This window comes from Hylemonella sp. W303a, assembly GCF_046452315.1.
Taxonomy (GTDB): Bacteria; Pseudomonadota; Gammaproteobacteria; order Burkholderiales; family Burkholderiaceae_C; genus Hylemonella.
This window is the reverse complement of record NZ_JBKFDG010000008.1, coordinates 55,553-106,156: the sequence shown is the minus strand read 5'-3', so window position 1 is coordinate 106,156 and position 50,604 is coordinate 55,553. Positions and strand designations below refer to the sequence as shown.

At 61.3% G+C, this 50,604-nt stretch carries 57 protein-coding genes and 1 pseudogene (1 of these 58 running past the window's edge); 45 read left to right on the top strand and 13 right to left on the bottom strand.

The genetic code is table 11. From position 1 onward, the window contains the following. The 18 genes and pseudogenes from ACLBKS_RS15350 to ACLBKS_RS15265 form a co-directional block, all read left to right on the top strand. Positions 1–70 (top strand): annotated as a pseudogene (locus tag ACLBKS_RS15350) (elongation factor Tu); the annotation flags it as partial. Between the two features lie 68 nt (positions 71–138). Further along, positions 139–453 carry a 30S ribosomal protein S10 gene (gene rpsJ, locus ACLBKS_RS15345; RefSeq protein ID WP_006296707.1) on the top strand — a complete coding sequence of 105 codons (315 nt, stop codon included), beginning with the start codon at positions 139–141 and terminating at the stop codon, positions 451–453. A gap of 209 nt (positions 454–662) precedes the next feature. Then, positions 663–1,337: a 50S ribosomal protein L3 gene (gene rplC / locus ACLBKS_RS15340; protein ID WP_035603694.1), complete on the top strand. Its 675-nt coding sequence runs from the start codon at positions 663–665 to the stop codon at positions 1,335–1,337. Next, entirely contained in the window at positions 1,337–1,957 is a 621-nt protein-coding gene (rplD, locus tag ACLBKS_RS15335; RefSeq protein ID WP_410193676.1) for a 50S ribosomal protein L4, read from the top strand. Before rplC ends, rplD begins: the two co-directional genes overlap by 1 nt. Beyond that, positions 1,954–2,271, top strand: coding sequence for a 50S ribosomal protein L23 (rplW, locus tag ACLBKS_RS15330; protein ID WP_006296710.1), 318 nt, complete (start codon positions 1,954–1,956; stop codon positions 2,269–2,271). Before rplD ends, rplW begins: the two co-directional genes overlap by 4 nt. 2 nt (positions 2,272–2,273) lie before the next feature. Then, the gene (gene rplB / locus ACLBKS_RS15325) at positions 2,274–3,098 is read left to right on the top strand and encodes a 50S ribosomal protein L2 (protein WP_410193675.1); all 825 of its coding nucleotides are present in this window, start codon (positions 2,274–2,276) and stop codon (positions 3,096–3,098) included. 10 nt (positions 3,099–3,108) lie between these two features. Then, positions 3,109–3,387 carry a 30S ribosomal protein S19 gene (rpsS, locus tag ACLBKS_RS15320; protein WP_006296712.1) on the top strand — a complete coding sequence of 93 codons (279 nt, stop codon included), beginning with the start codon at positions 3,109–3,111 and terminating at the stop codon, positions 3,385–3,387. A 12-nt stretch (positions 3,388–3,399) separates the two neighbouring features. Next, positions 3,400–3,729 carry a 50S ribosomal protein L22 gene (rplV, locus tag ACLBKS_RS15315; RefSeq protein WP_006296713.1) on the top strand — a complete coding sequence of 110 codons (330 nt, stop codon included), beginning with the start codon at positions 3,400–3,402 and terminating at the stop codon, positions 3,727–3,729. A gap of 16 nt (positions 3,730–3,745) precedes the next feature. Then, complete coding sequence (rpsC, locus tag ACLBKS_RS15310; protein ID WP_410193674.1) at positions 3,746–4,636, top strand: 30S ribosomal protein S3; 891 nt, start codon at positions 3,746–3,748, stop codon at positions 4,634–4,636. Between the two features lie 2 nt (positions 4,637–4,638). Beyond that, on the top strand, positions 4,639–5,055 hold the full coding sequence (gene rplP, locus ACLBKS_RS15305) for a 50S ribosomal protein L16 (RefSeq protein WP_006296716.1): 417 nt from the start codon (positions 4,639–4,641) through the stop codon (positions 5,053–5,055). Between the two features lie 14 nt (positions 5,056–5,069). Further along, the gene (gene rpmC, locus ACLBKS_RS15300) at positions 5,070–5,267 is read left to right on the top strand and encodes a 50S ribosomal protein L29 (RefSeq protein ID WP_410193673.1); all 198 of its coding nucleotides are present in this window, start codon (positions 5,070–5,072) and stop codon (positions 5,265–5,267) included. Between the two features lie 9 nt (positions 5,268–5,276). Further along, on the top strand, positions 5,277–5,546 hold the full coding sequence (gene rpsQ / locus ACLBKS_RS15295; RefSeq protein ID WP_410193672.1) for a 30S ribosomal protein S17: 270 nt from the start codon (positions 5,277–5,279) through the stop codon (positions 5,544–5,546). Between the two features lie 145 nt (positions 5,547–5,691). Next, a complete protein-coding gene (locus ACLBKS_RS15290; RefSeq protein ID WP_410193671.1) occupies positions 5,692–6,198 on the top strand; it encodes a peroxiredoxin in 507 nt (168 codons plus the stop codon). A gap of 180 nt (positions 6,199–6,378) precedes the next feature. Then, positions 6,379–7,560: an ABC transporter substrate-binding protein gene (locus ACLBKS_RS15285; RefSeq protein WP_410193670.1), complete on the top strand. Its 1,182-nt coding sequence runs from the start codon at positions 6,379–6,381 to the stop codon at positions 7,558–7,560. 78 nt (positions 7,561–7,638) lie between these two features. Continuing rightward, positions 7,639–8,496 carry a branched-chain amino acid ABC transporter permease gene (locus tag ACLBKS_RS15280; RefSeq protein WP_410193669.1) on the top strand — a complete coding sequence of 286 codons (858 nt, stop codon included), beginning with the start codon at positions 7,639–7,641 and terminating at the stop codon, positions 8,494–8,496. Then, positions 8,493–9,458 (top strand): branched-chain amino acid ABC transporter permease, encoded by a 966-nt coding sequence (locus ACLBKS_RS15275; RefSeq protein WP_410193668.1) that lies wholly within the window; start codon positions 8,493–8,495, stop codon positions 9,456–9,458. The genes ACLBKS_RS15280 and ACLBKS_RS15275 overlap by 4 nt, the downstream gene beginning before the upstream one ends. Beyond that, on the top strand, positions 9,455–10,258 hold the full coding sequence (locus ACLBKS_RS15270) for an ABC transporter ATP-binding protein (RefSeq protein WP_410193667.1): 804 nt from the start codon (positions 9,455–9,457) through the stop codon (positions 10,256–10,258). Before ACLBKS_RS15275 ends, ACLBKS_RS15270 begins: the two co-directional genes overlap by 4 nt. Continuing rightward, the gene (locus ACLBKS_RS15265) at positions 10,251–10,964 is read left to right on the top strand and encodes an ABC transporter ATP-binding protein (RefSeq protein ID WP_410193666.1); all 714 of its coding nucleotides are present in this window, start codon (positions 10,251–10,253) and stop codon (positions 10,962–10,964) included. Before ACLBKS_RS15270 ends, ACLBKS_RS15265 begins: the two co-directional genes overlap by 8 nt. Positions 10,965–11,008: 44 nt before the next feature. Here ACLBKS_RS15265 and ACLBKS_RS15260 read toward each other — a convergent pair whose 3' ends face one another. After that, a complete protein-coding gene (locus ACLBKS_RS15260) occupies positions 11,009–11,527 on the bottom strand; it encodes a GNAT family N-acetyltransferase (RefSeq protein WP_410193665.1) in 519 nt (172 codons plus the stop codon). A gap of 44 nt (positions 11,528–11,571) precedes the next feature. Then, complete coding sequence (locus tag ACLBKS_RS15255) at positions 11,572–12,282, bottom strand: cytochrome b/b6 domain-containing protein (RefSeq protein WP_410193664.1); 711 nt, start codon at positions 12,280–12,282, stop codon at positions 11,572–11,574. 43 nt (positions 12,283–12,325) lie between these two features. Between ACLBKS_RS15255 and ACLBKS_RS15250 the strand changes: the two genes are divergently transcribed. Further along, complete coding sequence (locus ACLBKS_RS15250; protein WP_410193663.1) at positions 12,326–12,793, top strand: c-type cytochrome; 468 nt, start codon at positions 12,326–12,328, stop codon at positions 12,791–12,793. A gap of 31 nt (positions 12,794–12,824) precedes the next feature. Here ACLBKS_RS15250 and ACLBKS_RS15245 read toward each other — a convergent pair whose 3' ends face one another. Continuing rightward, a complete protein-coding gene (locus tag ACLBKS_RS15245) occupies positions 12,825–13,385 on the bottom strand; it encodes a TlpA family protein disulfide reductase (RefSeq protein WP_410193662.1) in 561 nt (186 codons plus the stop codon). A gap of 172 nt (positions 13,386–13,557) precedes the next feature. On the opposite strand from ACLBKS_RS15245, the gene ACLBKS_RS15240 reads away from it, so the two are divergent. From ACLBKS_RS15240 to ptsP, 5 genes are all read left to right on the top strand, one after another. Beyond that, the gene (locus ACLBKS_RS15240; RefSeq protein WP_410193661.1) at positions 13,558–14,055 is read left to right on the top strand and encodes a hypothetical protein; all 498 of its coding nucleotides are present in this window, start codon (positions 13,558–13,560) and stop codon (positions 14,053–14,055) included. A 25-nt stretch (positions 14,056–14,080) separates the two neighbouring features. Then, positions 14,081–15,322 (top strand): MFS transporter, encoded by a 1,242-nt coding sequence (locus ACLBKS_RS15235; protein WP_410193680.1) that lies wholly within the window; start codon positions 14,081–14,083, stop codon positions 15,320–15,322. A gap of 80 nt (positions 15,323–15,402) precedes the next feature. After that, positions 15,403–15,801, top strand: coding sequence for a PTS sugar transporter subunit IIA (locus ACLBKS_RS15230; protein WP_410193660.1), 399 nt, complete (start codon positions 15,403–15,405; stop codon positions 15,799–15,801). A gap of 58 nt (positions 15,802–15,859) precedes the next feature. Then, the gene (locus tag ACLBKS_RS15225) at positions 15,860–16,129 is read left to right on the top strand and encodes an HPr family phosphocarrier protein (RefSeq protein WP_006296738.1); all 270 of its coding nucleotides are present in this window, start codon (positions 15,860–15,862) and stop codon (positions 16,127–16,129) included. Positions 16,130–16,213: 84 nt separating this feature from the next. Continuing rightward, entirely contained in the window at positions 16,214–17,986 is a 1,773-nt protein-coding gene (gene ptsP, locus ACLBKS_RS15220) for a phosphoenolpyruvate--protein phosphotransferase (RefSeq protein ID WP_410193659.1), read from the top strand. A 36-nt stretch (positions 17,987–18,022) separates the two neighbouring features. On the opposite strand, the gene ACLBKS_RS15215 is transcribed toward ptsP, so the two are convergent. From ACLBKS_RS15215 to ACLBKS_RS15205, 3 genes are all read right to left on the bottom strand, one after another. Continuing rightward, a complete protein-coding gene (locus tag ACLBKS_RS15215; protein WP_410193658.1) occupies positions 18,023–18,877 on the bottom strand; it encodes a DMT family transporter in 855 nt (284 codons plus the stop codon). Between the two features lie 131 nt (positions 18,878–19,008). After that, complete coding sequence (locus ACLBKS_RS15210) at positions 19,009–19,689, bottom strand: helix-turn-helix domain-containing protein (RefSeq protein WP_410193657.1); 681 nt, start codon at positions 19,687–19,689, stop codon at positions 19,009–19,011. 10 nt (positions 19,690–19,699) lie between these two features. After that, entirely contained in the window at positions 19,700–20,002 is a 303-nt protein-coding gene (locus ACLBKS_RS15205) for a zf-TFIIB domain-containing protein (protein WP_410193656.1), read from the bottom strand. Positions 20,003–20,239: 237 nt separating this feature from the next. Here ACLBKS_RS15205 and ACLBKS_RS15200 point away from each other — a divergent pair, with 237 nt between their 5' ends. The 8 genes from ACLBKS_RS15200 to ACLBKS_RS15165 all read left to right on the top strand — a co-directional run bounded on the left by ACLBKS_RS15200 (position 20,240) and on the right by ACLBKS_RS15165 (position 30,020). Further along, positions 20,240–20,905 (top strand): TnsA endonuclease N-terminal domain-containing protein, encoded by a 666-nt coding sequence (locus ACLBKS_RS15200; protein WP_410193655.1) that lies wholly within the window; start codon positions 20,240–20,242, stop codon positions 20,903–20,905. Next, positions 20,893–22,809, top strand: coding sequence for a Mu transposase C-terminal domain-containing protein (locus ACLBKS_RS15195; RefSeq protein ID WP_410193654.1), 1,917 nt, complete (start codon positions 20,893–20,895; stop codon positions 22,807–22,809). The genes ACLBKS_RS15200 and ACLBKS_RS15195 overlap by 13 nt, the downstream gene beginning before the upstream one ends. Next, positions 22,809–23,708 carry a TniB family NTP-binding protein gene (locus ACLBKS_RS15190; protein WP_410193653.1) on the top strand — a complete coding sequence of 300 codons (900 nt, stop codon included), beginning with the start codon at positions 22,809–22,811 and terminating at the stop codon, positions 23,706–23,708. The genes ACLBKS_RS15195 and ACLBKS_RS15190 overlap by 1 nt, the downstream gene beginning before the upstream one ends. Positions 23,709–23,716: 8 nt before the next feature. Then, the gene (locus tag ACLBKS_RS15185) at positions 23,717–24,742 is read left to right on the top strand and encodes a TniQ family protein (RefSeq protein WP_410193652.1); all 1,026 of its coding nucleotides are present in this window, start codon (positions 23,717–23,719) and stop codon (positions 24,740–24,742) included. 198 nt (positions 24,743–24,940) lie between these two features. Then, entirely contained in the window at positions 24,941–26,290 is a 1,350-nt protein-coding gene (locus ACLBKS_RS15180; RefSeq protein ID WP_410193651.1) for a hypothetical protein, read from the top strand. A gap of 4 nt (positions 26,291–26,294) precedes the next feature. After that, positions 26,295–28,193 carry an SNF2-related protein gene (locus ACLBKS_RS15175; protein WP_410193650.1) on the top strand — a complete coding sequence of 633 codons (1,899 nt, stop codon included), beginning with the start codon at positions 26,295–26,297 and terminating at the stop codon, positions 28,191–28,193. Positions 28,194–28,287: 94 nt separating this feature from the next. Next, a complete protein-coding gene (locus tag ACLBKS_RS15170; RefSeq protein ID WP_410193649.1) occupies positions 28,288–29,010 on the top strand; it encodes a protein NO VEIN domain-containing protein in 723 nt (240 codons plus the stop codon). Positions 29,011–29,192: 182 nt separating this feature from the next. Beyond that, complete coding sequence (locus tag ACLBKS_RS15165; protein WP_410193648.1) at positions 29,193–30,020, top strand: DNA-methyltransferase; 828 nt, start codon at positions 29,193–29,195, stop codon at positions 30,018–30,020. A gap of 56 nt (positions 30,021–30,076) precedes the next feature. Here the strand turns inward: ACLBKS_RS15165 and ACLBKS_RS15160 are convergent, their stop codons facing one another. From ACLBKS_RS15160 to ACLBKS_RS15150, 3 genes are all read right to left on the bottom strand, one after another. Further along, entirely contained in the window at positions 30,077–31,816 is a 1,740-nt protein-coding gene (locus ACLBKS_RS15160; RefSeq protein WP_410193647.1) for a hypothetical protein, read from the bottom strand. A 96-nt stretch (positions 31,817–31,912) separates the two neighbouring features. Continuing rightward, a complete protein-coding gene (locus ACLBKS_RS15155; protein ID WP_410193646.1) occupies positions 31,913–32,725 on the bottom strand; it encodes a metallophosphoesterase in 813 nt (270 codons plus the stop codon). 2 nt (positions 32,726–32,727) lie between these two features. Then, positions 32,728–33,264: a hypothetical protein gene (locus tag ACLBKS_RS15150; protein WP_410193645.1), complete on the bottom strand. Its 537-nt coding sequence runs from the start codon at positions 33,262–33,264 to the stop codon at positions 32,728–32,730. Between the two features lie 1,230 nt (positions 33,265–34,494). Here ACLBKS_RS15150 and ACLBKS_RS15145 point away from each other — a divergent pair. Beyond that, positions 34,495–37,428, top strand: a complete 2,934-nt coding sequence (locus ACLBKS_RS15145; RefSeq protein WP_410193644.1) for a TIR domain-containing protein — start codon at positions 34,495–34,497, stop codon at positions 37,426–37,428. Between the two features lie 86 nt (positions 37,429–37,514). Here the strand turns inward: ACLBKS_RS15145 and ACLBKS_RS15140 are convergent, their stop codons facing one another. From ACLBKS_RS15140 to ACLBKS_RS15125, 4 genes are read right to left on the bottom strand one after another with little or no spacing between them, the layout of a single operon-like run. Next, entirely contained in the window at positions 37,515–39,125 is a 1,611-nt protein-coding gene (locus ACLBKS_RS15140; RefSeq protein WP_410193643.1) for a hypothetical protein, read from the bottom strand. A gap of 53 nt (positions 39,126–39,178) precedes the next feature. Then, positions 39,179–40,177, bottom strand: coding sequence for a lipoyl synthase (gene lipA / locus ACLBKS_RS15135; protein ID WP_410193642.1), 999 nt, complete (start codon positions 40,175–40,177; stop codon positions 39,179–39,181). Positions 40,178–40,182: 5 nt separating this feature from the next. Next, a complete protein-coding gene (lipB, locus tag ACLBKS_RS15130; protein WP_410193679.1) occupies positions 40,183–40,869 on the bottom strand; it encodes a lipoyl(octanoyl) transferase LipB in 687 nt (228 codons plus the stop codon). A gap of 13 nt (positions 40,870–40,882) precedes the next feature. After that, complete coding sequence (locus ACLBKS_RS15125) at positions 40,883–41,170, bottom strand: DUF493 family protein (RefSeq protein ID WP_410193641.1); 288 nt, start codon at positions 41,168–41,170, stop codon at positions 40,883–40,885. A gap of 179 nt (positions 41,171–41,349) precedes the next feature. Between ACLBKS_RS15125 and ACLBKS_RS15120 the strand changes: the two genes are divergently transcribed. The 12 genes from ACLBKS_RS15120 to ACLBKS_RS15065 all read left to right on the top strand — a co-directional run. Further along, positions 41,350–41,916, top strand: a complete 567-nt coding sequence (locus ACLBKS_RS15120; protein WP_410193640.1) for an ATP synthase subunit I — start codon at positions 41,350–41,352, stop codon at positions 41,914–41,916. Between the two features lie 23 nt (positions 41,917–41,939). Continuing rightward, positions 41,940–42,821 carry a F0F1 ATP synthase subunit A gene (atpB, locus tag ACLBKS_RS15115; RefSeq protein ID WP_410193639.1) on the top strand — a complete coding sequence of 294 codons (882 nt, stop codon included), beginning with the start codon at positions 41,940–41,942 and terminating at the stop codon, positions 42,819–42,821. Positions 42,822–42,919: 98 nt separating this feature from the next. Beyond that, positions 42,920–43,171: a F0F1 ATP synthase subunit C gene (gene atpE, locus ACLBKS_RS15110; RefSeq protein ID WP_131277745.1), complete on the top strand. Its 252-nt coding sequence runs from the start codon at positions 42,920–42,922 to the stop codon at positions 43,169–43,171. A 34-nt stretch (positions 43,172–43,205) separates the two neighbouring features. Next, complete coding sequence (locus ACLBKS_RS15105) at positions 43,206–43,676, top strand: F0F1 ATP synthase subunit B (RefSeq protein WP_410193638.1); 471 nt, start codon at positions 43,206–43,208, stop codon at positions 43,674–43,676. Between the two features lie 10 nt (positions 43,677–43,686). Continuing rightward, positions 43,687–44,217: a F0F1 ATP synthase subunit delta gene (locus tag ACLBKS_RS15100; RefSeq protein WP_410193637.1), complete on the top strand. Its 531-nt coding sequence runs from the start codon at positions 43,687–43,689 to the stop codon at positions 44,215–44,217. 52 nt (positions 44,218–44,269) lie between these two features. After that, complete coding sequence (gene atpA / locus ACLBKS_RS15095; RefSeq protein ID WP_410193636.1) at positions 44,270–45,823, top strand: F0F1 ATP synthase subunit alpha; 1,554 nt, start codon at positions 44,270–44,272, stop codon at positions 45,821–45,823. A 29-nt stretch (positions 45,824–45,852) separates the two neighbouring features. After that, the gene (gene atpG, locus ACLBKS_RS15090; protein WP_410193635.1) at positions 45,853–46,734 is read left to right on the top strand and encodes a F0F1 ATP synthase subunit gamma; all 882 of its coding nucleotides are present in this window, start codon (positions 45,853–45,855) and stop codon (positions 46,732–46,734) included. Positions 46,735–46,773: 39 nt separating this feature from the next. Further along, positions 46,774–48,189, top strand: coding sequence for a F0F1 ATP synthase subunit beta (gene atpD, locus ACLBKS_RS15085; RefSeq protein WP_410193634.1), 1,416 nt, complete (start codon positions 46,774–46,776; stop codon positions 48,187–48,189). A 25-nt stretch (positions 48,190–48,214) separates the two neighbouring features. Next, positions 48,215–48,631, top strand: a complete 417-nt coding sequence (locus ACLBKS_RS15080; protein WP_410193633.1) for a F0F1 ATP synthase subunit epsilon — start codon at positions 48,215–48,217, stop codon at positions 48,629–48,631. 134 nt (positions 48,632–48,765) lie between these two features. Further along, positions 48,766–49,785: a YheT family hydrolase gene (locus tag ACLBKS_RS15075; protein ID WP_410193632.1), complete on the top strand. Its 1,020-nt coding sequence runs from the start codon at positions 48,766–48,768 to the stop codon at positions 49,783–49,785. Continuing rightward, positions 49,778–50,383, top strand: coding sequence for a DUF2946 family protein (locus ACLBKS_RS15070; RefSeq protein WP_410193631.1), 606 nt, complete (start codon positions 49,778–49,780; stop codon positions 50,381–50,383). The genes ACLBKS_RS15075 and ACLBKS_RS15070 overlap by 8 nt, the downstream gene beginning before the upstream one ends. A gap of 154 nt (positions 50,384–50,537) precedes the next feature. Further along, on the top strand, positions 50,538–50,604 hold the 5' end (the start) of the coding sequence (locus ACLBKS_RS15065; RefSeq protein ID WP_410193630.1) for a Glu/Leu/Phe/Val family dehydrogenase. The gene runs 1,232 nt beyond the window's last position; only the first 67 of its 1,299 coding nucleotides appear in the window; it begins with the start codon at positions 50,538–50,540; the stop codon falls past the right edge of the window.

The following is a 50,604-nucleotide window of genomic DNA, read 5'->3' as shown; positions in this document are numbered from 1 at the left end:
TCTGCGCTTCGCCATCCGCGAAGGCGGCAAGACCGTCGGCGCCGGCGTCGTGGCGAAGATCATCGAGTAATTGGGAGTCTGGCTGGACGAGCGCTCGCGCGAGGGTTCGTCCGGACTTGATCCTGACCAGGAGCACACATGGCTACCAAGCAAAAAATTCGCATCCGCCTCAAGGCCTTCGACTACAAGCTGATCGACCAGTCGGCTGCCGAGATCGTGGACACCGCCAAGCGCACCGGCGCCATCGTCAAGGGTCCGGTCCCGCTGCCCACGCGCATGAAGCGTTTCGACATCCTGCGTTCGCCGCACGTCAACAAGACCAGCCGCGACCAGTTCGAGATCCGCACGCACCAGCGCCTGATGGACATCGTGGACCCGACCGACAAGACGGTGGACGCGCTGATGAAGCTGGACCTCGCTGCCGGCGTCGATGTCGAAATCAAGCTGCAGTAAGCGGCTGACGCCGGGCGCGCCCGGCTGAAGAATGGCGATTTGGCACGGGTTTGCGGTTTCTCGCGAATCCGGCTAGAATGCCGGGCTCGACCCATTTTGGGTCGAGTTTTATCAACCCTCTTTCACGCTGGCTCGCAGACCTTGTTTGCGAATCCCAAGCAAACGTCGAAGCCAATTGAAGCGGCGACGGTGAGAGTAAAGGAGTCAAAATGAGTTCGAGCAATCGATTGGGGTTGCTGGGGCGCAAGGTGGGCATGATGCGTCTGTTCACCGATGACGGCGATGCAGTGCCCGTCACGGTGGTCGATGTGTCCGACAACCGCGTGACCCAGGTCAAGACCCAGGATAATGATGGCTACGTCGCCCTGCAGGTGACGTTCGGTTCGCGTCGTGCTTCGCGCGTGACCAAGCCTCAAGCCGGCCACCTCGCCAAGGCGGGTGTCGAAGCCGGTGAAATCATCCAGGAATTCCGCGTCGCCGCCGACACCGCCGCCAAGTACCAGGCCGGTGCCAAGCTGCCCGTGACCGAGATCTTCGCCGTGGGCCAGAAGGTGGATGTGCAAGGCACCTCCATCGGTAAGGGCTACGCCGGCACGATCAAGCGCCACAACTTCAGCTCGCAGCGCGCCTCGCACGGTAACAGCCGTTCGCACAATGTCCCGGGTTCCATCTCGATGGCCCAGGATCCGGGTCGCGTCTTCCCGGGCAAGCGCATGACGGGTCACATGGGCGACGAAACCGTCACCACCCAGAACCTCGACGTGATCCGCATCGATGAAGCCCGTCAGCTGCTGCTGATCAAGGGCGCTGTTCCCGGCTCCGCGGGCGGTTTCGTGACCGTGCGCCCTGCCGTGAAAGTCCAAGCCAAGAAGGGAGCGAACTGATGCAGCTCGAACTCCTGAACGAACAAGGTCAGGCATCCTCCAAGCTGGATGCGCCGGACACCGTGTTCGGTCGTGAATACAACGAGGCCCTGGTCCACCAGATCGTCGTCGCTTTCCAGGCCAATGCCCGTCAAGGCACGCGCGCCCAGAAGGACCGCGCTACGGTCAAGCACTCGACCAAGAAGCCGTTCAAGCAAAAGGGCACGGGTAACGCCCGCGCCGGTATGACGTCCTCGCCTTTGTGGCGTGGGGGCGGCCGCATCTTCCCGAACTCGCCTGAAGAAAACTTCAGCCAGAAGGTCAACAAGAAGATGTACCGCGCTGGCATGGCATCCATCTTCTCGCAGCTCGCGCGCGAAGGCCGTCTGGCCGTCGTCGAGTCGCTGAAAGTGGATTCGCCCAAGACCAAGGCGCTGGCCGCCAAGTTCAAGGCCATGAAGCTGGACTCCGTGCTCGTCATCGCCGATGAGGTTGACGAAAACCTGTACCTGGCCTCGCGCAACCTGGCCAACGTGCTGGTGGTCGAGCCGCGCTATGCCGATCCGCTGTCGCTGGTTCACTACCGCAAGGTGCTGGTGACCAAGGCCGCCGTGGACCAACTCAAGGAGATGTACGCATGAGCGCCGCCATCCAATTCGATGAAGGTCGCCTGATGCAAGTGCTGATCGCGCCGATCGTGTCCGAAAAGGCCACGATGGTCGCTGAGAAGAGCAATGCGGTGACGTTCAAGGTCCTGCAAAACGCCACCAAGCCCGAGATCAAGGCCGCCGTCGAGCTGCTGTTCAAGGTTGAGGTCAAGGGCGTTTCCGTGGTCAACACCAAAGGCAAGACCAAGCGCTACGGCAAGTCCGTGGGCCGCCGCGACAACGTGCGCAAGGCTTACGTGATGCTGAAGCCTGGTCAAGAGCTGAACCTGTCCGGGGAGGCTGCGTAATCATGGCTGTCATCAAGATGAAACCGACCTCCCCCGGCCAGCGCGCCGTGGTGAAGGTCTCGCGTGATCACCTGTACAAGGGTGAGGGCTACGCCCCGCTGCTGGAACCTCAGTTCCAGAAGTCCGGCCGCAACAACAACGGCCACATCACCACCCGTCACAAGGGCGGTGGTCATAAGCACCATTACCGCGTGGTGGACTTCAAGCGCGACAAGGACGGCATTCCCGCCAAGGTCGAGCGCATTGAGTACGACCCGAACCGTTCGGCTCACCTGGCACTGGTGTGCTATGCCGATGGCGAGCGTCGCTACATCATCGCGCCCCGTGGCCTGGAAGTGGGTTCGACCATCGTGAACGGTGCCGAAGCGCCGATCCGCGTGGGCAACACCCTGCCGATCCGCAACATTCCTGTGGGCTCCATCATCCACTGCATCGAACTGCAGGCGGGCAAGGGTGCTCAGGTCGTGCGTTCCGCAGGTGCCTCGGCCACGCTGCTGGCGCGTGAAGGCACTTACGCTCAGGTGCGCATGCGCTCGGGCGAAGTCCGCAAGATCCACATCGAGTGCCGCGCCACGATTGGCCAGGTCGCGAACGAAGAGCACAGCCTGCGCCAGTTCGGCAAGGCCGGTGTCAAGCGCTGGATGGGCATTCGCCCGACCGTGCGCGGCGTCGTGATGAACCCGGTCGACCACCCGCACGGTGGTGGCGAGGGCAAGACAGGCGAAGGCCGTCATCCGGTGGACCCGTGGGGTAACCTCACGAAGGGCTACCGTACCCGCAACAACAAGCGCACGCAGACCTTCATCGTGTCGCGTCGCAAGAAGTAAGAGGTAGCAAATGACTCGCTCTCTCAAAAAGGGTCCGTTTGTTGACCATCACCTGCTGGCCAAGGTTGAAAAAGCCGTCGCCGTCAAGGACAAGAAGCCGATCAAGACCTGGTCGCGTCGCTCCATGGTTCTGCCCGATTTCATCGGGCTGACCATCGCCGTGCACAACGGCAAGCAGCACGTGCCGGTCTACATCACCGACCAAATGGTGGGCCACAAGCTGGGTGAGTTCGCGCTGACTCGCACCTTCAAGGGCCACCCCGCGGACAAAAAAGTCCAGAAGAAGTAAGGAGTAGCCAACATGGAAACCCGTGCAAGCCTCCGTGGCGTCCGCCTCTCCGTGGACAAGGGCCGTCTGGTCGCGGATCTGATCCGCGGCAAGAAGGTCGACCAAGCCCTCAACATTCTGCAGTTCACGCAGAAGAAGGCGGCCCTGATCATCCGCAAGGTGCTGGAATCCGCCATCGCCAACGCCGAGCACAACGACGGCGCCGACATCGACGAACTGAAGGTCAAGACCATCTACGTCGAGCAAGGCACCACGCTCAAGCGTTTCACCGCCCGAGCCAAGGGCCGTGGCAACCGCATCAGCAAACCGACGTGCCATGTGTACGTGACGGTCGGCAACTAAGCGAGGTCTAAAGGATATGGGACAGAAAATCAACCCGACCGGCTTCCGCCTTGCGGTGAGCCGTAACTGGGCCTCGCGCTGGTACGCCAGCAACCGTGATTTCGCCGGCATGCTCGCCGAAGACATCAAGGTGCGTGAGTACCTCAAGACCAAGCTGAAGAACGCCTCCGTTTCGCGCGTGCTCATCGAGCGCCCCGCCAAGAACGCCCGCATCACGATCTTCTCGGCCCGTCCGGGCGTCGTGATCGGCAAGAAGGGCGAGGACATCGAGAACCTGAAGCGCGACCTGGGCAAGCAGCTGGGCGTGCCGGTCGCCGTGAACATCGAGGAAGTGCGCAAGCCCGAAATCGATGCCAAGTTGATCGCCGACAGCATCACCCAGCAGCTCGAAAAGCGCATCATGTTCCGACGCGCCATGAAGCGCGCCATGCAGAACGCGATGCGCCTGGGTGCCCAAGGCATCAAGATCATGTCTGCTGGTCGCCTCAACGGCATCGAAATCGCTCGCACCGAGTGGTACCGTGAAGGTCGCGTGCCGCTGCACACCCTGCGCGCTGACATCGACTACGGCACGTCCGAAGCCAAGACTACCTACGGCGTCATTGGCGTCAAGGTGTGGGTGTACAAGGGCGACAACCTGGGCCGCAACGAGCAGCCCGCCGCCGCCGAGCCGCGCGCCGAGGAAGAGCGTCGCCCGCGTGGTCCGCGCCGTGATGGCGCTGGCCGTCCGGGTGCCGACCGTCCGGCCCGTGGTGGCGCTCGTCGCCCTGCTGGTACCAATGCCGCGCCTGCCGATGGCAGCGACAAGCCCGCTGAGGCTGCTGACGCCGCCGCCCCGAAAACCGCCGTTAAGCGCGTCCGCAAAGCCGCGCCAGCCGCATCTGCTGACGGTGCTCAAGGAGAATAAAGATGCTGCAACCTGCTCGCAGAAAATACCGCAAGGAGCAAAAGGGCCGCAACACCGGTCTTGCCACCCGTGGCAGCTCCGTGGCCTTTGGCGACTTCGGCCTCAAATGCGTCGAGCGCGGCCGTTTGACCGCGCGTCAGATCGAGGCGGCGCGTCGCGCCATCTCGCGCCACGTCAAGCGTGGTGGTCGCATCTGGATCCGCGTGTTCCCCGACAAACCCATTTCCCAGAAGCCCGCTGAAGTGCGTATGGGTAACGGTAAGGGGAACCCGGAGTACTACGTGGCTGAAATTCAGCCGGGCAAGATCGTGTTCGAGATCGTCGGCGTGCCCGAGGAACTCGCGCGTGAGGCCTTCCAACTGGCCGCCGCCAAGCTGCCGCTGCGCACCACCTTCGTGGCGCGCATGATTGGTCAGTAATCAGGAGCATCGACATGACGAAAACTGCTGATCTGCGCCAAAAGGACGTGGCCGCCCTGCAAGCCGAAGTGAAGGACCTGCAAAAGGCCCACTTCAACATGCGCATGCAAAAAGCCACGCAACAGCTCAATAACACGGCGCAATTGCGTCTGACGCGCCGTGCCGTTGCGCGCGCCAAGACGATTCTTGCCGAAAAGCAAGCGGCCAACTAAGGAGTGACCATGACGGAAGCCAAAAAATCCCTCAAGCGCACCCTCGTTGGCAAGGTCGTCAGCGACAAGCGTGCCAAGACCGTGACCGTGCTGATCGAACGTCGGGTGAAGCACCCGATCTACGACAAGATCGTGATCCGTTCCAGCAAGTACCACGCCCATGACGAAAAGGGTGAGTACAAGCTGGGTGACGTGATCGAGATCACCGAGAGCCGTCCGCTGTCCAAGACCAAGAACTGGGTTGCGACCCGTCTGGTCGAAAAGGCTGTGGTGGTTTAAGCCTCGACCGTGACCCGGTCTCGTGAAACGGCTCACAATAGTGGGCCGTTTTCGCTTTTACGAGACGCGCGCTTTGCGCATGTTCAACAGACTTGCAATCTGCTGATCACATTCAGTGCCATTCATACTCATCAAGGAGTGCCCCATGATCAAAGTTGGAGATTCCCTGCCGGACGTGACCCTGTCGGAGTACTCCGAAGTCGAAGGCAATGGCTGCAGCATCGGACCCAATCCGGTGCCGGTCTCGAAGGCCTTGGCGGGCAAGACCATCGCCCTCTTCGCCGTGCCCGGCGCTTTCACGCCCACCTGCTCGGCGAAGCATGTGCCCGGTTATGTCGAGCACCACGCGGCGTTCAAGGCGGCTGGCGTGGACGAAATCTGGTGCTTGGCGGTGAATGATCCCTTCGTCATGGGCGCCTGGGCGCGTGACCAGAAGACCGATGGCAAAGTACGCATGCTGGCCGATGGCAGCGCCGAGTTCGCCAAGGCCACGGGCTTGACCTTGGACCTCACGGCACGCGGTCTGGGCCTGCGCAGCAATCGCTATTCCATGCTGATCAAGGACGGCAAGGTGCAGACCCTCAATATCGAGGCCCCTGGCAAGTTCGAAGTCAGCGACGCGGCGACCTTGCTGGCTCAGGTCAAGGGCTGAAACCCGAGGCCGCGCGGCAAGCGCAGTGGTTCAAAGAGCCATCGCCCAGCGATGGCTTTTTTGTGCGCTGACGCTTCCCCCATCTCGCTTGGCAGATGAAACGCAAGTCGGTGGGTTGCCAGTGCGAGTCGTTATCCTCCGCGCAGTCCTGCGGGCCGATTGCTTTCACGGAGCACCACGATGAACCTATCCAAACGCATTCTGCTGACTCTCTTTGTGTCGGCGTGCCTGCTGCCGATCGCCACACAAGCAAATGAAGCGCTCAAGATTGGCCTGATTGGCACCTACTCGGGCCCCTACGCCGATTACGGACGCCAGTTCGACGCAGGCGTCGCGCTCTACCTCAAGGAGAGCGGCGGTAAGTTCGCCGGCCGCGCGGTGGAGATCATCAGGAAGGACACCGGTGGTGCCAACCCGGACGCTTCCAAACGCTACGCCCAGGAACTGGTGGTGCGCGACAAGGTGGAAATCCTCACGGGTTTGGACTTCAGTCCCAACGCTTACGCCGTCGCCTCCGTCGCCAATCAGGCCAAAGTGCCCGTTGTCGTGATGAACGCATCGTCCTCGGGCATCACCACCGCCTCACCGTACGTCGCGCGTCTTTCCTTCACGGTGCAGCAGGTCTCCGACCCGATGGCGCGCTGGATGCTCAAGCAAGGCATCAGAGAGTCGTATGTCGTCGTGGCCGACTACGCCCCAGGGGTCGATTCACTGACGGCGTTCAAGAAAGCCTTCGAGCAGGGCGGTGGCAAGGTGGTGGGTGAGTTGCGCACGCCCATGAGCAATCCCGACTTCTCGGCCTATGTGCAACGCATCAAGGATGCCAAGCCGCAGTCGGTGTTCTTTTTCTTCCCGTCGGGCGTGATGCCGCCGGCCTTCCTCAAGGTCTGGAAGGAGCGCGGCATGGACGCCCTCGGCATCAAGCTTTTCGCCACCGGGGAAGCCACGGATGACAGCTACCTTGAGGCGACCGGCGACGTGGCCCTGGGGCTGATCACCAGCCACCACTATTCCTATCACCACGCTTCCGCCAAAAACAAAAAGTTCATCAAGGATTTTGAGACCCAGTTCGGAAGCCGCATGCGTCCTAGCTATTTCGCCGTGGCCGCGTACGACGCGATGGCCGCCATCGACCTGGCGCTCAAGAAGACCGGTGGCGATACCGCGGGAGACAAAGTCATGGAAGCGCTCAAAGGGATGCGCCTCGAGAGCCCGCGGGGTCCGATCGAGATTGATCCGCTGACCCGCGACATCGTGCAGACGGTCTACATCCGAAGAACTGAAAGCGTGGGTGGCAAGTTGGTGAACGTGGAATTCGATCAATTCGATCGGGTCAAGGACCCGGCCAAGGAAGCGCCTTGAGCCTGGTCGTGTCACGCCGCGACACGGGGACAAAACCACGCACCCGCTTGAAGGCCAGCGGACGACCCTGAGAGTTCCATGGCGATCGTGATCTTTGACGGAGTGGCCTACGGCATGCTCCTTTTCCTGATGGCCGTGGGCTTGTCCGTCACCCTGGGCCTGATGAACTTCGTTAACTTGGCCCATGGCAGTTTCGCCGTGTTGGGAGGTTACACCGCCGCCTTGGTGATGGATCTCTTGGGCTTGGGCTATTTCGCGGCCTTGGCCTGCGCCTTCCTGGCCGCCGCTGTGTCGGGGGCGCTGCTGGAATTGCTGCTCTACCGTCGCTTGTACGGCGCGCATCCCCTGGACCAGGTGCTGCTGTCCATCGGCTTGGTCTTCGTCACCATCGCGGTGCTGACCTACTTCTTCGGCCCCACCATGCTGCCGTTTCATCTGCCCGAGGTGCTACAAGGCCAGGTCAGGGTCGCTGGTCTGGCGGTAGGTCGATACCGTCTCTTCCTGATCGGCGCGGGCCTGCTGGTCCTGCTGTTGCTGCTCGGCATGCTGCGCACGCGGTATGGCGCCATGGTTCGGGCGGCGGTGGACAACCGACGTGTGGCCGCAGGGACCGGTATCCATGTACAGCGGATCTTTCTGCTCACCTTCGCCCTGGGCAGCGGCCTGGCGGGACTGGGCGGCGCCCTCAGCCTCGGAATGCTGGGCCTGGAGCCGACCTTCCCGCTCAAATACATGGTGTACTTCCTGATCGTGGTCTGCGTGGGCGGCGCAGGCACGATCGGCGGCCCCTTCGTGGCGGCCCTGTTGCTCGGTATCGTCGACGTGGCGGGCAAATACTACTGGCCAGAAGCCGGCGCTTTCCTGACCTATGGGGTCATGATCGGTGTGTTGCTGCTGCGGCCCAATGGCCTCATTCCGCGCGGAGGCCTGGCATGAGACAACGCATGCTCACGCCGACTTGGCTACGAGCCATCGAAGTGGCTTTTTGGCTATTGCTGGGAAGCAGTTTTTTCCTCGCGCCTGACCATCTGGCTTTGCTCAGCCAAATCCTGATCTTCGGCCTGTTCGCAGTGTCGTTGGACTTGGTGCTGGGCTACGCCGGTATTCTGACGGTCGGACACGCGGCTTTCTTTGGCGCGGGGGCATATGCAGCCGGCCTGCTCGCGCGCCATGGCTGGGGTGAGCCCTTCACCGGCCTGCTGCTTGCGCTTCTGGTCGCGGGCGCGCTGGGGTATGCACTGAGCTACCTGGTCGTGCGCGGGGCGGACCTCACGCGCCTGATGATCACCCTTGGCGTGTGCGTGCTGATGTACGAACTGGTCAACCGGCTGTCCGGCATCACGGGAGGCACCGATGGCCTGCAGGGCATGAATGTGTGGCCGGTGGCTGGCCTGTTCGAGTTCGACTTGTTCGGAAGAACGGCCTTTGTTTATACCTATGCCGTGGTGCTGCTGATGTTCTTGGTCGCGCGTCAAGTGCTGCGCTCGCCGTTCGGGCTGAGCTTGCGCGGCATCCACGACAACTCCAAACGGATGGCCGCCCTCGGCACACCGGTGGCGTCGCGCCTGCGCATGGCATACGGCCTTTCCGCAGCCATTGCTGGCGTGGCAGGTGCCTTGTTGGCACAGACCACCCAATTCGTTGGCATTGAGTCGATTGGCTTCAACCGTTCGGCCGAAATCCTGATCATCCTGGTGTTGGGGGGCACGGGTCGTCTGTACGGTGGGATGGTCGGTGCCATCGTCTACATGCTGGTTCACGACCGATTCTCCGACCTCAACCCGGAGTACTGGATGTTCTGGGTCGGCCTCTTCCTGATCGCCGTCGTGTTGCTCGGACGAGGTGGCATCATGGGGCTTTTGTCCCGCTGGGTTCGCGTCAGGGAGCAGAAACCGTGAGTGCCCTCGCGCTGGAAACCCAGGAACTGAGCCTGCGCTTCGGTGCTATCGATGCCTTGGCCGGGATCAACTTGCAGTTGGAGTCGGGCGCACGTCATGCCCTGATCGGCCCCAACGGAGCCGGTAAAACCACGCTGATCAACGTGCTCACCGGCGTCTACGCTCCCACCGCTGGCTGCATTCGCATGAGTGGGCACGACATCACGGCGCACAGGGTCGATCAACGCGCGCGTCAAGGTTTGATCCGAACCTTCCAGATCAACCAACTCTTTCCCAGCTTGACCCCCTTGCTCTCGGTGGTGATGACGATTCAAGAGCGCGAAGGCCAGGGAACGATCTGGTGGCGCCCCTATCAGCGCAGCACGGCCGTGTTCGACGAAGCCCATGCGCTGCTCAAACGCTTGAGATTGGATTCGGTGGCCGAGGCGCGTGTGTCCGAATTGCCCTATGGCCAGCAGCGTCTGTTGGAGATAGCCCTGGCGCTCGCCGGGCGGCCCCGCATCTTGCTGCTCGACGAACCGGCGGCCGGCGTGCCCAAGGACGAATGCAGGGAGTTGTTGGAGACGCTCGCGGAGCTGCCCCAGGATATCAGTGTGCTGCTGATCGAGCACGATATGAACCTGGTCTTCCGTTTCGCACGGCGAATCTCCGTGCTGGTGGCGGGTCGCGTCCTGACCGAGGGCTCCCCTGCGGACATTGCCCGTGACCCTCGTGTGCGAGAGGTCTATCTGGGTCGCGCCAACATGCGGGGGCCCATGCAAGGCCACACGCAAGGTCCAGCGGAGTACCTCCGTGGCTGAGCTGTTGGCCTTCGATCGAGTCACGGCGGGCTACGGCAGCGCGGTGGTGTTGAATGGGTTGAGCCTCAACTTGGAAGAAGGCGAGGGGCTGGCCATCTTGGGCCGCAACGGTGTGGGTAAGACCACACTGCTCGAAACGCTGATGGGCAACACGCGGGTCACCAGCGGCGTCATCCGCTGGCGCGGGCAGGACATCACGCGTCTACCTTCCCATGAACGCGTGCGTGCGGGCCTCGGCTGGGTGCCTCAGGAGCGTGAAGTCTTCCCTTCGCTGACGGTGGAGGAGCATCTGAAGGTTGTGGCTCGACCGGGCGCGTGGACAGCGGACCGTGTTCACGCCCTGTTCCCGTGCTTGCGCGAGCGGCGCGCCCACTATGGTCATCAGCTCTCCGGTGGAGAACAGCAGATGCTCGCGATAGGACGCGCGCTGATGACCAACCCGAGGCTGCTCTTGTTGGACGAACCCATGGAGGGGCTCGCGCCTTTGCTTGTCGATGAACTGGCAGCCTGTATCCGCCGCCTCCGCCAAAACGAGGGGATGGCCTGCATCATGGTCGAGCAGCAACCGTTGCTGGCGCTGGACTTGACGCAACAAGTCCTGGTGCTGGAGCGAGGCACCGTGGTGCATGCGGGACCCAGTGACGTCTTGGCCGCGGATCGCCCCTTGCTCGAGCGCTTGCTGGGTGTGGGTATGACCAGTGACTGAAGCCCGTTGAGCCTGAGTCCGTCGCGCCGGCGCAAGGCGCGGGCCTACTTCCGCGGCCCTGACAGCGTGGCCAGCAGATAGTGCGCGCCCGCGATGGGGTTGTGGTAGTAGGGTGGGATGTCCACGAAGCCCAGGTCTTCATACAGCGCGCGTGCGGCTTCCATGTCGTCCAGCGTGTCCAGCAGCACGTGGTCGTAACCCTGTACCCGTGCCGCGTCGAGCGTCGCCTCGCTCAAGCGGCGGCCCAGGCCCAACTTGCGAAAAGGGGGGCGCACGTACAGGCGTTTCATTTCGCAGGCATTGGCGTAGTCGGCGGTGTCCAAGGGACGCAATGCACAACAACCCGCCGCCTGCCCATCGACCCAGGCCAACAACAAGAGTCCGCGCGGAGCGGCATAGTCACCCGGCAGATCGCGCAGTTCCTGCTCGAAGTTCTGAAACCCCAGGTCAATGCCCAGGCTGCGCGCGTACTCAAGAAACAGTCCCCGCAGGATCTCCACATCGCGTGGGTCACGCGGCGTGGACACGGAGATGGACGGCAAGGGCGAAGGGCGCGCGATCATGGGGACGGTGAGGCCGCTGCGAGTCGTTGAGCAAGAGCCATGGATCAAGCAGCGAAACCGGTCAGCCACCAGGTCACCGCCGCGGAGGCCAACAGCAAGACCAAGGCCAGCATGCGGCTCAGAAGGTCGTCGCGTGAAGGCGTGCAGGGTGACGAGGTCAGCGTGGGCAATTTGTCGCCATGCATCATGGGGCTGATGAGATTTTCTTTGCGCACGAGCAGGTAGAACAGCACCGCGACCCCATGCAGCACCACCAGCCCAAGCAGCAGCCACTGCCCAATGTGAGCATGGTAGTCCGTCATCCACGCGGTCAGGGCCTCGGGGACACGCTGCGCCCAAGGGCCGGCGTAAGCGATGTCATCGTCACTCATCAGCCCGCTGACCACCTGGGCCAACAGCACCAGCAGCATCGCCCAGATCGATAGGGCCCCTGGCAGGGAGTGGCCCAGGCCGACTTCCGTGTCGTGGGCCGGACGACGCAGCGCCCGCCAAATGCGACGGGGTGTGGGGGCGAATTGGGCGAAGCGTGACCAGTGCCCTCCCACCAGGCCCCAGACCAGACGAAAGATCAGCAGCACAAGCACGACGCAACCCAGACGCATGTGCCAGTCCAGAGCGCCGAGGTAGGCGGAGGCGAACATCCCAATGATGGAGGCCACCAGCAGCCAATGGAACAGGCGGGTCGGTAAATCCCAGACCCGCACCCTGTGCTTCAACTCCGACGTCTTTTGATGCAAGAATGCCCCCGCGCTCATCTTGTTTTCAATCCTTATTCATAGACCTTGAGGAGTCGTGACCATGACCGCGAAGATTCATCCAGGCGGCGCAGCCCTTTTGGTGGCCTGCGCCGCAATGTGCACTTTGTTTGCCGGGCCCGCCATGGCGCAGTTTGCCAAAGCCGAGGACGCCATTCAATACCGTCAAGAGAAACTCAAGGCCATGGGCGAAGAGTCGGATCGTCTGGGCGCCATGGTGCGCGGCCGAGTGCCTTTCGACGCCAAGGCGGCTCAGCAAAGCGCGGAAGCCTTGCTGGCCCTGAGCAAACTGCCCTGGCCTGCGTTCGCGCCGGGTTACGAAGGCGGTAAAGCCAAGCCCGAGGTCTGGAAGGAAATGGACAAATTCAAGGCGGCCGCGCAGCGCCTACAGGGCGACACCGCCAAACTGGCCGAGGCAGCCAAGACCGGGGATCTGGAGCGCATCAAGGCCGCGTTTGGCGACACGGCGGATTCCTGCCGCGCCTGCCACCGCGAGTACCGCAACCGCTGAGCGCGGCGCTCGGTCGAGGGACGCAAGCGACTCAAGCCTGCGCCAGCAATTCCTCGATCAGCCGGTGAAGCTCGGCGAAATCCGGTTCACCGACGTAGCGCTTGACGATCTCGCCTTGCTTGTTCAGCAGGTAGGTCGTGGGCGTCAAGCGCACGTCGCCCCACGCCAGTGCGGCCTCGCCCGTGTTGTCGAAAGCCACCTTGAAAGGCAGCTTGCGCGTTTGCGCGAAGTTCACGACGTAGCTCGGCGGGTCATAACTCATGGCCACAGCCACCGTTTCGTAGCCCTGTGCGTGGTACTTGTCGTAGGTCGAGATGATCTTGGGCATCTCAGCCACGCAGGTGGTGCAACTGGTGGCCCAGAAATTCACCAGAACGACTTTGCCGCGCCAAGCCGCGCTGCTTTCGGTCGATCCGTCCAGCAACACGAACGTGGTCTGTGGCGCGGCACCGAAACCTGAGCCGCGCAGCAACCACCAGCCCGCACCGGCCAGGAGCGCCGCCAGGGCCAGCACCAGCACGCGGGTGCGCCAGGCGCGTGCAGTTGGGGCTTGGGCTGGGAAGGACGAGGAAGTCACAGTGTCGGTATCCATGGCAAGCGCCAAGTGTATCGTCCTCGGGGTGACCTCGGTGGTCAGGGGGATGGCAGGCTGGGATAATTCCCCCATGCTTCAACGCCTTTTGCTTCCGCTATGTGCCGGTCTAGTCCTCATGGGGTGCAGCCCCAGCCTGAACTGGCGCCAGGTCCGCCTGAAGCCGGAGGCCGTGAGGGCGCCGGAAAACCAGGGCGACGAAGCGGCCCTTCAGGCCTTGCTCCCGTGCAAACCCGACAAGGCCACGCGCCCCCAGCGCATGGCGGGGTACGAAGTGATGGTGACCATGATGGGCTGCGAGGCGGACGGTGGCCTGTTCGCGATCGCTGTCGCCGTGCCCAGCTCGCACCAGGCCTTGATGGCCGTGCTGGCCCAGTGGCAGACGCATGTGCTGGCCAGCGTCCATGCGCAGGGCGGTAGCCGCAAGGCGTTCGCGCTCAAGGGTGCTGATGCCCAGCCTGAGGGCACGCAACTTCTGGCCCGGGGTCGTGCGGGCGCGGGCACCCCCGGTGCCTCGGCTTCGGAGGCTCAAGAACCTTCGGGCCGAGCCTTGAATGTGCAGGCAGTCTGGTTCTCGCGTGGAGGGCGGCTCTACCACGCTGCGGTCTACGCCGAGCGGCTCAGCCAAGCCATGACGGAGCCGTTCTTCGGAAGTCTGACTTTTGAGTGAACTCCGTACCAAGAATCCGTCGCCCATGCTGGTCACGAGTTGCCGCCAGGCCATCTGGCTCTTCCTGGCCTTTGCCTTCGCCTATTTTTTCTCGGCCCTGATTCGCGCCGTGACGGCCACCTTGTCTCCGACGTTGACGCAGGAATTCCAGCTCGGCGCGCGCGACCTCGGACTGCTCGCGGGTGGGTACTTCCTGGGTTTCGCGGCCATGCAATTGCCCTTGGGGCGCTGGTTGGATCGGCACGGTCCCCGCACCGTCATCCTGGGCTTCACGGCCGTCGCGGTCGGCGGATGCGTCCTGTTCGCGCTCAGTACAGGCTTCACGGCGCTGCTGCTGGCCCGGGTGCTGTGCGGCGTGGGGTTGGCAGCCGGTCTGATGGCACCCATGACCGGGTTTCGACGCTGGTTCACGCCAGCGACCCAGATGCGCGCCAACTCCTGGATGCTCATGACAGGTTCCATGGGCATGGTGGCATCCACCTTGCCCGTCCAATGGTTGTTGCCGGTGTACGGCTGGAGACCTTTGTTCTGGGGGCTGGCGCTCTTGCTGCTGCTGGCCATGGTCATGATCGCTTGGAAGACACCCGCCTGGCCGGCCTCCGCCGCGCCGACCGGGTCGGGCAATAGCCAGTCCGGACGTTACGCCGATGTGTTGCGCCACCCCTATTTCCTGCGTCTCATGCCCCTGGGTTTCTTCAACTACGGGAGCTTGCTCGCAGTGCAGACCCTCTGGGCCGTGCCCTGGATGATGCAAGTGGGGGGCTACAGCGCGGGGCAGGCGGCCACGGGTCTCTTCGCCATCAATCTGTGCATGCTCACCGCTTTCTGGCTCTGGGGACTGATGCTGCCGCGCTTGACCCGGCGCGGCGTGAAAGTCGAACGCCTGATCGCCTGGGGCGTGCCCGCAAGCCTGGTCGTGCTCGCCGTGTTGGTGACTGCGGGGCCCGCCCTCGGAGTCCATGCCGCTTGGTTGCTGGCCTGGTTCTGCCTGTGCTCCAGCGTGTTGTCACTGGCCCAACCGGCAGTGGGTCTGGCCTTCGCTTCAGAGTTGGCGGGGCGAGCCCTTTCGGCCTACAACCTGGTGATTTTCGGCGGGGTGTTCGTCGTCCAATGGGGCATTGGTCTGATGATCGACGCCTTGCGCGGCCTGGATTGGGCAGTCGTCCAGGCCTATCAGGGCGCGCTGGGCGTGGTCTTGTTTTGCAACGTCTGGTCTTACGTCTGGTTCCTGAGACGCGGGGTCGCAAAGCCCGCCAAGTTTTCTTGAACTGTCACAAGATTTGACGCCTGCGGACGGCGCATCACCCACGCGATCGCGAGTCAGACGCCATAATCAGCCGTGAATCTATGAATGGCATCGTCATCATTGCCCATGCACCCCTGGCCAGTGCCTTGCAAGCGTGTGCGGCCCATGTGTTTCCCGAGCGCGCTCAGGGCCTGTTGGCGCTGGATGTGCAGGCCAATGTTTCCGCGGAACGCACCCTGCATCTGGCTCGTGAGGCGGTGACGCGCTTGGGTGACGTGCCCTTGCTGCTGCTGAGCGACGTGGTGGGCGCCACGCCCTGCAACGTGGCCACCCATTTGCTCCACGCGTGGCGCGCGCAAGGGCAGGGGCAAGCCCGATTGCTGGCCGGCGTCAACCTGCCCATGCTGTGGAGGGCTGTGAGTTACCAGCATGAGCCCTTGGATGTCCTGGCCGCCAAGGCCCTGCAAGGCGGTAGCCAGGGCGTGCAAGAACTAGATTGAGCGATGCACGTCGTGCCGCGCCGATATCGGAAAAGGAATAAGCGTATGGAGGAAATGCATGGTTAAGGCACCCGCAACCATCAGTAACAAGCTGGGCTTGCACGCCCGTGCCTCGGCCAAGCTCACCAAGCTGGCGGGTGGTTTTCCCTGCGATGTCTGGCTGGCTCGAGGGGACCGCCGTGTGAACGCCAAGAGCATCATGGGCGTCATGATGCTGGCGGCCGGCCTGGGCTCGACCATCGAAATCGAGGCAGAAGGTGATCGCGCGCAGGAAGCCGTGGACGCCTTGCTGGCACTGATCGACGACAAGTTCGGCGAAGGCGAATAAAGAAATGCTCGCTTCCACGTTCGTCCCTGCTCGGCGCGGACTTCACCGCGCAAGCTTCTTGGCGGCGAAACGGAGTGTCATGCCATGACCTTTTCCATCCACGGACTGGCGGTCACGCGCGGCATTGCGATCGGGCGTGCCGTGCTGGTCGCTTCCAGCCGCGTGGACGTGGCGCACTACTTCATCGAGCCGGACCAGGTCGAGGGCGAAATCAACCGCGTGCGTCGGGGACGCAACGCCGTCATCAAGGAAATCCAGCGCCTGCAGCAGAGCGTGGAGGCACTCGGTCCGAAGGAGGCGCCGCCTGAATTGAAGGCGCTGCTGGACGTGCACCTGATGCTGCTGCAGGATGAGGAGATCATCGGCGGCGTCAAGCATTGGGTGCGTGAGCGCCTCTACAACGCGGAGTGGGCCCTGACCTCGCAACTTGAGGTCATGGCGCGCCAGTTCGACGAGATGGAGGACGAGTACCTGCGTGAGCGCAAGGCCGACCTGGAACAGATCACCGAGAAAGTCCTGCGCGCCATGCAGGAAGAAATGCAGGGTGGCAGCGCCTCGCTCTACATGCCCGCTGGCGTGCACGCCGCGGGGTCAGTGGATACCGACGCCGCCGACAAAACCGCCCTGGTGCTGGTGGCGCATGAGCTCTCACCCTCGGACATGCTGCAGTTCAAGCAGGGCATTTTCACGGGGTTCATCACCGACGTGGGGGGCAAGACCTCGCACACCGCCATCGTCGCGCGCAGCATGGACATTCCTGCCGTGGTGGGCGCGCGTTCGGCCAGCCAGCTGGTGCGGCAGGACGACTGGATCATCATCGACGGCAACGCGGGCGTGGTCATCGTGGACCCTTCGCCCATCATCCTGGCCGAGTACCAATACAAACAGCGCGAGCATGAACTGGCCCGCAGCCGCCTGGTGCGCCTGCGCGACACGCCGGCCATCACACTGGATGGCGAACCAGTGGACTTGCTGGCCAACATCGAAATGCCGGAGGACGCCGCCGCCGCCGTGCGCGCGGGCGCGGCCGGTGTGGGCCTGTTCCGCAGTGAATTCCTGTTCATGGGCCGCCAGGGCCGTCTGCCCGACGAGGAAGAACAGTACCAGGCCTACCGCCGCGCCGTCGAAGGCATGAACGGTTTGCCCGTGACCATCCGCACGGTGGACATCGGCGCCGACAAGCCGATGGACAGCAGCGCGCAGGAGGGCAAGCACCTGAATCCCGCCCTTGGCCTGCGCGCCATTCGCTGGAGCCTGGCCGACCCGGCCATGTTCCTCACCCAACTGCGCGCGATCCTGCGCGCTGCGGCGCACGGTCCAGTCAAGATGCTGGTGCCCATGCTGGCGCACCTCAGCGAGATTCGGCAGACCCTGTCTTTGCTGGAGCAAGCGCGCGCCGAGCTGCACCGCGAAGGGCGGCCCCAGGGCGCTGTGCTGGTCGGCGCGATGATCGAGATCCCTGCCGCGGCGTTGATGCTCAAGACTTTCTTGCGCTATTTCGATTACCTGTCCATCGGCACCAATGACCTGATCCAGTACACCTTGGCCATCGACCGGGCCGACGAATCCGTGGCCCACCTCTATGACCCGCTGCACCCGGCGGTGCTGCGCCTGGTCGCGGACACCATCGCCGAGGGCCGTGCGCAGGGCAAGGAGGTCAGTGTCTGTGGCGAGATGGCCGGCGACGTGGGCATGACGCGTCTGCTGCTGGGGCTGGGCCTGCGCAGCTTTTCCATGCATCCCGCCCAGATCCTCGCGGTGAAGCAAGAGGTGCTGCGCGCCGACGCGGCCAAGATCGCGCCTTGGGCGCGGCAGGTGTTGGATTCCGAGTCGCCGTCAGCGCTGATGGGTGGCTGAAACCAGCGGATGCAGCTGAATGCTGCGGGCGCTTGCTCAGCGCGTGCGCGTGCTGAGCAGCGCCGCGCCGATGATCAGCACGGCCGCCGCTGCGATGCTCCAGCGCCAAGGCTGGCCGCTGACCAACACCAGCAGCGTGGTCGAACCCAGGGGCGTGAGGTAACTCAGCACCCCGATCTGGCGCGCATCACCCCGCTTGAGGGCGTGGTCCCAGAGGAAGAAGGCAGCGCCCAACGGGCCCAAGCCCAGCACCGCCAGCAGCAGCCAATCGCGTGGCGTCAAGGCCGAGAACGAGGGTGCGCTGGACTCCAGCAACCAATGGCACAGCAGGGACAGCAGGCCCGACGTCAGACCGAACAGACCGACGGCCGAGGTTGGGAAAGCCGCCACCCGGCGCGTCAGCAGGGAGTAGCTGGCCCAAACGAAGGCCGATGCCATGGCCAGCAGATAACCCCAGTGCCAGGTCCCGCCGTCCATCGACGAATCCGAACCTCCCAAGATGGCGATGGCCGCACCAGCGAACCCCATCACCGCCGCGACCCAGTGCAGAGGCTTGAGCGTGAGTTCACGCAGGAACAGCGGCGCCATCACCACGATCAGCAAGGGCCACAGGTAATTGATGAGATTGGCCTGCACCGGTGGAGCGAGGCGCAGCGAGAGAAACAGCAGGAAATGGAAGCCAAACAGGCCGTAGATGCCAAGAGCCAGCGTGGACGGCGGTAACTTGCCTTGCCGTATGAGATCGGGCAGGGCTGGCCAGGCTGGCACGCTGCCGATCAGCAAGGCCAAGCCGGTCAGCAGAAATGGGGGCACGTGCTGGAGCGTGACGCCCAGCGCGGCCAAGGAAGCCCAAAGGACGATGGCGCCCAAGGCATGAAGGTGAGGGTGCATGGACGCGAGTGTAAAAAATGGGAACGTCGCGGATCGCGGGTCCGTCATCGCGAATCGCCGGTCTCGCAGACCGGGCGCGGTGCGATGGGCTCCAAGGAGGTGTGTTCAGCGCCTGATTCAGCGCGCGACCGCTACAGGCCCGCGCGGCGCAAAGCGGCGGTGAGGGCGGAGGGCGAGCGGTAGCCCGTGCGCAGGGCGGTTTCCCGCACCGACCAGCCCGCGTCGTGCAAGGACCGGGCCTGGGCAAGCCGTTGTCCGCGCAGCCACGCCAGCGGCCCCATGCCGTGGGCTTCCTGACAGCGCGTCGCGAACTGCGACGGGCTCAGATGCACCTGCTGCGCGAGGTCTGCGACGTTCAGCGGCTGGCTCAGCCGTGCTTGCACCCAGGCACTCAGCGACAGCCAATCGATGGCGCGGCGCGGTCGTTGTGTCGCCCTCGGGGTGCGCCATGCTTCCAGCAACAGTGCCGGGGCAAAGCTCAGAGCCAGGGGCTGCGGCCATGCCTGCGCAAGGTAATTCGCCAGCGCGGCGACCTGACGCGGCTGATGAGGTTGGGGTCCGCAGAGCCCCCAGGCGGCATGGTCGCTGTCCAGCACCAGACAGCGGCTGCCCCGGGGGGATTCGAAATCGTGCCGATCACCGGGGGCGATCAACACAGCATCGCCCGCGCCGAGCCGTTGGCCCCGGCCCTCGACCTCAAGCTCCAGCAGACCGTCCAAGCCCACCAGCAACTGATGATGGGCGTGCGCGTGGCTGCCGTGCGAGGGACCGTAGTCACGCAGGGACAAGGGCAAGACGGCGGGCGAGGACATGCGCTGCGCTTCAATCGAAGTCGAAGATGTCGGACAAGAAACCCTCGCGCTTTTTCTTGTGGTAGTACCCGCCTTGCTGCGGCGGATAGGGCTGAGGCTGCGGCGGCTGAGCTGCGTAGGGCTGCTGTACGTGCGCCTGCGCGCGAGGCTGGGCCGCCGAGGGTGCAGGCGTGGCGCCCTGCGATCGGTCGATGATCTTGTCGAGCTCGCCCCGGTCCAGCCACACGCCGCGGCATTGCGGGCAGTAATCGATTTCGATGCCCTGGCGTTCGGACATCACCAAGCGCGCGTTCGAGCAGACGGGACATTGCATGCGGATTCCTTTCCAAGTGAGGACACAGGTCTGAGTGAAAGCTGGCCTGTTGTGGTTTGGAATCCAGCGGGGCGAAAGGGAACGGGCAGGTTGGCGCCCGGTCCGGGTTCAGGCCACCACTGACGGGAGGCCCGGTCAGTGGCGAATTTCGTTTCATTCTAGGACTTTTCTTTCAGAATTGAATGCGACAGAATCCAGAAGCTAGTGCGATCGTGGGGTGATCGTGAAAGGGTCTGGATGCCGGTCCGCAAGATTCCCAAAAATCATCTGGTGGTGACGGGCAGCTATTCCAGCCGCAAGAACGCCGAGATCGATGCTTTCGAGTCCTTGCTCGAGAAGGACTACTTCCTGCTGCTCGACTTCGATCCGGCAGTTCACTCCTTCGAGCCTCAACCCGTCAGGGTGCCCGTCCCAGGGGTGCCCCGCGGCTACGTGCCGGACGTGCTAGTGCGCTACCACCCGGATGCCGTGTCCGGGCAGGAGCCCAAAAGAACCCTGGTGGACGTCAAACACACGGACGACCTGGCGAGGAACGCCGACAAATACGCCTTCAAATTCGATTGCGCGAAGCGGTTCGCCGAGGAGCAGGGCTGGGAGTTCAAGATCGTCGACCAGCGCCAGATCCGAACACCCCGACTGGCGAATCTCAAATTCCTGCGCGCTTACAGAAACACCAGCCCAGCGGTGGCAGATATCGAACGTGTGCTCGACTGCGTTGACGAGAATCCCCGATCCCATCACCAGGTGCTGGATCAACTGGCCCAGACAGAGGATGACAGGCTGCACTGGTTGCCTGTCATCTGGTCGATGCTCCTGTCGGGGCATTTGGTGACTGACTTGGATGTGCCATTTGGGAGTGAGGTACTCGTTGCCCGAGGTGGAGACGACACATGGCCAAGGTGATCCCCAACCAAATGCCGCTGAGCAAAGGGGCGATCGTCAGCAGCAATGACCGTGACTACGCCATTCTCGAGGTCGCCGATCTGAACAAGATCTTGGCGAAGGACCTGGAGACAGGTGCGAAAGTCTTGCTGACCATCGGTGATCTGCGGCCGCCCCAGCCCATCTCCACTGCCGGAGCTGTTGAGTCCGTAGAGATCGACCTGTCGAAGATCCCCGAGTCGGACTGGGCGATCGCGGAGCAACGCAGAAAGTGGCTTGAGCCGCTGCTGGTCAACCAGTCGCTGTACGGAACCAGGACGGCTGAGCAGATCGCTATCGACGCAGGCGTCAATCGGGCGACTGTCTACCGTTGGCTGGATGCTTTCAGACGCACCGGGCTTCTTTCCTCACTGCTACCCATGCGTGGCCGTGCAGGAGGCGGCAAGGCTGGGCGGCGCATCTCGCCCGAGGTCGAAGCCATCATCCGCGACACGATCGAGAGCTTCCACGACACAGAACAGAAGCCTTCGATTACCGAAACCGTTCTGGAGATCCGTCGCCGCTGTTCGAATGCGGGCCTGCGTTTACCAGCAACCAACACAATCAGACTCCGCCTGAAGCAGACGTCTGGCCGTGAGCGCACGCGTAGGCGTCTCGGTGAAGCGGCGGCCTTTGCCTTGCACGATCCCAGCAAGGGCAGTATTCCGGATGCGGAATGGCCTCTCGCGATTGTTCAGATCGACCATACCTTGTTGCCGGTGATCATCGTCGATGATGAGCACCGCAAGCCGATCAACAGGGCGTGGATCACCCTGGCGATCGACGTTGATAGCCGGGTGTGCCTGGGCATGTACCTGACCTTGGACCCGCCGTCGGCCATGTCGGCCGGCATGTGCATCGCTCACGCCATTCTTCCGAAAGAGGCTTGGCTCCGGAATCTGGCAATCGCAGATCACATCACGTGGCCATGCTGGGGCGTGATGGGCGCTATCCACATGGACAACGCCAAGGAGTTCCGTGGCGACATGCTGAAGATGGCTTGCCGGGAGTATGACATCGACATCCACCTGCGGCCGGTCAAAAAGCCGCGGTACGGCGCCCACATCGAGCGCTTGATGGGCACGGTCACGCAGGGACTCAAAAGCGTCAAAGGTTCCACCTTCTCCGGGCCGGATGAAAAAGGCGAGTACGACGCCGAGGGCAATGCCTGCATGACCTTTGCGGAGATCGAGCGGTGGCTGATCCTCTTCTTCGCGCGCTATCACCGCGAGGTGCACACCGGCATCGGCATGCCGCCGTTGGTGAAGTTCCGTGAGGGACTGCTCGGCACCAAGAAGAAACTGGGACGCGGTTTGCCAGCACGCCGACTGGATGAGGAGACCTTGCGGATCCATTTCACGCCGTACGTTGAACGGCCGGTGCAGGGCTATGGCGTGGTGATCGACAACGTGCACTACTACCACGACGTCCTGCGGCCGTGGATCAACGCGCCGCACCCAGAGTTTCCCAAACACAAGCGCACATTCCGCTTTCACCGAGACCCGCGAGACGTCAGCCAGCTCTATTTCTTCGATGAGCTGAGTGGCCGGTTCTGTGCCATTCCCTACCGGGACACGAGTCTGCCGCCGGTGAGCATCTGGGAGTTGCGCAATGCCCAGCGTGCAGCGAAGGCCAAAGGCATCGACCCTGAAAACGAGAAGTTGGTGTTTGCCATCCTGAACGAGCAGCGGGCCCTTGAGGCTGAAGCGGCAGCAAAGACCAAGACGGCCAGGCGCGAGGCGCAGCGCAGGGTGGAACACGCCAAGCAGCGCGAGACCAAGAAGCAGACCATGCCGACAGTTTCCCAGCCTGCGGCGTCCAGCGCCCCTCCTCCGGCCGTGCGCGGGTACGACCCGGACGACATCGAAGCCTTGGATGACGAGTGATGGCGACATCCGAACTCAAATCCCGTTTGAGTCCAGAAGCCGAGCGCCTGCTGGGCGAACCGGATGATGTACGCATTCGTGCCATCCGGGAGGGAACCTGGATGACCTACGACCGGGCCAAGGAGATTTTGGCCAGGATGGAGGATCTGCTGGACTACCCGCGGATCACCCGCATGCCCAACATGCTGCTGGTGGCGCCCTCCTTCAATGGCAAGACGTCTATCCTGGAGCGGTTCATGTCCATGCATCCTCCGGATCTGGACCCGGCCGCCGAGGTAACGACATGCCCGGTGGTGATGGTCGAAGCGCCGCCGGCGCCGGATGTCTCCGCCTTCTACTCCCGAATCCTAGACGCGCTGATGGCGACCTACAAGCCGAGTTCCTCGGTCCAGGAGAAAAACTCCCAGGTGAAGCATCTCTTCCGGGAGCTGGGGGTCAAGGTGCTCATCGTGGACGAGATCCACCACCTGATTGCCGGCAGTCTGAATCGGCAAAGGGACTTCCGCAATGCGCTCAAGAGCCTGGGCAATGAATCCAAGGTGTCGATCATCGCGGCCGGTATCGAAGATGCGTACAACGCCTTCGTGGCCGATCCGCAAATGTCGAGCCGGTTCATGCCTGAGGAACTGCCTCTTTGGAGGCCAGGCAGGGAGGTGGGCACCCTGCTTGCCACCTTGGAGCGGCGTACCCCCTTGCGCAAGCCGTCGGACCTCAAGTCCCCCGAAAAGATGAGCGAGATGTGCCTGCGCAGCGAAGGCACCTTAGGTGATCTGTGCGATCTCTTCAAAGAGCTGGCGGTCGATGCGATCCGCAGCAGGACCGAGGAAATCACGCTCGAAAGCATCCGCGCCATCCGGTGGGTGCCGCCCTCCCGGCGCAAGCAGCACCGCCGCTTTTAACGACTGCCATGAAGGGCCTGACCTCGTCGTTGTGGCCCGTCCGGTACAAGCCGTATCCCGATGAGCTGCTGACCTCCTGGTTGGTCCGCCTGGCTTGGGGGCATGGCCTCAAGGTGCAGACCTTCTGCAACCTGATCTTTGGTGGGCAGCGCCAGGTCTGGAACCGCGATGTTGATCGCCTGGGACCGGATTGGCTGGTCAATGAGTTGGCGGACAGGACGGGCACGCCGCGGCAAGTTGCGCACGCCACGACCCTGCGCGCATACGAAGGTGTTCTGTACCCGAAATTCAGAACTTCTGGGACGTTGCTTTGGGTCCAGACGTTGATGATGTACCACCGCAAGCGTGAAGGTTTCGGCTTGCAGTTCTGCCCTGTCTGTTTGGCCGAGGACGACAAGCCCTATTACCGGAAGTCCTGGCGAGTGTCATTCAACACGATGTGCATCCGGCACCAGGTGATGCTTCGGGACCGATGTGCTCAGTGTGGTGCACCAGTCATCTTCCACCGAATGGAGATGGGGCAAGGCAAGGTTTCCGAGGTGGGGTCCATGGGCAACTGCCATGCCTGTGGTTGCCCACTCGCTGATTCGCCGAGAGAGGAGATTTGGGGCCATGACGATATCGCCCTGGATTTCCATGCCGATCTGTGCCGCGCAATTGCGGAGGAGGAAACCCAGAGTGTGGATCTGGACGTGATGCGGGTGATGCATCAACTGGTCCGGCTGATGTTGACCCGCCACAAGACAGTCGCCTTGCGCCAGCATGTCTGCAGGGAGCTGCAGGTGAAGGACTTAGTGAAGGTCTCGGGACGAGTGGGCCTGGAGACGATGCCATTGATGGAGCGGCATCACCTGGTTCAGCTGGTTTCCTGGTTGATGGTAGACCTAGCGGGAAGACTAGAGGTCGCGTGGCGGGCCAGGGCTGTTCGGTACAACCACTTGGGGAGGGATTTTGAGGGGGCGCCGAATTGGTATCGAGCGATCTGTGAGCAGTTTGCCGACTGGCGCGGACGCCTTGCAGGCAGCACTTCATAGGGTGGCTTTTGTATGTGGCGGTAGCCTTTGAGGGAGTCCCTTCTACATAAAGGGTGTCTCTGTTAATCTTGCCAAGCGTCGCGTCGAGTCGCTTCATGTCATCGGGTTAACACGCGCAGCGAACTCGGGCTACGTACCGACTTCACATTGGTAATTGTGTGGGGTTGGGATGTTCAACCACTTCAGGGAGCGTCGGCGATGTCCGCCAGCAAGTACAAGTTCGCTTTGATTGACAGCACTACGCGAAAGCATCATATCGAGCAGCGCGTGGCCGAGGCGCGCAAGCAAAACCGCACCAAGCGGGAAATGAAGTTTCGCGGCGGTCGTGAATCCCTGGCCATCATCCAGATAAGCATCCACCACTTGCTATATCGACTGGAGAACTTCCGCACCATCAGCGATCAGATGAGCCAGGTCGCCTCTGGCAAGGTCGATGAGAACTTATTTGCTCCGTCGCGGCGAGAGGATATCAGCGCGCAGGCTGCGCAGCACGAAATCTTGCTCAAACTGGCCCAGACCGGCAGCGGTGAATCTATCAAGCCGATCTACGATGAGTTGATCCGCGTCAAGGAGCAGACCGAGGACCTGATCATTTCCGCCGATGGCGTGGTGGTTAACGGTAACCGTCGCCTCTCAGCGATGCGTGAACTGCTTGCGGGGCCTGATAGCCAGCTCTTCGCTGACTTCGAGAATGTCTCCTGTGCTGTGCTGCCAGAGTCGGCCACTGATGAAGAGATCGTTGCCCTGGAGATCGAGCTGCAAATGCAGCCCGACACCAAGCTGCCCTATGACTGGACAGCCGTCGCACTAGCTGCGCGGGAACTTAAAGCGCGCAACTATTCAGACGAGCGCATTGCCGGCATGATGAACCGCGACAAGGAAGAAATTCTCCGGCTGGTCAAGATGATCGATGGTGCGGACCTGTATCTGACTGATCATTTGAATCGGTCGCGTGACTACAACGCTCTGGAGGAAACCGAGCAAGCGTTCAAACAGATCGCAATCCGCAACCTTGCCAAGACCGATAACCCGGCGTTGCGTGAAGTCACTCGGCGCTTCGACTTCCTGCTGGTGGAGAACCGTGACGAGATCGAGCTTCGGGCCTACGAGCTGATCAACAACATTGAGGGCAACCCCGAGCTATTTCTGGACCACATCGCCGGTGTCTGGGGCGTGGATCTGAGCCAAACGCCCGATCAGCCGACCGGCAATCTCGAGATCGACTTTGGCGATGGGACGCTGGTGGCCGGTCAAAAGAACTATGCGGCGCTGATGGGCTACATCGACGACCTGGGTGACGATTACGATGTGCGCAAGAACGCAGCGAAACAAGTGGAAGAGGCGTCCGTTATCGTCGGCGAACAAGGCAAGCGCAAGGACCAAGCCGCGCTGAAATTCGCGAAGGCGGCACAGCAGAAACTTGCCGCTATCAATCTGAGCTACGCCAATGAGTCGACCTTCGCCGAACTGCGAACGGTTCTGGCCGCATGTGTGACGCAGTGTGAGGCGCTGATGCAGGAAATCGACGCTCGCCAAGTAAGGAAGTGACGCTATGGCCACGATCCTTTTGCGCTATCAAGCGCGAGGCTTGCAAGGCATATTTGAGCGGGGCACCGGTATCAGCTATAGCACCTGGGTGCGGCTTCGTGCATACGCGCAAGATGCCGATTCCGCTGGCCGCATCAACGACCAGAGCATCGAGATCGGCTGGCGGCATGCCCTGCATGTGCTACGTGCCGCCGCAGGGTTGCAGCGTCAGCTCGGCTTTACGTTTGAAACGGACGACTCATCGCGGGAGCGGGTCCAGCAGTTCATGCGCCAGTACCGGACCGTTCGGCAAGCAGCCGGCGCTGTGCGCATGGATGTCAGCGAAGAGCAAGTCCGTTCTCGTTTGCGGGAACTGGGCTGGGACGGAGAGGCGCACGATCTGAAGGACTACCAATCGCGTGACTTGCGCAGCCTGCTGTCGTTGGAGAATGGTGCGAACTTCTCAGTGCCAGGTGCTGGTAAGACGACGGTGACGTTCGCATTGCACCTGCTGGCGCCGGCTGTAGTGGACTGTCTGCTGGTGGTTGCTCCGCGCAATGCCTTCGTGGCCTGGGAAGAAGTCATCGACGAGTGTCTTACCGAGCATGCGCCTGGCCATGTACGTCGGCCGTTCGTCCAGCTTGTCGGCGGCGAGGCGCGCATCGCAGAACTCCTGAGCACCAACCCGCAGCGAATGCTGATCTCCTATGACCAGTTGGTGCGGGTGGAGTCGCAGATCGAGGACTTGCTGTCGCGCCATCGGGTGCATCTTGTTCTTGATGAAGCGCATCGCATGAAGGCAGGTACAGCCTCCCGGCGCGGTGCTGTCCTGCTAAACCTTGGACACCTGGCAGTGCGGCGCGACATTCTCACCGGTACGCCGATGCCACAGCGGCCGGCAGATATGCAGTCCCAACTCGATTTTCTGTGGCCCGGTGCCGGTCTCGGTGCCCGCGTATCTGCCGGAGAAACGCCGCGCTCGGTTCTCGGCAACCTCTACGTCCGGACCACCAAACAGCAGCTTAATCTGGGCGATCGTGTGCGTGTCGAAGTTCCGGTGGCGCTAACCGATGCTCATCTCGCCTTCTACGCGGTACTCAAGAGCGACGTGCACGCCCAAGCAAGTCAGCTGCGCCAGGGACGTCGTGGCTTTAACCTTATTCGCGCGCGACGATCGGTCATGCGGCTGTTGCAAGCCTCGGTAAACCCGCTGCTGTTGGCCCAGGATTTCGAGACTGCAGCTGATGCGGGGCGCAACGAGCTGCTCCAAGCTGTGATTGCGGAAGGCCCGTCCGCGCGGGTGCTCAAGGCTGTCGAGCTGGCGCGCCAGTTCGCTTCGGAGGGACGCAAGACATTAGTTTGGACCAGTTTCCGATCAACGGTTGAGCAGCTACGCAATTTGATGCCTGAGCTAATGCCTGCGGTCATCGACGGCAGTACCGGCCTAGGCGATGAAGACGACGATTCAACCCGACAAGGTCAGATTCGCCGTTTCAAGACAGACCGGCACTGCATGGTGATGGTCGCCAATCCGGCCGCTGCATCCGAAGGCATGAGTCTGCACACGGTTTGCCATGACGCCATATACCTTGACCGCAGCTACAACGCCACGCATTACTTGCAATCGATCGACCGCATCCATCGTCTAGGATTGCCAGAGGGCGTGATCACACGCGTACACATTCTGCAAAACCGTCTGCCAGCGGATGTTGGCTCGATAGATCTATCGGTGGCCCGGCGTCTGGGCGTTAAGATCAGACAGATGGAGCAGATGCTCGGCGACGTGGATCTCCACGAACTGGCCCTGGACGAGGAGACATCAGGCAGTGATTTGGAGGACTCGATCGATATTCGAGATGTCCACGACCTGCTTGAGGAAATCGAAAGAAGGGTGCCGCCTGAACTTGATGCAATCGTCGAGTAGTCCGGCTAGCGTGAGCCGGTTGCGTCCCTCCGCAGTGGAGGGGTGGCGCGCCCTGAGCCGGCAGTTGGTGGCCGCTCCTCACGAATCGGTGCTCATGGCGGTGGCACGATTGAAAACCAGCTATGCCAGCGCAGGCCTTGACTACGCAGAGGCCCAGGTCATCCTTGAAGCGGTTGGTCCGGCGAATGAGTCGGTTTCGGTGTCGTATCAGGTACTGATTGAGAATGAGGCGAAGCTGTGGCCGGCCTGGTTGTCTGCGTTGCCTCGTGGGCGGCGGGCGTTGCGGGACGCGCTGACGGCAGACGCAGGTGAGTGTTTCCGGCGCGCAGGGGCGTTTGACAACCAGCCGGCTGTTGAGGTGGTGGCCTTCCTGGATCGCTTGGCCAATCTGGCGCGTGCCCGCGTCAACCTACCCCTCCTCGAGTCTGGTCGGCGCGCAGAGCGGCTGTCCTTTATGCATGAGTTGGCGAACTGTGCCGAGATGCATGGGGCGCCGATGGTAGAGTGGGTGGCTCTGGACGATAACTCGGCTGGATACGACATCCTCTCAAGTCGCTTGGTTGGCGGGCATGTCGTGCCGAAACTGGTGGAAGTCAAGTCTTGTCGTGGATGGCCTTTACGGCTCATCATCACACGCAACGAATGGGATATTGCCTGTCGGCACGCAGAGGCTTACGTCGTTCACTTCTGGGACCTGAACGTTGAGCGACTGCATGAACTGTCGTGGGCCGATCTGCAGCCTCATATGCCCGTCGATCGGGGGGACGCGCGCTGGGACAGTGCGACGCTCAATCTGGAGCGGTTGCACGGGTTTTAAAGCAGATCTATGATCTCGGCGATGTGGAGATATTTGTGAGCGCACAAGAGATGGGTGATGTCACGACGTACAAGTCGTCCAGGGGTGTCAGGGACTGGCTTGCGAGGCCGCACGCGCATGCTTCGGCCGCAGTTTTTGAGGGAGAATGCGAATCTCTGCTAAAGGGGCTTACGGAGTCGTCCGTGAGCCTAGTCGTCTCGTCACCGCCTTACTGCATGGGCAAGGCATATGAGAGTCGCCGCGACAACCTTGACGATTTTGTGGCCAATCACAAAGTGATTTTGCCGGAAGTCTGTCGTATCCTGAAACCCGGTGGTAGCTTGTGCTGGCAGGTTGGCTTCCACGTGCTGGACGGCGTGGCCACGCCGCTTGACTTCCTGGTCCACGAGATCATGAGCAAGATCACGGGCATGAAGCTACGTAACCGAATTGCGTGGACCTTTGGTCATGGCTTGCACTGCCGGACACGCTTTAGCGGTCGGTACGAAACAATCCTCTGGTACACCAAAGGCGACGAATACACTTTCGATCTCGATGCAGTGCGTGTGACTCAGAAGTATCCTGGTAAGCAACACACCGATGGTCCGAAAAAGGGCCAGCCGAGCGGCAATCCGGCGGGTAAGAACCCAAGTGACGTGTGGGACATTCCCAATGTCAACGCCAACCACATGGAGAAGACAGATCATCCCTGCCAGTTTCCGGTGGGACTGGTGCAGCGCCTGGTCCGTGCTTTGACCAAGGAGGGGGACGTTGTTCTTGATCCTTTCTGTGGCGTGTCGTCTGCGGGGGTTGCAGCACTTCATGAGAAGCGCCATTTCGTCGGCGCGGAACTGAACCCGGAGTACGTACAACTTGGCCTCGAGCGGCTACGCGCCACTATAAAGGGTCAAGTTCGTTTCAGACCAGCGGATAGAGCCATCCTGGAGCCGAGTCCGACTTCGATCGTTGGGCGTCGACCGCCTGGCTTTGCAACCAGTATCGACTTGTCGGAAGCGATGATGGTGTCCTGATTGAGATCGGATTCAACCCAAAGGCGGCAGCAGCAGCGCCGTGGTACAGGCTGTCTTTACAGAGCAGCCTCGAGATCTCGAGACAACTTTCCCCAGCCGCTGCCGGTGTAAGCGCTGAAGTCAAAGTTAGTAATGTTTTTCAGCACGGTTTTGTAGTCGATGTTTGCGGGCACGTTCCCTGCCTTGATTAGGCGATCGAGCAACAGCAGAAGGCCCCCAACGGCAGTCGTAGAGAGCACGCCGCCGTTGGGCACTGATTTCCAATTGCTCTTGAGATGTTCGCTCGCGCCGGCGAGCAGCCGCTTGAGTTCTTTAACGCAGTAGTCGATGTAATCAGCGCGGTCATCTGGACTGGAAAGATTGCGTGCGCTGGCGGCGTCCCAGGTCTTGTATAGCGCACTGTTTTTGCGTACCAGGGGCTTGACGACGTAAGGACCCAAGGAGCCGGACGAAATCTTGTCCGACGGGTCGAACTGCGACATCTGTAGCATGTCAGCTAGCGCGCCTTCCTTGGAAAGCCGAGAGACGATGGTGCGAGCGATCGCTAGGGGCGTCTCGGGATTGATGATGGTTTCCAAGTCTTGCCGAAGCTGAGTGTGTACAGGGCTTTGGTTGTTGTTGATGGCCAGAAAGATCTCAGCCTCAAACTTCACCCGCATCTCGGCCGTGTAGTTAGCGGGGAAGACGATGCCGGTGACCAATAGGTTCTGCCGCTGTCGCAGACTACTAATGGCCTGATCAAACTGGTCGGCACCCTCATAGTAGGACAGTATCCGGTGTTGCCCATCGACAATGCCTACTGTGCCCAGCTCGAGCGGCAAGCTGAGTTGGATTTCAGCCTTATTTTTCATCGTCTTGGCGTCCAGAACCTGGCCTGTGCTATCTAAGAGGAGGGCTGCAGCAGGCAGTGTGACGACGATGTTGTTGATAAATACCTTACCGCTTTCAGCGAGGTATTCACGCATCTTTATTAGCTTATCCGACTTGACGAACCGTTGGTAGGAGAGATCAGGGCTTTCCCAGCCATCCCTGCGCATGACGTAGGCTCGCTGAATTAGGGCCATGGGATCTGCATAGAACGACACCACGGCGAAGCCGGGAGGATAGCTTGTGTGTGCAGCGGAGAGTGCGAACGCGGTATAGCGGTTCAGCGGCACAGTATTCCCGGAAGTCCTTTCTGCACCGACTTGGCTCAGCGCGATATCGAGGTATTTCAGCAATTCGAATTTTGCGGAGCACTCGATGGTGTCCACAAGGGACTTGAAGTACCTAGCCTGGGCGCGCGTCAAGACCAGCATCGGAGAAGGATCACCGATAGAGCTCGCCACGTCGATCTCCTCGGAATAATAGATGTGGCGAACCTCAAGATCGTGAACCTGATATTCAGGGCCCAGGGCTGTTAGTAGAGCTGTGTTCTGTTTTGTGTACTGCTGAAAGAACTCGAGCCAGTGCTCCTTGATCTTGGCGTGCAGGAATATTTTGTTGGTGCAATGTTTGGTCGCATCCTTACCTGCTGTCTCCTCACACAGAAGAACGACGTTTTTCCAGACGAAGATGTGATCTAGCTCGCCCTTGCGACCGCCGATCGTGAAATGAAGACCGTCCGACGGCACATGCTTGAACCCAGCCTTCTCAAAAATATCCTTGAGCTTCGGCGCTAGGTTTGGCTTCAAACTCAACGCCGTGGTAGCGGCTTTGGCTGTTTTGCTCTTTGGCTTGTCGGCTGCGCCACTTGGTGGCTTTCTATATGACTTTGAGGAGGCGGCAACAGCCGACGGGCTGGTTTTATCAGGCATAGTGACTATTGCTGATTGCGTCTAATGGCCCCTGGAGGCCTTCCCTTAGCACCAGCAGGTAAAAACTAGCCGGGCGAGTGGGGATTCTGGCGCAAATTAGACCTCCATAGTCAGATCCGGCCGAAACTCCAAATTCATGGTCTCCACTTTGACGTAGGTATACCCGCGAGGATTGCAGATCACTCGGGTCGCGCCGACCATGTAGTCGGCGTTGAAGTGGATGTGCCCATGAATCCAGAGCTTGGAGCGCCCGAGCAGGTGCGACAAGTCTGACGCGTAGGCGGGACTCAGCGGGTGCCCTTTGTACTCTGCCGGCACCGATTGCTCATGGGGCGCATGGTGCGTCACAACCACCGTCTTTTCCGGGTTGCTTGCGGTGAGCTCTCGATCCAGCCATTGCACACTCTCCTCGTGACGTCGTCGTGCTAGCAACGGAATCAAATGCGTGCGACGCAGTTCTTTCCACTCCCGATTCTCACCCGGCAAGCGGTCCAACTTGATCCGCCGATAATCGTTCATACGGGCGTGCGCCTGAGCCATGTAGTCCCGCGACTGGTCCGAGCCATACAGAGCGAAATCGGTCCACAAGGTGCACCCCAGGAACCGGATCCCGAACAGCTCCACAGCGTCATCCTCCAGGAAATGGATTCCCAGCTCGGCTGACTTCAGACGCAGCTTGCGCAGGTTCTTGTTCCAGTAGCGGCCATAGAACTCGTGGTTCCCGGCCACGAGGACGATCTCCTTGTCCGGGAAAGCCTGGCGCGCCCAGATGGGCGCCTGCACGCCTTCATGGATGTCGCCGGCGAGAACCACGACGTCGGCGTCGGCATCAATCCGGCGGCCATCCACCTCTGCACGCATGGGCTGAATGTCATTGTGCAGATCACTCAAGATCAGGAGCTTGGTCATGGTCACGCGCTCCCTTGGTTGTTCTCGTCTTCAAGCGTTTCCCAGTCAATCAGCCCATCCTGGCTGTCCAATTCGCGGCGCCGCGCCTGGTGCTCTGGGCATAGCATCAGGACGTAGCCTTCACCGACGTCTGGACTGCCCGGCGCCCCACAGGCCAGGCAAACGTTCTTGGTCGCGACTTGGGCAGCATCGGTCAGCTGCAGGATGGCCCTGCTGATGTCCTGGAAGCTGCGATCCTTTTCAGTTCTGACCTTGCGTTTGGGCGAGATCTCCTGGCTCAAGACACCCTGGGGCGTCCAGATATCCAGTCGAGTGCCTGATTTGCGGCGCCCGAAGCGGTAGTAGAACCGCGCCGATCCGAACTTCTCCTTGATCTGACTCCAATGAAAGCCCAGTTTGTCCTGTCCCAGCGTCTGGTCCACGTCGGCGCAGAGCTTGGCAAAGATGGGCATCCAGCCCTTGGCAACGTCCACATCAACTGGGTTGCCGAACTGGTAGGGATAAAGCGCCTGAAGTTCTTTGAGGGAAACGGATTTCACGATGGGCTCCTTTGACTGGTGAGTCAGGAGCCCGGGCGTCTACGCGTGGTCAGAGGTGTTTCGCGTTTGCCTGAACTCCTGGACGGAATTCGCTGGGGTGGCGGCTTTGCAGGTTCGGGTTCGCACAAGGTGTGTGAACCGCTTGCTGTTGACCGCGCGGCAAACTCGTGCGTCGTAGGAGAAGCGCATGGACATCGCCAAGACGCAGCGCTTGATGGAGGACGTCAACTCGCGCGCAGGCACTCGGCCGACGTGCGGCTGCAGGAATGGCTGGTGTGCGAGGGTGAACATGTGGCGTTCCAGTGGCTGGCGCCACAGTACAGGACATGCGTGAAAGCCGCAAGATCGTCGAGAATTCCTGACTAAAAAATTCCCGATATCGCTCATTCCTTTGATCTTGTGCAACTTACGTCGGTGCTGTGCGGCTTTATTGCGTAGTCTCTGTGTGGGCTGCCGGGCTATGCATCAGGTCAAGCAAAAATGGGAAATCTAATGCAGTGTTTCATCGATCACTCATATGGCCCCCACGAATCGAACCCTCCGCATGGCATGCCTTTGGGGCCATACAGGCGATGGCCGGCAAGCCCGCCACGCCCAATACAAGAGGCGATGTCAGCAGACTTCAAAGGTCGGCAACTGGCCACATACATCCCCGACCCCACCCATCCTGTGCACGGTTCTCCCTTTGGACCCCAAAAAGTTACCCCATCGATGTTTTTCCTATTCCCTCTACAGCTGCAAATCTCACGGTCGATGGTTCCAGGTTTTTCATATCGCCCCCACTCAATAAGACCATTGCACGCATGGCCAACTGGTCCCCAGAAAGCAATATTCGCTAGCCCACCCTTCCCGAGACATATGCCGATGCTTTCATTTGAACTGAGAAGATCAGGTGAGTTGCTGCTGTCAGTTGCAAAGCTAGACAGCGGAATTGCCAGTAAGAGAGTTGCAACGGTACGAACGAAAAGCATTTGATGCCCTCTTATCTAGATGTTTCATAAAGGTGCGGTTACCATAGACTGATTTTCATTCTTTCACTTTCATTGCGGCAGACTAGGTACTTTACTTTTTATAAATTTGACCGAAGTCACTTGAGCCTGTATGCAGAGATTGGCTAGGTTCAACCACCGGATGAACTGGAGTACAACTAAACCGTCCAGGAGGCGGGGGGCGGTTCACCCCACGAGATAAGGTACTCTCCTGGGTAAAAGGAGATTTCAGGGAGCGTACATGCGAGTCTTTATTTCTTATAGCTGGGATTCTGAAGATCACAAGCAGTGGGTCCAGCAATTTGCTGACGACTTGCAAGAAAAGATCTCGGATTTGCACGTTGAGTACGACCAACGTGGCATGGATCATCGTGTTGACCGCAACCGGTACATGGAGGCGGGCATATACGAGAGCGATGTTGTACTCGCCATCATCACCAAGGAATACACCGAAAAGGCCAATACTCGTCAGGGAGGCGTCGGCCGGGAAACCGCAATGGCTGCGGAGCGCCATTTCTCGGAGGTCACTACTAAGTCTCGTACTCCCATCCTCGCGATCAAGCGCCAAGCAAATGCGGAGGTGCCTCACTACCTAAAAACGTCGCTGTACTTCGACTTCAGCTCCAGCAATGTTTATAGCGAAGCATTAGGGAAACTCAAAAAAGAACTTGAGGCAATCGCTGGCCATTCCACCGAGCAAGCGTCAGCCGTCAGGACCACCTCAGACGAGAGTGCATCGGACGACGGCGGCAGTTACTCCTTCACGAGAACAGACGACCTGCTTGCCGGTTTCTACAAGAGGCGTAAACCGCTTTGGGGTGGTAAAGATTTCTCGGGGCAACGTCGCATCAAGTACGAGCTCTGGCAAGTTGAAACACCTCATCCTCAGCTTCTTTTGGTGTTGGTGGAAAACATTACCATTCGCCAGATCGTCGAAGATTTTCTATCAAGGATTCGCGACCTCCCAAAGGAGTTGCAGGGCTTTCGCGAATTGACGGTCCTGCGTCCCTCCCCGGGGAAAGCAGACTACATCGCCGAGCGTCTTGCAGAGGGCGGTCATAGCGTCCGCGTGACCGAATTGACGTTCAAAGACTACCTTGCCAAATACTGCGTCGATTCGGATTCTCTGCAGTTCTCGAAAACGTTCACGGAGCCGTTCTTCATCGATCAAACGCTATATCGCGTCGATAGAAACGAAACGGAGAAACTGGGACCTGCCCTGGCGCACCTCAAAGAGACTGTTATCAGCGATAAAAGCCCGCCATTGTCGTTGCTGGTCGCCTCTGGTGGCGCGGGAAAGACGACTCTGCTGCGAAGCCTGTCTGCAGATATTGACGGGGCCGGGCATTCTCGGGTGATGCTCATCGAAGCGGATGCACTTAAGAAGTTATCCAAGGATCAGCTTCGTCGATCACATGTTTCAACGCTGTTTGAACTGTGCGAGTTGCACGCCATGGCGTTGGCAACGGCCGGCGCGCCGCCGATGCGTATTCCTGTGAGCAAGAGCGTTTTCGATCTGCTCCTGATTAGCGGAAGTCTGCTGATTCTCATCGATGGTATTGACGAGTTGCTCAGCATGATGTCGTCCAGTTTTGAACTGGTTCCCTTCGTTGAATCCATCAGGGCACTTAATGCGGAGCTTGGTCAGACTCGTGTATTCCTGGCGGGTCGAGAGGACACGGTCGGTACGACGGTGTCGTCGCTGCGCAAACACGGGGTGCCAATCTACAACCTCAGGGGATTCACCTCCACTGAGGTTGAGCAGTACGTTAGAAAGCGCTTCGCCAAGCGCTCTCAAGGCGAGCGGCAGGCCATCGTCAACCGCGTTCAGGAGACACTCAAAGCAGTGTCCACTGCAGCGGACGACGAAACTGTGCTCCCGTTCTTCGTCGATGTTCTGTGCGAGCTGGAAGAGGATGTCGGCGGGAACGGCATTCGACTCAAGGTCGAGGGCGCAATCAAGGAACGAATGGCCGAAGCAGGTTACCCTCACAACGTTCGCGCGGTGGATCTGCTCGTCTTCGCGATCATCGATCGCGAACGGGAGCGTCAGGCCTGGAAGCCATCGGTCTCTGACCTAGTCGATGTGTTGAAGGAGTTCTCCAGTACTCACTTCGGAACTGCTAAAGTCAGCCAGTTGAACGATGTCGTGGAGTCGTACTTGGCTGCGACGGCGACCAATTCCTCCGTGACCGAGATCTTCTGCAAGAATCCGTTGCTCCAGATTTCGGACGATGTCGTCAAGTACCGCTACGACTTCCTACAATCCTATTTCTTGGCACTTTGGCTCATCGAAAAGCTGGAGCAACGTAGCACGGCGTCTCTGAACTTCATGAAGCATTTCGCCAGATTGGCTACTGGCCAAGGCGCGGTCTTTGAAGATCTCAGTCGCTTCTATGTTGCCAAGCCAAAGAAGGATGTGCAAGAACTCCTCTCCAGCATCTACGCCAGCTTCAAGGCGATTGCGCTGAGCGATAAGACGGAGCCGGAGGTGGCCGAGTCGGCCAGGGCTTCCTGCAGCAGCCTTCTGCAGCTCTTCGCGGCAACAGCCGGCAAGGGGCTCAATCGCAATAGCTTCAGCTCTGCTATCTTCTCCATAGTTGGCAATGAAATCGAAGGGGGGCGAACATTGACCAAGGGGTTATTCATTTCGGGCGACTTCCCGATGCTGCAGTTTGTTGACCGAGAGTTTTGGAACTGCAGGTTCGTCGGCTACGACTCGTTTATCAAATGTCGTTTCAGTAACACGAAGTTTTACTATTCGTCCTTCGTTGCGATTCATGATGACAACCGCTCGCCGACGATGAACCTCGACATCTTCGATCGTGCCAGTTGCGATCTAGGAGAGATGGCTACATCGCTCGCCGGAAACGGCGCACGTGGTGAGTCGTTGCTGACGATAGAAGAAATCAAGAAGTTCTTCCGCTATTTCTTTGTAGGGGGTGGCTTTGTCTCCAAGTCGCTTGGCGAAACCTACAAGTTCGCGAAGCCGGGCATCACAGAGGAGTTCATCGCGAAGCTCCTGGCTGATAGCGTCCTCCAAGAGGACAAGACCCGAGGTCAGATGCGCTACGAGGTGGCCTCGTCCTTCCGACGTCCCGTGCAGAAGTTGGTTAACGAAAACAATCTAAACAGGCAGCTGCGTGAAGTTTTTAGGGATTTTCTAGGTCGTTGATCCAGCCCGTGCTGCTGAAATGCCCCGACCCAAAGACACAGCGGAGCCTCAGAGTGAACTGCCGCCGTAAGGTAGACAAGCCGAATCTATCCCTTGCTCACGCAGTAGTGAATTGCGGCTCGGCGCAACATTTCGGGCAGAGGTTCTGATGAATTTGAGGCAAATACCTGATGGGCAGGGTCATCTTCAATGACGATCAAACGCCCGGATTGACTATGTCTCTGAATTTCGAATACAGAAGCTCGTTTCACGCGAGATCCTAAATCTGTATCTTCAGAAAAAATTCTCCGATCGATTTCCCCATCTTCGTCTACAACCAGCGGGAGTGGTATCGTCCAGCCATCTTGATCGCTGCAGGTCAACAACTCGATCGTGGTATCTGCCGCTCGAAGCAATTCAAGAAGCACAGGCCGCAGAAACTCTGGTGCTCCCATTAGATCCGGGCCAGCCGACCGAATGGCGGTAGCAAAGTCAACTGGCCGAATCCGCTGCTCGGAGCCAGGCTCACCAACCGCGGCCGCGGTTATGGCTTGCTTGGCCAAGTAGCGCTTGCGCGACTGAATGAATTCTTCTGGGGTAATGGATGCGCGTCGCCAGATCGATTTTGGGATCAGATCCGGGAAGCGCTGCTCACCCTGGAACCGTCGAGTCTTTGGTGCCAGTCGATTGGACGCATCGCGTTCGATGAGCGATTGATCTTTTCCGTCAGGAGCGGATGCAGGCTTGGGTTTTGCTCCGGAGTTCGTGGCATCGGGTGCGCCATGGCGCCTCGGGACCTCGTACTGCAGCGACTGGAATGGGAAGGGATGAGAGCAGGAGCGAAGGTTGTAGACCAGGAAGCTTGCGCGAGGCTGATCACCAAATGACAGCCACTGCCCAGATGCTTGCAGATCTGTCCGTCCTTCAAACGGGAAAACGGTCTGCGGATAGATGGCTTGCTGTGACGTCGATGCCTTGAGGAGAGAGGTTCCAACCAGAGCTGCGGCTCGCCATGCTCGCGAGTCCAGATGAATGCGGGCGATATCGGCGGCAGACGCACCGGACAGTCTTTCAGCCAGGTGCAGAACGATGTGCCCCGCTGCCAAATCATGTTCGGCTCTGCTGTAGAGGCTCTCGCGCTGAAGGGGTGGCGAGAACAGTCTCGAGACCAACCCGCTGGATGAACCGAAGTAGAAGCGGATCAATTCCATGCACGGGATGACGAGTCGGCGTCCATCTGGCAAGGCAACCACGACGCAGTAGGACTGTGTGCACTGCATGTGCCAGGGGTGCTCGGAGACCGGCAGCAGGAAGCCCTGCTCGTTCAGATTGAGTCCAGCCTTGACCAGTGAAACGGTCGAGGAGTCGATCTGCACGTTCTTGAACTCCTCTAGCTCGTAGTCCGGCTGGCTGTGCAGCTGTCCATCACGCCAGATGTCGCCGATTCGCAGCAGAGGCAGTGTCCCAACGGACACCCAGACACGCCGTTGGCGCTGAGCCAGGGCGGCCGTATTGCCCGGGAGGGGGCCCGTCGGACCGAATTGGAAGCGGGATTGGGAGCGCTTGGAGAGGTGAAGAAAGACCGAGGGCTGCTTTCTTCGCTGAGACCGGTCGGGGAAGGCGATGTCCCCGAACCAATCTATCCGCCATAAATCTTGGCCTTTCGGGAAGGCCAAAATCCGAGGTAAGTTGTTGTCGCTATTGAGATTCAGCGCCACCACTCACAAGCGAGTCAAACTAAATTTTCGCGTTTAATTTTAAATTTTCGCTTTTAATTCTGATCGCTCACAACCACGCCAGCGGCGTGGGCTTGCTGATCTGCGTGATAGCTCGATCGGACCATTGCGCCCACGGCAGCGTGGGAGAAGCCCATCTTGTAGGCCTCGTCCTCGAACATCTTGAAGGTGTCAGGGTGCACGTAGCGTTTGACCGGCAAGTGGCTGTTGCTGGGTGCGAGGTACTGGCCGATGGTCAGCATGTCGATGTCGTGCGCGCGCATGTCGCGCATGACTTCCAGGATTTCTTCGTCCGTCTCGCCCAGCCCGACCATGATGCCGCTCTTGGTGGGCACGTCCGGGTGCAGGGCTTTGAACTTCTTGAGCAGGTTCAGGCTGAACTGGTAGTCGCTGCCAGGACGGGCCTGCTTGTAGAGGCGCGGCACAGTCTCCAGGTTGTGGTTCATCACATCGGGCGGCGCGGCCTTGAGGATTTCCAACGCGCGATCGTCGCGGCCGCGGAAGTCCGGCACCAGCACCTCGATCTGCGTCAGCGGCGAAAGCTCACGCGTCTTGCGGATGCATTCCACAAAGTGCCCGGCGCCGCCATCGCGCAGGTCATCCCGGTCCACGCTGGTGATGACCACGTACTTGAGCTTGAGCGCGGCGATGGTCTTGGCCAGGTTGAGCGGCTCGTCCGTGTCCAAGGGGTCGGGGCGGCCGTGGCCGACATCGCAGAAGGGGCAGCGGCGCGTGCACTTGTCGCCCATGATCATGAAAGTGGCCGTGCCCTTGCCAAAGCATTCGCCGATGTTGGGGCAGGAAGCTTCCTCGCAGACGGTGTGCAGCTTGTGCTCGCGCAGGATGTTCTTGATCTCGTAGAAGCGCGTGGTCGGGGACCCGGCCTTGACGCGGATCCACTCCGGTTTCTTGAGCACCTCACCCGCCTCGACCTTCACGGGGATGCGCGACAGCTTGGCAGCGGCCTTTTGCTTGGCGGAAGCGTCGTAGCTGGCGACGCTTTGCGCTTCGCGGACGGTGGCGGATTCGTTCATGGTGTTCAGGGGGAGAGGTGGGCGCGAAGCCGGTCGCCCAGCACCTGGGCCACATCGGCCCAGTCGACGGCGGTGCCCATTGTAGAAAGATCGACCGTGGGCAGTCCTGCGTACCCGCAAGGGTTGATACGGTTGTAGGGTTCCAGGTCCATGGCCACGTTGAGAGCCAGTCCGTGGTAGGTGCAGTGGCGGCTCACTTTCACGCCCAGTGCGGCAATCTTGCCCAGGCCGGTGAAGTTCGGTGCCTTGTCGCTGGCATGGCCTTTTTGCGGGCGCTGGGGCAGGGGCGCATGGCCGTGCGGGTCATTCAGCCGCACGTAGATGCCGGGTGCGCCCGCGACCCGATGACCTGTCACGCCATAGTGCGCCAGTGTGCGGATCACAGCCTCTTCCAGTCGATAGACATACTCTTTGACGAAATAGCCTGCGCGGCGCAGGTCGAGCAGCGGGTAGGCCATGACCTGGCCGGGTCCGTGGTAGGTCACCTGGCCGCCTCGATCCGTTTGCACCACGGGGATGTCGCCTGGCATCAGCAGGTGATCGGCTTGGCCTGCCAGTCCTTGCGTGAACACCGGGGGGTGCTCGCACAGCCACAACGCGTCCGGCGTGTCCGGGCCGCGTTGTGCCGTGTAGTCCTGCATGGCCTGGTAGGTGGGCAGGTAGTCCACCCGGCCCAGCTCGCGCACCTCCATCACGGTCAGGCTTTCAGAGCACGACCTTGACCATGGGGTGCGAGGTCAGCGCGCGGTAGAGGTTGTCGAGCTGTTCCCGGCTGGTGGCCGTGACCGTGATGGTCACGCCCAGGTAGTTGCCGCCCTTGCTCTCGCGCAACTCGACGGTGGAGGCGTCGAAGCTCGGGTCGAACTCGCGGGCCAGGTGGGTGATGGCATGGACGAATCCGTCCGCACGCGCGCCCATGACCTTGATGGGAAAGGCGCTGGGATATTCGATCAGGCTGTCGGCGCGGGAGGCCGGGGTCTCGGGCTGGCTCATGGGGGGCAGTGTCGCAGAAGAGATCATTCTGCGATGCAAATGGGGACGGAACTGGGCAAACCAATGGGGCCCCCAGGTCATGGCAAGAGCGGGCTCCGCCCGCCCCGGGCCTCGAAGCCCCGGTGGGTCGCTTGGGATTACCCCGGGTGGCTGAAATTTTGAACCTATAATGCGTGGCTTTGCAAAAGTTGACAAACCACGCCAAAAACGAGGGTGAACGTCGGGAAAGTCAGGGTTCCTGGGACGACGCCGAAGAGGTCGAGTCTCAGTCCTTGAGTGCCGAAGAGGCGCGCCTTTGGCGCCAGCGGCATCCAGTGACCTCCCCTTGGCGCATCGTGGCTTGGCAAGCCGTGGCGGGAATGCTCGCCGCGGTGTTGACGGGATGGATCGGGCTGGTGAGCGGCTGGATCGATTCTGGGGGCGAGGCGCTGTCCATCGCGGGGTCCGTGTTGTATGGCGCTGGGGCGGTGGTTCTGCCTGCAGCCCTGCTGGCGCGGGTGATGTCGCGGCCGGTGGCCCGGCATGCCGGAGCGGCGGGCGTCAGTTTGCTGAGGTTTTTCGTTTGGGAGTTGGTCAAGCTCGCGCTGGCCGTGGCCATGATGGCCGCAGCGCCTTGGCTGGTCCCCGGTTTGAGCTGGCTGGCCCTGGTGGGCGGGCTGGTGGTGGCGATGAAGGCGCATGGGGTGGCTGCATGGTTCGAAATGCGGCGCATGTCCCCCAAAGCGCCAACGGCACCCAAGGTTTGAATTAAAAGTTGGTGATCTGATCTATGTCTGCTGAGATTGCGAGTGAAGCTCACGGCCCGACGGCCAGTGAATACATCGTCCACCACCTGCAGCACCTGCAGAAGGATTTTTCCTTCAACAGCGTGAAGCAGAGCAGCATCGTGGACTTCGGCGTCTTCAATTTGGACTCCGTGTTCTGGTCGCTGGTCCTGGGCGTGATCGGATGCTTCGTGCTGTGGCGTGCCGCGCGCAAGGCCACTTCCGGCGTGCCCGGCCGCTTTCAGGCAGCGGTCGAAATCCTGGTTGAGATGGTCGAGAACCAGGCCAAGGGCGTGATCCACAACGCCAAGAGCCGCAAACTCATTTCTCCGCTGGCGCTGACCGTGTTCGTCTGGATCTTCCTGATGAACTTCATGGACATGCTGCCGGTGGACGCCATTCCGCTGCTGTGGCACAACGTCGGCCCGGCCATGGGTTTCAAGGACTACATGCGCGTCGTGCCCACGGCCGACCTGTCCACCACCCTGGGCTTGTCGTGCTCGGTGCTGCTGGTCTGCTTGTTCTACAACATCAAAATCAAGGGCCTGGGCGGTTGGGCGCATGAGCTGATCGCCGCGCCCTTCGGTAACCACTGGGCCCTGTACCCGATCAACTTCTTGATGCAGATGATCGAGTACGTCGCCAAGACGGTCTCCCACGGCATGCGGCTGTTCGGCAACATGTTCGCGGGTGAGCTCGTGTTCATGCTGATCGCCTTGATGGGCGGCGGCTGGGCGCTGTCGGCCACGGGCATCGGTCTGGCCATTGGCCACGTGATCGCCGGTACCGTTTGGACGCTGTTCCACATCCTAGTGATCACGCTGCAGGCCTTCATCTTCATGATGCTGACGCTGATCTACACCGGTCAGGCGCACGAGGCGCACTGATCTGACGCGGGCGTGGTGGCGGTCGGCGACGGCCCCGCCTGATCTCGAATCTTTTTTGCTTCTCTTTTTTTCTTTTCTTTAACCTAGGAGTCTCCCAAATGGAAAACATTCTCGGCCTCGTTGCTCTGGCTTGCGGTCTGATCGTCGGTCTGGGCGCCATCGGCGCTTCCATCGGCATCGCCCTGATGGGTGGCAAGTTCCTCGAATCCTCGGCCCGTCAACCCGAGCTGATGAACGAACTGCAAACCAAGATGTTCATTCTGGCCGGTCTGATCGACGCCGCCTTCCTGATCGGCGTGGCCATTGCTCTGCTGTTCGCTTTCGCCAACCCCTTCGTCATCGCCGCCTGATCTCGGTTCCTTTCACGCCCGAAAGGAGTAAGCCGTGAATATCAATGCAACCCTGATCCTGCAGGCCATCGTCTTCGCGATCCTGGTGTGGTTCACGATGAAGTTCGTGTGGCCGCCCATCGCCAAGGCGCTTGACGAGCGGGCCCAGAAGATTGCCGATGGTCTCGCTGCCGCCGACAAGGCCAAGGCCGACCTCGCCGCCACTGATAAGCGTGTCGAGGCCGAGCTGGCGTCCTCGCGCAATGAAACGGCTGCCCGTCTCGCCGATGCCGAACGCCGCGCGCGCGACATCATCGAGGAAGCCAAGGCCCGTGCGACCGAGGAAGGCAACAAGATCATCGCCGCCGCCAAGTCCGAGGCCGAGCAGCAAGCCATCGCCGCGCGTGAAGCGCTGCGCGAGCAAGTGGCTGCGCTGGCCGTCAAGGGTGCCGAGCAGATCTTGCGCAAGGAGGTCAATGCTGGCGTCCATGCGGATCTCTTGAACCGCCTGAAGACCGAGCTGTGAGGGTGTGACCATGGCTGAACTTGCCACCATTGCCCGCCCCTACGCTGAAGCGCTGTTTGCCGCGGTCAAGAGCGATCTCGACGGCGCCTCGCGCTGGGTAGAAGAATTGGCCGCGATCGCGGCCAATCCTCAGCTGCAACAGTTCGCGGGCAATCCGCGCGCGACCGAGACGCAGGTCTTTGATCTGATCGCCAGCGTGGCCAAGACGCCGCTGTCCGATGCCGCCAAGAACTTCCTGCGCACTGTCATTGGCAATGGCCGCCTGAGCGCCTTGCCCGAGATCGCTGCCCAGTTCCGCGCGCTCAAGAACGCGCAGGGCGGCGTGTCGGATGCCACGGTCCACAGCGCCTTCCCGATCGAGGGCGCGGCGCTCGAAGGCGTGAAGGCGGTGCTGGAGAAGCGCTTTGCCCGCAAGCTCAATGTCAAGGTGGTGCTGGACCCCGAACTGATCGGCGGTATCCGCGTGGTGGTGGGTGACGAAGTGCTTGACACGTCCGTCAAAGCCCGTCTGGAACAAATGAAAGTGGCGCTGACGGCTTGAGGCTTGGAGCCCGCCGCGCGTCACCTCCTCAACGAGTAAGAAGGAAAGAGTCATGCAGCTCAATCCCGCAGAGATCTCTGAACTGATCAAGAGCCGGATCCAAGGCCTGTCCGCCAGCGCCGACATCCGCAACCAGGGCACGGTCGTTTCCGTGACCGACGGCATCGTCCGCATCCACGGCCTGTCCGAGGTGATGCAGGGCGAAATGCTGGAATTCCCGGCCGGCAAGGATGGTCAGCCCACCTACGGCCTGGCCCTGAACCTCGAGCGCGACTCCGTCGGCGCCGTGATTTTGGGTGAGTACGAACACATTTCCGAAGGCAACACCGTCAAGTGCACGGGCCGCATCCTGGAAGTGCCGGTCGGCCCCGAGCTGGTCGGCCGCGTGGTGAATGCCCTGGGCCAGCCCATCGACGGCAAGGGTCCGATCAACGCCAAGATGACGGACGTGATCGAGAAGGTGGCCCCAGGCGTGATCGCCCGCCAGTCCGTGGACCAGCCCATGCAAACCGGCCTGAAGTCCATCGACGCGATGGTGCCCGTCGGTCGTGGCCAGCGCGAGCTGATCATCGGCGACCGCCAGACCGGCAAGACGGCCGTGGCCATCGACGCCATCATCAACCAGAAGGGTCAGAACATGACCTGCATCTACGTGGCCATCGGACAGAAGGCCTCGTCGGTGAAGAACGTGGTGCGTGCCCTGGAGCAGGCCGGCGCGATGGCTTACACCATCGTCGTGGCCGCCACGGCTTCCGAGTCCGCCGCCATGCAGTACGTGTCGGCCTATTCGGGTTGCACGATGGGCGAATACTTCCGCGATCGCGGCCAAGACGCCCTGATCGTTTACGACGATCTGTCCAAGCAGGCCGTCGCCTACCGTCAAGTCTCTCTGCTGCTGCGCCGTCCCCCGGGCCGCGAAGCTTTCCCTGGCGACGTGTTCTATCTCCACAGCCGTCTGCTGGAGCGTGCCGCTCGTGTGAACGCTGACTACGTCGAAGCTTTCACCAAGGGCGCCGTCAAGGGCAAGACGGGTTCGTTGACGGCGCTGCCGATCATCGAAACCCAAGCCGGTGACGTGTCCGCCTTCGTGCCGACCAACGTGATCTCGATCACGGACGGTCAGATCTTCCTGGAAACCAGCCTGTTCAACGCCGGCATCCGCCCCGCCATCAACGCCGGTATCTCGGTGTCGCGCGTCGGTGGCGCTGCCCAGACCAAGCTGATCAAGAGCCTGTCCGGCGGTATCCGTACCGACTTGGCGCAGTACCGTGAGTTGGCCGCCTTCGCGCAGTTCGCCTCCGACCTGGATGCTTCCACCAAGAAGCAACTGGACCGCGGCGCGCGCGTGACCGAGCTGCTCAAGCAAGCTCAGTACAGCCCGCTGTCCATCAGCCTGATGGGTGCTTCCCTGTTCGCCGTGAACAAGGGCTTCCTCGACGACGTCGAGGTCAAGAAGGTGCTGTCCTTCGAATCCGGCCTGCACGCCTGGCTCAAGGACAAGAACGCCGCCTTGCTCGCCAAGCTGGAAGCCAACAAGGCCATGGACAAGGACGCTGAAGCCGAACTGAGCGCCGCGATCGCCGCGTTCAAGAAGACCTTCGCGTGATCCCGGCCCGACAGGATTAGGAGCCCACGATGGCAGCAGGCAAGGAAATACGCGGCAAGATCAAATCGGTGGAAAACACCAAGAAGATCACCAAGGCCATGGAAATGGTGGCCGCGTCCAAGATGCGCAAGGCACAGCAGCGCATGGCTTCGGCCCGTCCCTACGCCGAGAAGGTGCGCAACATCGCCACCAACCTCGGCCGGGCCAACCCGGAGTACGTGCACGCCTTCATGCAGACCCATGAGGAGGCCAAGTCCGCCGGCATGATCGTGGTGACGACCGACAAGGGCCTCTGCGGCGGTCTCAACACCAACGTGCTGCGCGCCGTGACCAACAAGTTGCGCGAGCTTCAGGCCGCGGGCGTGGAAACGCGGGCGGTGGCGATTGGCAACAAGGGCCTGGGCTTCCTGAACCGCGTCGGCGCCAAGGTGGTGTCGCAGTCCGTGCAGCTGGGCGACACGCCCCACTTGGACAAGCTGATCGGCCCCGTCAAGGTGCTGCTCGACGCTTACACGCGCGGTGAATTGAAGGCGGTGTACCTGTGCTACACCAAGTTCATCAACACCATGCGGCAGGAGCCGGTGGTGCAGCAGTTGCTGCCGCTGTCCGTGGAGCAAATGCGCGACGAGACGCAGGCCAGCGGCCCGCAGCATGACTGGGACTACCTCTACGAACCGGACGCGCAGACCGTCATCGACGAGTTGCTCGTGCGTTACGTCGAGGCACTGGTCTACCAGGCCGTGGCCGAGAACATGGCGTCCGAACAGTCCGCCCGCATGGTGGCCATGAAGGCCGCGACCGACAACGCCGGCAATGTGATCAGCGAGTTGAAGCTGGTCTACAACAAGACCCGCCAGGCCGGCATCACCAAGGAACTGTCGGAAATCGTGGCTGGCGCCGCGGCCGTCTGACGGCCGTTCAAGCAAGATTCAATTTACCGGAGCAAAGACATGGCTCAAGCAAACACGCAAGTGCAGGGCAAGATCGTTCAATGTATCGGCGCCGTGGTCGACGTGGAATTCCCGCGCGACCAGATGCCCAAGGTCTATGACGCCCTGAAGATGGAAGGTTCGGCCCTGACGCTCGAGGTGCAACAGCAGCTCGGTGACGGCGTGGTCCGCACCATCGCCCTGGGTTCTTCCGACGGCCTGCGCCGTGGCCTGGTGGTCACCAACACCGGCAAGGCCATCACCGTGCCCGTGGGCAAGGCCACGCTGGGCCGCATCATGGACGTGCTGGGCAACCCCATCGACGAGCGCGGCCCCGTGGCGCAAACCCAGACCGCGTCCATCCACCGCAAGGCCCCCGCCTACGACGAACTCAGCCCCTCGCAAGAGCTGCTGGAAACCGGCATCAAGGTGATCGACTTGGTCTGCCCCTTCGCCAAGGGCGGTAAGGTGGGCCTGTTCGGTGGTGCCGGCGTGGGCAAGACCGTGAACATGATGGAGCTCATCAACAACATCGCCAAGGCGCACTCGGGTCTGTCCGTGTTCGCGGGCGTGGGTGAGCGTACCCGCGAGGGCAACGACTTCTATCACGAAATGTCGGACGCTGGCGTCGTGAACCAGGAGAACCTGGGCGACTCCAAGGTGGCCATGGTCTACGGTCAGATGAACGAGCCCCCGGGCAACCGTCTGCGTGTGGCCCTGACCGGCCTGACGATGGCCGAGGCCTTCCGTGACGAAGGCAAGGACGTGCTGTTCTTCGTGGACAACATCTACCGCTACACCCTGGCCGGTACCGAAGTGTCCGCCCTGCTGGGCCGCATGCCCTCCGCCGTGGGTTACCAGCCCACGCTGGCCGAGGAAATGGGCCGTCTGCAAGAACGGATCACGTCGACCAAGGTCGGCTCCATCACGTCCATCCAAGCCGTTTACGTTCCGGCCGATGACTTGACCGACCCGTCGCCCGCCACGACCTTCGCCCACTTGGATTCCACCGTGGTGCTGAGCCGTGACATCGCCTCGCTGGGCATCTATCCCGCCGTGGACCCGCTGGACTCGACCAGCCGTCAGCTGGACCCGCAAGTCGTGGGTGAAGATCACTACACCGTGGCCCGCGCCGTGCAGGGCACGCTGCAGCGCTACAAGGAACTGCGCGACATCATCGCCATTCTGGGCATGGACGAGCTGGCGCCGGAAGACAAGCTGACCGTGGCCCGCGCCCGCAAGATCCAGCGTTTCCTGTCGCAGCCTTTCCACGTGGCCGAAGTGTTCACCGGCGCCCCGGGCAAGTACGTGCCCCTGGCCGAGACCATCCGCGGCTTCAAGATGATCGTCAACGGCGAGTGCGACCACCTGCCCGAGCAGGCCTTCTACATGGTCGGCACGATCGACGAAGCCTTCGAGAAGGCCAAGAAGGTTTGATCGGCGCCCGCACCGGAGCTACACCATGAACACGATCCACGTCGATGTGGTCAGTGCCGAAGAGTCCATCTTCTCGGGCGAGGCGCGATTCGTCGCGCTGCCCGGCGAGTCGGGTGAACTCGGCATCTATCCGCGTCACACCCCGCTGATCACGCGCGTCAAGCCGGGCTCGGTGCGCATCGAGCTGGCCGACGGCAAGGAAGAGTTCGTCTTCGTCGCCGGCGGCATTCTGGAAGTGCAGCCCGACTGCGTGACCGTGCTGTCCGACACCGCCGTGCGCGGCAAGGACCTGGACGAGGAAAAGGCGGGCGCCGCGCGCCAGGCCGCCGAGGAAGCGATCAAGAACGCCAAGAGCGAGCTGGACTTGGCCAAGGCTCAGTCCGAGCTGGCGATCGCCGCCGCCGAGATCGCGGCCCTGCGCAAGTACCTGCGCAAGAAGTAATTCCGGTCTGCCAACGCCGGCCAGTCCGGTCTTGCCCACAGCCCCGGCAGCGATGCACGGGGCTGTTTGTTTTGTGCCCGCGGTTGGGCTCGCACATGACGGACGAATGAACGTCGAGCGACAATCAGCGGTCCATGCAGAACTACCGTGCCCCCCTCTGGCTGCCTGGCGGCCATTTGCAGACCATTTGGCCGGCCCTTTATGGCCAGCGTGTTCGGGGGCCCGCGCCCCGGTTTGACCGTGAGCGCTGGAACACCCCCGATGGCGACTTCATCGATGTGGACTGGCTGCAGGACGCAGGCGACGCTCCTGCCGGACTGTTGGTGCTCTTCCACGGATTGGAGGGCTCCACGCAAAGTCAGTACGCACAAGCCTATGCGGGTTGGGCACGTGAGCAAGGGCTGGCTTACGCTGTGCCCCACTTTCGCGGATGCAGCGGCGAGCTCAATCGCGCCCCACGGGCCTACCACTCCGGGGACTGGCAAGAGATCGACTGGATCTTGCGGCGCCTGCGCGCGCGCTTTGACAAGCCGGGACAGCACCTGATCGCGGTGGGCATCTCGCTGGGCGGCAATGCGCTGCTGCGGTGGGCCGGGGAACTGGGCGATGCCGCCGCACCAGTGGCGGATGCGGTGGCCGCGGTGTGTTCGCCCCTGGACCTGGCCGCTGGTGGGCATGCCATCGGCCGCGGTTTCAACCGGCAGGTTTACACGCGCATGTTCCTCTCGACCATGAAACCCAAGGCCTTGGCCAAATGGAACCAGCACCCGGGCCTGTTCGACCGTGAACGTCTGCGACAGGCGCGCACCCTGTACGAGTTCGACGATGTGTTCACGGCTCCGTTGCATGGCTTTCGCAATACCGACGACTACTGGTTCCGGGCCTCAGCGAAGCCGTATCTCTCCGCCATCCGCCTGCCCGCCTTGGCGCTCAATGCGCGCAATGACCCTTTCGTGCCTGCGCACAGCCTGCCTCGGGCGCAGGACGCAGGGCGCTACGTCACGCTGTGGCAGCCGAAGCACGGGGGGCATGTGGGCTTCCCTTGCGGGCGCTGGCCTGCCGGTCATGTCATGGACATGCCGCGTGCCGTGGGTGACTGGTTGCTGAACGCAGCGGGTGTGAACGTGAAACGCGAGCTGGCGGCCCATGGATGACCTGGTCCGCCAGGCCATGGCCAAGTGGCCCAACGTGCCGGACTGCTATGGCTGGCTCGGTCTCGACGAGCGTGGCAACTGGTGGATGCGGGATGACCGCGCCCAGGCGGCGGGCGCCTTCGACAGCGGATTGCCCGGGGCCAAGGGCTCGCTGCTGAAACACGAAAAGCTGATCGACTTCATCCAGCGCAACTACGCGAGTGATGCGCGGGGCTGTTGGTATTTTCAGAATGGCCCGCAGCGCGTGTTCGTGGAACTGCAGGCCACGCCCTGGGTCTGGCGCCTGCACGCGCAGCGCGCGTCGCAAGACCCGTCTGCGGCGCTGGTGACCCAGGTCAGCGTGTACGCGCACAGCGGCACGCCCGTCGCACCGAAAACTTGCTTGCTCGACGAAACAGGTCGGCTGTACCTGCACACGACGCTGGGTTTGGGCCTGGTCCACACCCAGGACATGGCCCTGGCCGCGGATCTGGTGGAAGCCGGACGATGGCAGCCAGAAGCCGTTCTGGCAGCGGAGTTGCCAGCGCGTTATGGGTTTGTGCGCAGCCCCGCGAACCTGCTCTCTACCCTCACCAACGATCGTGGGCACCCGGCCTGATGCGCCGCAGGCCGAGAGACGCGGAAAAACAGGCCCTGAACCGGTGAAAAGCCCGCGCTGGTGCAAACCTCGACATGGGCTGTAAGGTCCAGGCGGCACAATCGGCACCGCAAGCCACCAAGAGGGTGCCTTGCCTCTATCCACAGGAGCTCTCATGAGTCTTTCTCTGTCCAACCATCCCAACCTGCCCTCCTACCTGAACCCCGCCGACCTGGGGCCCT

What these genes read in the sequence shown, in the direction of transcription:
- rpsJ (WP_006296707.1), top strand. Translation starts at nt 139, where the DNA reads ATGGCTACCAAGCAAAAAATTCGCATCCGCCTCAAGGCCTTCGACTAC.
- ACLBKS_RS15175 (WP_410193650.1), top strand. Translation starts at nt 26,295, where the DNA reads ATGGCCACGATCCTTTTGCGCTATCAAGCGCGAGGCTTGCAAGGCATA.
- ACLBKS_RS15185 (WP_410193652.1), top strand. Translation starts at nt 23,717, where the DNA reads ATGAAGGGCCTGACCTCGTCGTTGTGGCCCGTCCGGTACAAGCCGTAT.
- rpsC (WP_410193674.1), top strand. Translation starts at nt 3,746, where the DNA reads ATGGGACAGAAAATCAACCCGACCGGCTTCCGCCTTGCGGTGAGCCGT.
- ACLBKS_RS15255 (WP_410193664.1), bottom strand. Translation starts at nt 12,282, where the DNA reads ATGAGCGCGGGGGCATTCTTGCATCAAAAGACGTCGGAGTTGAAGCAC.
- ACLBKS_RS15210 (WP_410193657.1), bottom strand. Translation starts at nt 19,689, where the DNA reads ATGTCCTCGCCCGCCGTCTTGCCCTTGTCCCTGCGTGACTACGGTCCC.
- ACLBKS_RS15125 (WP_410193641.1), bottom strand. Translation starts at nt 41,170, where the DNA reads ATGAGCCAGCCCGAGACCCCGGCCTCCCGCGCCGACAGCCTGATCGAA.
- rplC (WP_035603694.1), top strand. Translation starts at nt 663, where the DNA reads ATGAGTTCGAGCAATCGATTGGGGTTGCTGGGGCGCAAGGTGGGCATG.
- ptsP (WP_410193659.1), top strand. Translation starts at nt 16,214, where the DNA reads ATGACCTTTTCCATCCACGGACTGGCGGTCACGCGCGGCATTGCGATC.
- ACLBKS_RS15290 (WP_410193671.1), top strand. Translation starts at nt 5,692, where the DNA reads ATGATCAAAGTTGGAGATTCCCTGCCGGACGTGACCCTGTCGGAGTAC.
- rplV (WP_006296713.1), top strand. Translation starts at nt 3,400, where the DNA reads ATGGAAACCCGTGCAAGCCTCCGTGGCGTCCGCCTCTCCGTGGACAAG.
- ACLBKS_RS15180 (WP_410193651.1), top strand. Translation starts at nt 24,941, where the DNA reads ATGTCCGCCAGCAAGTACAAGTTCGCTTTGATTGACAGCACTACGCGA.
- rplB (WP_410193675.1), top strand. Translation starts at nt 2,274, where the DNA reads ATGGCTGTCATCAAGATGAAACCGACCTCCCCCGGCCAGCGCGCCGTG.
- ACLBKS_RS15245 (WP_410193662.1), bottom strand. Translation starts at nt 13,385, where the DNA reads ATGGATACCGACACTGTGACTTCCTCGTCCTTCCCAGCCCAAGCCCCA.
- ACLBKS_RS15250 (WP_410193663.1), top strand. Translation starts at nt 12,326, where the DNA reads ATGACCGCGAAGATTCATCCAGGCGGCGCAGCCCTTTTGGTGGCCTGC.
- ACLBKS_RS15280 (WP_410193669.1), top strand. Translation starts at nt 7,639, where the DNA reads ATGGCGATCGTGATCTTTGACGGAGTGGCCTACGGCATGCTCCTTTTC.
- ACLBKS_RS15225 (WP_006296738.1), top strand. Translation starts at nt 15,860, where the DNA reads ATGGTTAAGGCACCCGCAACCATCAGTAACAAGCTGGGCTTGCACGCC.
- ACLBKS_RS15260 (WP_410193665.1), bottom strand. Translation starts at nt 11,527, where the DNA reads ATGATCGCGCGCCCTTCGCCCTTGCCGTCCATCTCCGTGTCCACGCCG.
- rplW (WP_006296710.1), top strand. Translation starts at nt 1,954, where the DNA reads ATGAGCGCCGCCATCCAATTCGATGAAGGTCGCCTGATGCAAGTGCTG.
- atpB (WP_410193639.1), top strand. Translation starts at nt 41,940, where the DNA reads ATGTCTGCTGAGATTGCGAGTGAAGCTCACGGCCCGACGGCCAGTGAA.
- ACLBKS_RS15205 (WP_410193656.1), bottom strand. Translation starts at nt 20,002, where the DNA reads ATGCAATGTCCCGTCTGCTCGAACGCGCGCTTGGTGATGTCCGAACGC.
- ACLBKS_RS15075 (WP_410193632.1), top strand. Translation starts at nt 48,766, where the DNA reads ATGCAGAACTACCGTGCCCCCCTCTGGCTGCCTGGCGGCCATTTGCAG.
- atpG (WP_410193635.1), top strand. Translation starts at nt 45,853, where the DNA reads ATGGCAGCAGGCAAGGAAATACGCGGCAAGATCAAATCGGTGGAAAAC.
- lipB (WP_410193679.1), bottom strand. Translation starts at nt 40,869, where the DNA reads ATGGAGGTGCGCGAGCTGGGCCGGGTGGACTACCTGCCCACCTACCAG.
- rpsS (WP_006296712.1), top strand. Translation starts at nt 3,109, where the DNA reads ATGACTCGCTCTCTCAAAAAGGGTCCGTTTGTTGACCATCACCTGCTG.
- atpE (WP_131277745.1), top strand. Translation starts at nt 42,920, where the DNA reads ATGGAAAACATTCTCGGCCTCGTTGCTCTGGCTTGCGGTCTGATCGTC.
- ACLBKS_RS15145 (WP_410193644.1), top strand. Translation starts at nt 34,495, where the DNA reads ATGCGAGTCTTTATTTCTTATAGCTGGGATTCTGAAGATCACAAGCAG.
- ACLBKS_RS15200 (WP_410193655.1), top strand. Translation starts at nt 20,240, where the DNA reads ATGCCGGTCCGCAAGATTCCCAAAAATCATCTGGTGGTGACGGGCAGC.
- ACLBKS_RS15170 (WP_410193649.1), top strand. Translation starts at nt 28,288, where the DNA reads ATGGCGGTGGCACGATTGAAAACCAGCTATGCCAGCGCAGGCCTTGAC.
- ACLBKS_RS15235 (WP_410193680.1), top strand. Translation starts at nt 14,081, where the DNA reads ATGCTGGTCACGAGTTGCCGCCAGGCCATCTGGCTCTTCCTGGCCTTT.
- ACLBKS_RS15190 (WP_410193653.1), top strand. Translation starts at nt 22,809, where the DNA reads ATGGCGACATCCGAACTCAAATCCCGTTTGAGTCCAGAAGCCGAGCGC.
- ACLBKS_RS15155 (WP_410193646.1), bottom strand. Translation starts at nt 32,725, where the DNA reads ATGACCAAGCTCCTGATCTTGAGTGATCTGCACAATGACATTCAGCCC.
- ACLBKS_RS15285 (WP_410193670.1), top strand. Translation starts at nt 6,379, where the DNA reads ATGAACCTATCCAAACGCATTCTGCTGACTCTCTTTGTGTCGGCGTGC.
- rplP (WP_006296716.1), top strand. Translation starts at nt 4,639, where the DNA reads ATGCTGCAACCTGCTCGCAGAAAATACCGCAAGGAGCAAAAGGGCCGC.
- ACLBKS_RS15215 (WP_410193658.1), bottom strand. Translation starts at nt 18,877, where the DNA reads ATGCACCCTCACCTTCATGCCTTGGGCGCCATCGTCCTTTGGGCTTCC.
- atpD (WP_410193634.1), top strand. Translation starts at nt 46,774, where the DNA reads ATGGCTCAAGCAAACACGCAAGTGCAGGGCAAGATCGTTCAATGTATC.
- ACLBKS_RS15230 (WP_410193660.1), top strand. Translation starts at nt 15,403, where the DNA reads ATGAATGGCATCGTCATCATTGCCCATGCACCCCTGGCCAGTGCCTTG.
- lipA (WP_410193642.1), bottom strand. Translation starts at nt 40,177, where the DNA reads ATGAACGAATCCGCCACCGTCCGCGAAGCGCAAAGCGTCGCCAGCTAC.
- ACLBKS_RS15100 (WP_410193637.1), top strand. Translation starts at nt 43,687, where the DNA reads ATGGCTGAACTTGCCACCATTGCCCGCCCCTACGCTGAAGCGCTGTTT.
- rpsQ (WP_410193672.1), top strand. Translation starts at nt 5,277, where the DNA reads ATGACGGAAGCCAAAAAATCCCTCAAGCGCACCCTCGTTGGCAAGGTC.
- ACLBKS_RS15080 (WP_410193633.1), top strand. Translation starts at nt 48,215, where the DNA reads ATGAACACGATCCACGTCGATGTGGTCAGTGCCGAAGAGTCCATCTTC.
- ACLBKS_RS15195 (WP_410193654.1), top strand. Translation starts at nt 20,893, where the DNA reads ATGGCCAAGGTGATCCCCAACCAAATGCCGCTGAGCAAAGGGGCGATC.
- ACLBKS_RS15070 (WP_410193631.1), top strand. Translation starts at nt 49,778, where the DNA reads ATGGATGACCTGGTCCGCCAGGCCATGGCCAAGTGGCCCAACGTGCCG.
- atpA (WP_410193636.1), top strand. Translation starts at nt 44,270, where the DNA reads ATGCAGCTCAATCCCGCAGAGATCTCTGAACTGATCAAGAGCCGGATC.
- rplD (WP_410193676.1), top strand. Translation starts at nt 1,337, where the DNA reads ATGCAGCTCGAACTCCTGAACGAACAAGGTCAGGCATCCTCCAAGCTG.
- ACLBKS_RS15275 (WP_410193668.1), top strand. Translation starts at nt 8,493, where the DNA reads ATGAGACAACGCATGCTCACGCCGACTTGGCTACGAGCCATCGAAGTG.
- rpmC (WP_410193673.1), top strand. Translation starts at nt 5,070, where the DNA reads ATGACGAAAACTGCTGATCTGCGCCAAAAGGACGTGGCCGCCCTGCAA.
- ACLBKS_RS15160 (WP_410193647.1), bottom strand. Translation starts at nt 31,816, where the DNA reads ATGCCTGATAAAACCAGCCCGTCGGCTGTTGCCGCCTCCTCAAAGTCA.